This window comes from Motilimonas sp. E26, assembly GCF_021278025.1.
In the GTDB taxonomy this organism is placed as follows: Bacteria; Pseudomonadota; Gammaproteobacteria; order Enterobacterales; family CBDFNC01; genus Motilimonas.
Map to the genome: position 1 here is coordinate 1 of NZ_JAIBHJ010000008.1, position 57,671 is coordinate 57,671.

Genomic DNA, 57,671 nt, shown 5'->3' on the forward strand with positions numbered 1-57,671 from the left:
CAACCTTGGCAAGGTTGCGCTCTACCAGCTGAGCTAGTACCGCATCACAATTAACTCATACTTTTAGAAAGTCACAACCAAGGTTGCGTCTCTCAACGAGGCAGCTGAGTCACTACTGCATCATAACGTAAGCGCTTTGTTGAAGTGCTTACGGGGAGCGGATTATAAGGAGCTTTGAAATCAATGCAAGTATTTTTTTTACTACAAAAACCGTTCGCTCACAAAACAATCAAAGCACAGCCTAAAACGTAAAAAAGTGTTTCTTGTAATGCACTAATTCAGCAATAGATTCACGAATATCATCAAGGGCTAAATGAGTACCTTGCTTTTTAAAGCTTTTAACCATGTCAGGAGCCCAGCGGCGCCCTAGCTCTTTAATTGTACTCACGTCGATATTGCGGTAATGGAAAAACGCCTCTAAATCGGCCATATGTTTAACCATAAAACGGCGATCTTGGCCAATACTGTTGCCACACATCGGTGAGCTACCAGCAGGAACCCAATCTTTTAGAAAGTCTAACGTCATCGCAACCGCATCCGTTTCGCTCAATGTACTTTCCTGTACTCGTTTAACTAAGCCTGAACCTGTATGCGTGTTAGTACACCAATCATCCATTTTATTCAGTTCAGCTTCAGATTGATGAATAGCAATCACCGGACCTTCAGCCAGAATATTCAACTCACTATCAGTGACAATAGAAGCAATTTCAATCACCTTGTGTTGCTCGGGATCTAAACCCGTCATTTCTAAATCGATCCAAACAAGGTTATTTTCATTCGTGCTCATCATTGTCTACCTGTATAAATGCAGTAATTTAATCATAATATCTGTATCATACGCCCTTTCAGTTTCGAGACAAACCAAAGGTATCAAGTGACCAAAAAAAAACGCTTAAGCAATAACCAAGCAAGACGAGTCAGAGCTAACCAAACCAAGCGCTTAAAAACCACTGAAATCGAACAGTTGGACGAGTCGCTCCTTGGTCAACCGATTCAAGGCGTGGTTGTTAGTCGTTTTGGTCAACATGCTGATATTGAAGATGAGCACGGTAACATTCAGCGTTGTAATTTACGTCGCTCTATTAAATCTTTGGTGACGGGCGACAAAGTGGTTTGGCGTCCAGGTAATGAACAACACCAAGGCTTAAATGGCATCATTGAAGCGGTGCATCCACGAGAAACCGTTCTCACAAGGCCTGATGTATACGATGGCATTAAAGCCATTGCCGCCAATATTGATCAAATAATTATTGTCTCGGCAGTTCTCCCTGAGTTCTCAACTAACATCATCGACCGTTATTTAGTCGCCTGTGAAGAAACAGGTATCGAACCTGTTATCCTGTTAAACAAGGTCGACCTACTTGACGATGACGCTTTTGCTGAACTAGATAAAACACTGCAAATTTATCGTGATTTAGGCTATGACGTATTCCTTAGCTCAGCTCATGAAAAGTCAGGATTAGACAATATTCAAGGCTTACTTAAAGACAAAACTACCATTTTTGTAGGTCAATCTGGCGTCGGAAAATCATCATTGGTCAATGCACTAATGCCTGAAGTAGCGGCCACCATTGGTGATGTATCAGAGAACTCAGGTTTAGGCCAACACACAACTACTACAGCACGCTTGTATCACTTCCCTAGCGGCGGCGATTTAATTGATAGCCCAGGAATACGTGAATTCGCCCTTTGGCATTTAGAGCCACAACAAATTTTTGATGGTTTTGTTGAGTTACGAGCCCTTAATGGCTTATGCAAATTTCGTGACTGCAAGCATAAAACCGACCCCGGCTGCGCCGTTGTCGCCGCGGCAGAAAGTGGTAAGATCCACCCCATGCGCTATCAAAGTTATTTACGCATCACCGATGCCATGGCTGAGAATAAGCCAACTCGCGTGATCCCAGAGCATAAACGTTAAAATAAATCGGTGGCAGCGGCGCAAACACGCATCGCCACACTCATTATTTGAATTAGAAGTAGGACTATCCAGTGTTAGATCAGCTAAAAATTGCCGGCCAATACCTTTTACCTAAGCATTTACTGTCGCGCTTACTCGGCAAACTTGCTAGCGCCGAAGCGGGCGGTTTAACCACCTTTTTGATTGAAGCTTTCATCAAAAAATACCAAGTAAATATGGCTGAAGCCTTAGATAGCAACCCAAGTAATTACAAAACCTTTAACGACTTCTTCACCCGTGCGTTAAAAGAAGACGCTCGCCCTATTCTGGCCGATGAAAACCAGTTATCGATGCCTGTCGATGGTAAGGTGAGTCAAGTGGGTCAAATTACTCAGGGCCGTATCTTCCAAGCGAAAGGCCATGACTTTAGTGCTCGCGAGCTGCTTGGAGGTTTTGATATTGACGTTGCGCCATTTGATGAAGGCAGCTTTGCAAATATCTATTTAGCCCCAAAAGACTACCACCGCATTCATATGCCGGTGGCAGGGAAGCTCGAAAAAATGCTGTTTGTACCCGGCGACCTATTTTCGGTTAATCCTCTAACCGCTGAGAATATACCTAATTTATTCGCGCGCAATGAACGCGTGGTCGCAATATTTTCTACCGACAAAGGGCCACTAGCCATGGTGCTAGTCGGCGCAACCATTGTTGCCAGTATTGAAACCGTGTGGGCAGGCACTGTGGCTCCCGCTAACGGTAAGCAAGTACAAGTTTGGGATTACAGTGAACAAAACATTACCTTAGAAAAAGGTGAAGAAATGGGCCGCTTTAAGCTCGGTAGCACCATTGTTGCTCTATTCCCGAAAGATACAGTAACGTTTTCAGAGCACTTGACGCCGGGCGCACCAACGCGCTTGGGTGAAGTGTTTGCAAACTATCAATAACTTAAAGCTAATCGAGCAGGAAAAAGCAGTGCCAAGTAAAGGATTGTTATCGGTACACATAGCAGTCATTTTACTTGCAGGCACCGGGCTATTTTCACAACTGGTGCCCCTACCTGCCCTTGATATCACTTTCTATCGCTGCCTCGTGGCTTTCGTATTTTTAGCCTTAGTATTAAGTTTCACCGGGCAACGATTTCGTTTAAGAAATAGCAAAGACTATCAAACCGCAATAATTTTGGGTGTGTTAGTCAGCTTCCACTGGGTAACCTATTTTTATGCCATGCAATGGTCAAGTGTGGCCGCAGGCATGATCGCCCTTTACACTTACCCCGTTATTACCGTCCTCATCGAGCCGTTGCTGTTACGACAAAAACCCAAGCTAAATGATGTTATTTGCGCCTTGATCGTGTTGCTGGGCATAATACTGATGCTGCCACTGCAAAATCCACTTAGTGACGCAGGTCTGGGCATTTTATTGGGTGTGTTTTCGGCTATGCTATTTGCCGCTCGCAATTTACTCTACAAGCACAAATTTTCGCAGTATAACGGCCCTCAGACCATGCTCTATCAAGTATTAGTTGGCTGCATACTGCTGTTACCTTTACTACTTGTTAATAATCAAGGAATGAATTGGAGCCTACCAACATCATCTAGTCTGCTGTTACTATTGCTGCTAGGGACCCTATTTACCGCCTTACCTCATACGCTGCTAGTTACGTCTTTACGCTACTTAACTGCATCAAGTGTGGCACTTATCTCTTGTTTGCAACCTCTATATGGCATGATCTTAGCTGCACTTATTTTAGCGCAAATGCCAACTTGGCAAACATTGTTCGGCGGCGCCCTCATTCTTTCGGGCGCCCTTTATGAAACACTAAAAAATCGTAACCGCTAACCCACTCTCACTTTAAAGCAATAATTAGCTGGTCTATTATCAGGTTGCCAAAAATGAAAAGGAATTAGATTTGAAATCACTCTTCGTCTCATTACTACTTTGTCTGACTCTAATTTCTAACGCTTTTGCCGCTTCCCCCGATAAGGCGTTATTGCAAGATAAGCTTGACGCCTTAGCAAGTGAGCCGGAATCAAGTGAAAAGTTAAGCTTGCAAGACGCTTATCAAAAAACCATTGATTACCTTGAACAAGCGGAAACATTTTCGAGTAAAGCGCGTCAATACCAGAAAGTCATGGATGATTTTCCATATCAATCAAACTTGCTACAAAAACAGATCGATGAATTCAAGCCTGAGCAATATGCAGACCCAAGCAATTGGTCAAAAACCGCACTTGAAGAAGAATTGGCAATGCGCACCTCGCAATTATCAGGCTTAAAACGCAAACAACTAGACAAGCAACTACAAGCGGAAGAAATCGAGCATCAACTATCAGGTTTTCAACCTAAAATAGATACGCTGCGAAATGAATTAGTCAGCTTACAACACAAGCTAGATATTCAAAAATTCAGCGCGCAAGACGATCCTATCTCACAAGCTTTACTGGTACAGAGTCAGGTTCATGAGGCGGCTTTATCAAATCAAATTTTAGCTCTCGAATTAGGCCAGCTTAGTGCCAGTAACCGTAATGAGCTATATCGCTTAGAAAGTACTTTACTCAACCAAAAAATTACCGCGCTTCAAGAATACAGCATCACACTACAGCAAGGCCTTAGCAACATACGCAAACAAGCTACCGAAGATGCCATCGCAAAGGGCGAAAAAATCGCCCAAAATACACAAATTACCTCACCACTATTGCAAATGTTACTCGAGGAGAACCAAGGCTATAGCGAGCAGCTCAATGCTCTAACTCAAGACATGGAGGTTACCTTACAAACACAAGCCCAAGTGGCTAAGCAGATGGAGGAAATTAACAATGCTGTCAGCAATATTCGCGAACAGGTTGAGTGGCTAAAGGTGTCTAATGCCTTTGGTGAGAATCTTAGAGCACGTCTTACACAATTGCCGAACCCTCCTCCATTAGAGGCAGCCGAACAAACAATTGTAGAAGCGCGACTAGCCAAATATGCCTATCAGCAAGCTTTGGACCCTCTACAACATTTAAACGAAGCAGCCAGCACTTTTCTCGAAGATAGCAAAGAAACCCTCAGTAGCACCGAACAAAACGATCTTCATGCCCTACTCGGCGTGCGTAAACAACTGTTAACACAACTGCTATCAGTAAGCGAAAACTACATTTATGAACAAGCTAAATTAAAAGTCGCCTATAGCCAAATGAGCTCTAAACTAGGCCAAATTCGCGATATCGCAAGTCAATACCTATTTTGGACCCCCAACACTAAAGCCATCAATATTAATTTTATTGCCGATACGCTGGCATCAATCGCTTGGCTATTCGCGACTAACAACACGCAACAAATACCATTTGCTATCCAAGAAGCGGTAAGCGAATACTGGCTGTTGTACATAGTTGGTTTTTCACTACTACTATATTGCTGGTACTTATCCAATCGCTTTTTCCGTCCTTACCTAAAGAGCAGTGCCGATCAAGTAGGTAAAGTAACAAGGGATAAGTTCAGCTATACCTTTAACAACGTCTTACTTTCAGCTTTATTAGCACTTCCAGTACCGCTACTCATTGGTAGCATGGCTTTTTTACTCGACTCTAGCTGGCAGTATCCTTTTGCGCAAAATATCGGTAATGCGCTTTATCCTTTTGCTATTGGTCTGTGGTGTTTTTTGCTGGTAAAAAATATGGCAAGAAAAAACGGCTTGTTTATTGCTCATTTTAAATGGGCACCACAACGAGTTGAACAAAACTTTAGCTACATCAGAACAATGGCATTTATTGCCCTACCCTGCTTAGGATTTTATAACTTCACCACCGGCTTTGAAGAGTTGGTGGTTTATTCCAGCTTAGGCCGTCTAGCATTCATTACTTTAAACCTCTCTCTAGCTTGGTTTTATTGGCAAATCTATCAAGAAAAGTTGCCATTAACTTATAAAAATAAAAACCGCAAAGATCCTCATTTATTGCATCACGTGCTTTGGCCTATTTTAGCTATAAGCCCAATAGTAAACGTACTAGCCACGTTAATGGGCTATTTCTACACAGCCCATGCACTGCTAAAACAGGTACAATTTTCAGTGCTTGTTGGCATGGTATTTTTACTTAGCTATTTTTTAATTCATCGTTGGATGTTCATTCAAAAACGCCGCTTAGCCTTTGATCGAGCAAAAGCCAAACGAGCAGAAATACTGGCCCAACGCGAAAAAGAAGATCAAGGCGATTCAGGCAAGAATGAAGGCATATTGGAAAACATTGAAGATACAGTGATCGATCTTGAAACCATTAGTGCACAATCTTTAGGCCTATTACGCACCGTATTAACCCTCAGCTACACCCTACTGCTTATATATCTTTGGGCACAGATTTATTCTGCTTTTTCATTTTTAGAGGGAGTAACGATTTGGAGCTCATCTTCCAGCATTAATGGCATCGACACGCTCAATCCAGTCAATCTGCAGGATGTCATTTTTGCAGTATTTTCTATTTCAATTATGTTTGTAGTGGTGAAAAATTTACCCGGCGCCTTAGAGTTATTAGTCCTACAACATTTTGATTTAGCCCCTGGTACCGGCTTTGCCATTACCACTCTTACCAAATACATCGTTATTCTCGTTGGAGTGTTGGTCGGCTGTGCCTTTCTCGGTGTTGATTGGTCGAAAACCCAGTGGCTGGTTGCAGCATTAACCGTTGGCTTAGGCTTTGGTTTACAGGAAATTTTCGCCAATTTTGTTTCTGGTTTAATCATCCTGTTTGAAAAACCCATTCGCATCGGCGATACCGTCACCATCCGCGACTTAACCGGCACCATCGCCAAGATTAAAACCCGAGCCACAACGATTATCGACTGGGATCGAAAAGAAATTATTGTGCCTAACAAGGCCTTTATCACTGAGCAATTTATTAACTGGTCACTTTCCGACCCTATTACTCGAGTGATCACTAAAGTAGGCGTCGCTTATGGGTCAAACACCCAACAAGTAACACGAGAGCTTTATGCCGCAATAAATGACTGTACTTTAGTGCTTGAAACGCCCGCACCAGAAGTTTTCTTTGTCGGTTTTGGTGACAGCACATTAAACTTTGAGACGCGTGTTTACGTTAATGAAATGGCACATCGAATGCCCATGGCCCATGAATTATATAGCGCGATAAACACTCGCTTTAAGGCCGCTGGTATCATTATTGATTACCCGCAACTCGACATTCATATTAAGGATGGCATGCCCGATTTTGACCAAAAAAAATAAACCAATGTTTAGCTAAAGAAATGTGCATCACAGCAAGCTAAGCCTACCTAATAATTGGTAGAGTTTATCCCTGAGCTACTATAATTAAGGTCTGCATATGAAACTATCGAAGAAGTTAATCAACACGCTAGTTTGTTTCAGCGTTCCATTACTTATTTTAGCGCTACCCAGTGAGCTAATGCCCTTGCCTGAGCTCACCTTGGTACAACACCGCATTATCGCGATTTTTGTGCTTGCCGCTTTGCTGTGGATCTTAGAGCCTGTGCCTGTGTTCGCCACTTCCATTTTGATTATTACCTTAGAAGTCGTCATGGTTTCAGATAAAGGGCTCAACTTTTTCAGCCATGATTCAGCCACCACACCCCTTGGTGAGTTACTCAGCTACAACAGTATTTTTGCTAGCTTTTCATCACCTATTATCATCTTGTTCATGGGCGGCTTTGCTCTCGCTATTGCCGCCTCAAAATTTGATTTAGACACCAACTTAGCCCGTGTATTACTTAAGCCCTTTGGCCGGCAAATACATTTTGTCATGCTTGGCTTAATGCTCATCACAGCCATCTTCTCCATGTTTATGAGTAATACCGCCACGACTGTCATGATGTTAGCCATTCTAGGGCCTATTGTTGCAACCGCACCAGTTGGTGACTTAGGCGCAAAAGGGTTAGTACTTGCTATTCCCATTGCGGCGAATACCGGCGGAATTGCCACACCAATCGGCACACCTCCGAATGCCATTGCGCTGCAATATTTACCCGAAGGCGCGGTTACCTTTGCTCAATGGATGATGGTAGGCTTACCTTTTGTTCTGATCCAACTCACACTCGCGTGGTTTCTACTGCGTTACATGTACCCAGCTAAAGAAAAAGAACTTCCACTAAAACTAGAGGGCACATTTTTACAAACGCCGCGCGCTTGGGTGGTCTACCTCACATTTGGCTGCACGATTTTATTGTGGTTAACGACGCAACTACATGGCATGAATGCATACGTCGTTGCCATTATTCCCCTCGCAGTGTTTACTTTAACTGGCGTTATTAACAAGCAAGATTTAAAGCTGATTAACTGGGACGTGCTCTGGCTTGTAGCGGGCGGGATCGCCATGGGCATGGCCCTTGACACAAGTGGCTTAGCCGTTAAATTAGCCAGCAGCATCGACTTTGCCAGTATGAGCACTTGGTTAGTAATTATAAGTTTATCAGTGACTTGTTATATGATGGCGAACTTTATGTCTAACACTGCTACCGCCAACTTAATTATGCCCATTGCCGCTGCGGTAGCGACCACCCTGCCAGCAGCAGCCCAAGGTGGCGGCATAACACAGCTGTTAATGGTAGTGGCATTTTCTTCCTCGCTGGGTATGATTTTACCCGTTAGTACACCACCAAACGCCCTAGCTTATTCAACCGGATTTATTGAAACCAAAGATTTACTCAAAAGCGGCGGCATTGTAGGTATAATCGGGCTAGGATTAATGTATCTTGGTCTATATTTATTCTTTTAGCGCACGCGGTTTTCCCCTTACTTACAGCTATACCCAAGCAACTCTAGCCACATATATTTTACCGTTGTTTGGGTCACTTACTATGTTGTATCTATGGTTAACCAAATCCTTTACCTTAACCAAAATTGTCTGTTTATTTCTGCTATTTAACACCTAGCAAGGCTTCGCCGCACTAGTTGATCAAGACATTAAAACCTTTAGTCAAAGTCTTCATGGCTTAGCACCTCTGGTAAAGCGGCGCAAAACCGAGTTCTTACTCTAGTACCAGTCAATGGCTGTAGCATCACCACAACACACCTAGCTGAATACATACGCCAGCTTGGTATCGAACAACAAGTAGCCACACAACACGGTTTTACTGATATACCCACTTGGTTAAATATTGGTCACAGCATAGCAAGTGCTTGGCTTAGCTATCACTTACATAGAGAAAAGCTGAGTGCTTTTGCCGCACATTACATTGAAGAGTACACCCAACAAACAGAGCTAACCACGCAACAGCAAGCAAATATGGAAGAGATGATCCGAGCCGAAACACAATTATTTGCCAGCTTTCAACCGCAATACCCAGATATTGAAGTAGTCAAACGTAACCAGCTGATAATTGAACAAACAATTAGAGAATTACAACAACTTGTTAAGTAAAGCATAATAAGCCGCATAAAAATGCCAAATACATGAATAAGGCAACACACTCATGTTAGACATCGTATTATTCTAAATCTACTATATATAAATCTTAACTCACTCAATATTTGCAGAATCATTAACTTAGTTAAAACCTTTAAATAAAAATAAATAGAAGGATTTTAGGTTTATGGCATTATCAATAAAACAAAAATTGCTGATTGCCGTTACGGCCATCATTTTGGCTATAACGGGCTTACAGATTTGGTTACTTAGTAGTCAAATGACCAATCAAACACTGACTTCACTAAAAAGCCATCAAACCAGTTTAAGTGAATCAGAAGCCAATGGCATTGCATTCTGGCTAAACACTAAAAAACGAATTTTAGAAGCAGCAGCCAACACCATAGCACAAGGCCAAAGCCCCTTACCTCAATTACAAAATGCCGCCCAAGCCGGCGATTTATCTCTTGCCTATTTAGCCACTGTCCAAGGTGAGATGATAATGAGTAATCCAGAAGAGACGCTACCCGAAGGGTATGATCCTCGAACACGTGATTGGTATAAACAAGCGCAAGCTGCCAGCCAAACGATCGTGACCCAGCCTTATGAAGATGCCAGCAGCGGTGAGCTGGTTATTTCACTATCAAAAGCATTTACTAATGGCGTTATCGCAGCGGATGTTTCAATAGACGAAGTAGTGAAAAACATTGAAGGGCTTAAGCAGGTTGGTAGCTTTGCCATGCTGACCAATAAAGAAGGGGTTATCGTTGCCCACCCTGACAAAAGCCTAACCCTAAAAAATATCACTAACTTAAACCCAAAACTGTCTCAAAGTGAGCTAGCGCGAATTGCTAGCGAAACCACACTGAGCCCAGTATTAATTAACGGCCAAGAAAACTTTATCAATGTTCAAGCTATCGCTGATTCAGATTGGTACTTCATTGTTATTTCAGAAAAAGAACATGCATTACAAGCAGTAGGTAAGCTGATATTTGATTCAATGATCACCAGCATCATTCAAGTATTAGTCATCGGTGCCCTTGCCCTGTTCCTATTAAACAAGTTATTACAACCTTTAGGACAACTTGTAAGCGCCCTTGAAGATTTAGCTTCTGGTGATGCAGACTTGACTAAGCGAATAGCCTTCGCCCGTAATGATGAAATAGGCATGTTAGGTAAAAGTGTTGATGCATTTGTCGACCGCTTACACGTAATGGTCACCGACATCGTTGGTACCTCGGAACACTTAGCGACCGAAGCGAAAGCAGCAAGCACCGCGGCCCAAGTCTCTAGTAAAGAGCTGTCGGTACAACAAAGCGAGATATCACAAATAGCGGCGGCGGTTCATGAAATGTCTGCTACCGCCACTGAAGTCGCTTCGAACGCAGAGCAAACCGCCAGTGCAGCGAAAAGTTCAGCAGATAGCTGTGATGAGGGAAAACACATCATCGCACGTAACCAAAGCTCAATTGAAAGCTTAGCAGCAAATGTTGAGGATGCAGCAGGTATTATTCAAGAGCTTGAAAAAAACACTCAAGATATCAACGTCATTCTATCGACGATTCAAGGCATAGCCGAACAAACCAACTTATTAGCCCTTAACGCTGCGATTGAAGCTGCACGAGCTGGTGAACAAGGCAGAGGCTTTGCTGTTGTAGCCGATGAAGTACGAGTGTTATCACAGCGCACCCACAGCTCCACTGTTGAAATTCGCAATATGATTGAAACCCTGCAGCGCAACACTCAAAACGCAGTAACCACCATGAATGAAAACGAGGGCTTAGCTAAAATGGGCGTTGAAGATGCCCATGCAGCAACTAAAGCATTAGAGCGAATTACCGAAAGCATTACACATATCAGTGATATGGCGATTCAAATTGCTAGTGCAGCCGAGGAGCAAAGCTCTGTAACAGAAGAAGTAAGTCGCAATACCCAAGCCATTAAGGATGTCTCAGATCAATTAAGCCATGAAGCAGAAACCTCTCTAGCTCGTGCCCAAGAGCTTAATCAAATTTCAACTCATTTAAATACCCAAGTAGGCAGTTTTAAGGTTTAATCTGGTTATCACTGAGTGGCGTGCATTTTAATGCCGCCACTTAGAAAAGTTTTACAAACTCCCACCTAGCTCAAATTAAACCGAGTTCACTGTTTATATACTCAACATACATCAAGCAATTAAAGTATGTTATGAGACATTACGCCATAGTATGTATTCACAGCGATGCGAACCTACTGCTCAATATGCAACTTAGCTTAAGCAGCTTAGCATCGCATTTTCATATCTTACTGTTTCGTGACGTGCAGCAAGCGAGTACTCATTTAACAAAAGATCAGCCTATTGCAATGCTGATCAGTGAACTAAGCCTACAAACACAGGTTTTTTTAGTCGCTCAAACGCAATTGCATTCCCCACCAAAATGCTTGGTATATAACCCTAATGATCCCGCATTATTGATTAACCTTATAAATCAGGGCAGAGTCGACCAGGTTCTCACTGCCGATCAAGTAAACCTGGAAACAGTTAAACGACAACTAAGCCAATTTTTGCAACAGAAAGATGAAATGCTGGCTCATTACGCTGATGTGTTAGATACCACTCAGCTAAAATCGGCTTCTATTCCACTGCAAGGGCAATTTTTAGATTACAGCCTGTATTCAGATAGTGAGTTATCTAACTTAGTCATCAACGCCCTATACAAAGTATTTAGTAACAATGATGAACACCATGTTTGTCGGAGATACAGCAAGAACCATTTGCTTACCCGAGAAGGTGAGCATAACAATGCCCTTTGGTTCATCGCCGATGGCGAAGTGCAGTTAAAAAAACATATTGCGGCAGGGCAAGAGCAAGAAGTCACCATAATGCGCGCAGGCTCTATGGTCGGCGGCATGTCCTTTATTACCGGTGAGCCCGCTTTTACTACCAGTATCACTTTAACGGGAACCGAAGTGATCAAACTAGAAAAAAGCCAATTCGCAACCCTAATGAAATCGAACAGTGAACTACTTGGGCCATTCACCCACTTATTACTCAGAAACTTTAATCGCCGCTTACAAAGTAGCATCATTACCAAGTTAAAATTACAATCCACCCTGCAGTCACTTGATGCCGCTCATGCACAGCTAGTTGAAACCGAAAAAATGGCTGTACTTGGGCAACTAGTAGCAGGTATCGCCCACGAACTAAATAATCCCGTCGCCGCAATACTGCGTGGTGCCGACACCTTAAAACTAAAAGTCCCCAGCTTAGTCTCACAAGAAATTAGCGCCAACTTACGCCAGCTCGGCGCGGCTACGTTAAACAATGCAATGAAAATAACGCCCTTATCAACTGCCATTACTAGACAAAAAACTAAAGCTGCCATTCCGCTGTTTGGCTCAAATGCCTTGGCGCGCAAAGCGGTGCAAATGCAACTCGACAGCCCCGAGCAATTTGCTCAACATTTCGCCCCCCTTGGGTCTGAGTTAGCAGCAACCATCCAACAACTCGATACCTATTATTTAGTTGGTAACTTTCTCCGTAGTATTGATGTTTGCGCTAAAAGAATCGCAGACCTAGTAAAAGGGCTTAAGCATTATGCTGGTCAAGATATCGAGCAAGCCGTCTTTTCCGATTTACATGAAGGGTTAGAAGAAACCTTAGTGATCTTTGAAAACAGGCTAAAATCTTATCAAGTGATTAAAGAATATGGTGAGCTACCTCAGGTTCAATGTCACCCGATCGAATTACAACAAATTTGGACTAATTTGATCGCCAATGCTATCGACGCCACTCAAGGTGAGGGGGAGATCAAACTTCACAGCTACACCATAAGCAAACAGCAAAAAGATTTTGTGTGTATCAGCATTGAAGACAATGGTATTGGCATTCCTGAAGATAAAAAGGCGCGAATTTTTGAGCTTAATTACACCACCAAACGAGAAGGTAATTTTGGCCTAGGCATTGGCCTTACCGTTTGTCAGCAAATTGTAAAACGCCATCATGGCGAGATAAAGGTCATTAGCAACAATGAGGAACAATCTCACTTCACTCGGTTTGAAGTGTATTTACCCGTAATCAACCCCGATATTAAGCAGCGTTCCAGAGCGGAAAATGAGCAGGAGGCGTGATGAATAAGTACGTTTTACTATGTGTTGACGACGAGCGCGAAGTGCTCGACAGTGTATTAGCCGACCTTGATACCTTAGGTGACTTGTTCGATATTGAAGCTGCGCAAAGTGTCGAAGAAGCAAGAGAGCTATTAACTGAAATGCAACAGAACCAACAACAATTAGCATTAATACTCTGTGACCATATGATGCCCGGCACTCAAGGAGTCGACTTTCTTGTTGAGCTTAACCAAGATAAAACTCATAAGGCAGCTAAAAAATTACTGCTTACCGGCCAAGCAGGGCTTGACGCCACAGTAGAAGCTGTCAACCATGGCGGCTTAGATTTTTACATCGCCAAACCTTGGCAAGGAGATGAGTTAGTTGCCCATGTACAAGAGTTACTTACTGATTTTATATTAGAAAATGAGCCTGACCTGATGCGCTACGCCCGCGGCCTTGACGCTGAAAAAATATTTAGTGCAATCCATGCTAGGCGCCAGAGCCTATAACTACCGCTTAGCAGCAGGGAACCAAAAAGGCCCCCTAAAAATGGCTTAAATTGTAATCAGTTAACTTCTGCCAATGCTCAACAATCAAATTGTTGAATTCGGCTGATAAAAGGTATGATAGCGCGGATATGTCCAGCGAATTAAGTATGAAGATGAGTATCCCGTTCTTTTTTGAAGCCGCAGAAAAGCGATTAGAACTACATTTAAAGACAACTACTAACACAGCTGAGAAAGTTAATTTATTGCAATACACAGATGATTTCTGGCAACATCAGCTTAATCATTGTGGCGCAACAATTCTTACTCAGCTAAAAAATCAACACTGTCATGCTTATGTCTTATCGGAATCGAGCTTATTCGTTTTTCCACATCGGCTAATATTGGTGACATGTGGAAATTGTCCATTAGTGCAGACGGCTACCGCCCTGATTGAATATTTTGGCGTTGAAAACATCACTATCCTAGACTTTGAACGCCAACAAGAGCAGCAACCACAATATCAACTAAGCCAATTTGTACAAGATGCCCAGCAGCTGCATGCCAAGCTAGGTGGTGCAGGCCATAGTCAAAATAGAAAATTTAGATATTTCACAGCGACAGCAGCACACTCAACAGCAACCAGCGAGAAACTACAGTTATCTAAACTAAAAGGGCCACATATTGCCGCTATTCAGAAAGGCCTGTTTAACAAATCAGAGCTACAACACAAATTAGGATTAAAGCAATTTGCAGCAAATTATCACCTGAATGATTGGTTATTTGAACCAATGGGCTATTCAGTGAATGGGCTTAATGGTAAGCAGTACTTTACTTTGCATTTAAGCCCAGAGGAAGAGTCTAGCTTTCTCAGCTTAGAAACAAATGATCGCCAGCTATCGCAGCGCTTATCGTCTTATTTACTGCAGCAGTTTTCACCACTACAGTACAATACCACCTTAGCTAATTTGCAACGGCACACAGTGGCAGTAGATTAAATACCCATTCCACTTAAAGTGTTCATTAGATTACGAATTGCTTGACTAAGCTGGGGATGAGCTTGCTCAAAGTTAAGTAACTCTACTTCTAGCTGCTCTTCAACTTGTTGCTGAGGTGAATGACCCGTTTGAATGGCGAGGGATATTTCATCCGCTACTTGCCGTAAATTAGCTGCTGTGCACTCATCGGCTGGAAAAGCCTGCTTAATAGCTTGATCCAACTGCTCTAGATCTTGCGTTAGTTTTTGTTTCATCTTCTAACTCCTCAACCAGATATTGTTTCTATCATAGCTGTCAAATAGAATAAAAGTCTGCGACTATTCACAATAATAGGATTCACCTCAACTAACAAGACAGAGTGCGGTAATGCCCACACATTTATGCTCTAACTCATGCTTAAATATTAGCTAGAAACGCTATCATATACCCTTTAATTAGCTTCATTTGATCAATCGCCATAAATAAAACTATCAACATAGGTCAAAAAACATTGTTTATTTGTTTGAAAATAATCAAAAATAGTAGGTTCTTACCTGAGGGAGAACTTGGCTTTCCCTTTACTTTGTTCGATGAGTCCAGAAGAGAGCACTAAAGTGAGCCTGACATCAAAACCATCTGCAGATCGTCCCCACTTTGTAAAGTGGTTAACGCCACTGGTGATCCTCGGACTCATGCTATTACTTAGCCTGTTTTTCTCGATATATCAGCTTAACTACAATAAAACCTTACAAATACAAAACTACCAATTTCAAAATAATGCAATGGCGCAACGCTTAAGTGTCGACTTAGAGCAAGGTAATGTCGGTAATGCTGTTAACCAAACCAATAACCTAGTCCAAGATAAACGCATTACCAAGATGGTTATTTTTGATCAACAACTCAATCAAATCCATTCTTGGCCTTTTAGTCAAAAAACACCGCCGCCAAACTTAAACCAAGATACGTCATTGCTGCAAAAAGACTACTGGCTAAAACAAGATATTGTTTTTAATGACAGGATAAAAGGCTATCTATACACGCAAATTTCTTTTGAGGATGCATTATTTCATGCTCAGAAGAGCCTCTACTTTGGTTTTGTGCTTAGTTTATTATTTACTTTCTTAAGCATGTTTTTTATTTCCTGTCATCAACGCTTCTATCGCCAATTTGTTCAACAGTTGGCTTTCCTGATGCGAGAGTTTAAACCTAATGCTGGCACCCACCCAAAAGCACACAAATACTACCCACTGGAAATGTTTCAACAGGATTTTGAAGCATTATTACAAGAAGTTAAAACCAGAGAAATGTATCAAAATGAAACCGTGGCTCAACTAGAGAAGCGTAAAGCCTTTGCTGAAACCATCATAGAAACGGTGCAACATAGCTTAGTGGTACTGGATAAGACTTTATGTATCAAACGCGCTAACCAAGCTTTCTATAATTTAATTGAAGATCAAGAAGATGATATTATCGATCTATTCTTGCCTGAGTTCATCCCGCAAATTTTGGAACAAAAAAATGATCTCGAGCTCATCTTTAGTGGTGAACACAATCAATACAGCAACCAGTTGACGCTGACCGTCAACAACAAAACAAAACATATTCGCTTTACAGCTACCCGCCTCAATCAAATAGGCCATGCCAGCCAATTACTGCTAGCATTAGAAGACATTACCAGCGAAATAACATCCGCGAGACAAACTCAGTTAGCCGCAAAAATGTTCCAAGCGAATCGCAACGCCGTATTGATTTTAGACCGCCGTAATTTTGTGCAAATGAGCAACCCAGCCATGCTCAAATTACTTCAGCTGCAGAATAAAAAAACGAACCAAGAAATCAGAGGAGAGCTACAACAAATTATCCCTGATCCGCTCCAATTAAAGATACTAAACAATATTCTCAGCCAACCGAAAAATTGGCAGAGCAAAGAAATGTTAACTATCAATAATGTGAAAATTCCATTCGAAATTAACTACACCGCGATTTTTGATAAAAGAGGAGAAAAAGAGTACAGCATTTTACAACTTATCGATCTGCGAGATAGCTATCAAATAGAGCGACTAGAGAAGCTAGCCTTACATGATGAACTAACTGGCCTACCTAATCGCGCTCACTTGATGCAAAGCTTAGAGCGCACTCAAATAAACCATCAACATAAACAGCAAAACTACGCTGTCGCCTTTTTAGATTTAGATGGCTTCAAACAAGTTAATGATACCTATGGTCATGATGCGGGTGACTTGTTACTGCAACAAACTGCCAAACGCCTGCGTGACAATATTAGGCAAACCGATCTTGCCGCACGACTAGCAGGCGATGAATTTGTACTGGTATTAAAACATTGTCATAGTATTGAAGTGTTACAAAAGCTAGCACAAAAACTTTTGACCGCACTCACCCAACCTTGTCGTAAAGGAAAGGCTGAGTTTTCTGTATCTGCAAGTATAGGTATATTCTTTGTAACCCGTGATACCTTGCATATGGACATCAACCAGCAACTGAAGCTGGCCGACGAGGCCATGTACCAAGCGAAACAAGCGGGTAAAAATCAGGTTATTATCCGCTAATCAGATACAAGCAAAGGATAACAGGCTACTCTTATTCGATATGCTCATCATCGACTTGTTGGCCCTTTATTTTTTGAATCCCCCAAATATAAAGAGGGAATGCAATAATCATGACTCCTGCAGTAGCAAGCCAATCTAACTCAGGATCTGAAATAAAGCCTTGTCCAGCATAAATAATGACTAATACCGCTAGCCAGTAAGCAATGCGTAAAACTTGTCCGAAGTGAGAATCTGTTACTTTTCTTAATCGCATAACACCTTCCTATGCACGCTCAACAGGGAACGCTATCACTTGCTCAATATGCTCAGCACCTAAAGCAAGCATAATTAAACGATCAACCCCCATCGCCACCCCAGCACAAGGAGGCAAGCCATGCTCTAAACCCGCTAACAATAAATAATCAATTGGCATTTCAGGCTTACCTGTTATTCGGCGCAGTGCATTATCCCCCTTGAAACGCGCCAATTGCTCTTTTGCGTCAGTTAACTCATGAAAACCGTTAGCAAGTTCAATCCCCTTATAATAAACCTCAAAACGCTCTGCTACCCGGTTATCAGGCTCATGCAGTCTTGCTAGCGCGGCTTGAGAAGCGGGAAATTGATAAATAAAACAAGGTTCATCTTGGCCAATCTGTGGCTCAATCACCATACAAAACAGTAATTGTAACAAGGTGTCACGACTGTTTTCATTGGCAGCAATCTCGCTAAAACCTTGTTCACTCGCCACTTGTTTTAGCTCAGCCAAGTCAGCTGCTAAGGGGTCAAACTGTAAACATTGCTCAAAAACTTGCTGGTAAGTTAAACGTGTAGCAACATCACAGTGTAAAACGAGGCGTAATAGTTGCTCAACTTCATCCATCAGTTCAAGGTCGTCAAAACCAGGCCGGTACCATTCCAACATAGTGAATTCAGGGTTATGAAAACGCCCCGATTCTTCATTTCGAAATGCCTTACAAATTTGGTAAATTGGGCCAGCTCCCGCTGCTAATAATCGTTTCATATGAAACTCGGGAGATGTTTGCAAATACAAGGTTTCGCCTACGGCCGCTCCTGGACCAACATATTGACTTGTAAAAGGAAATAAATTGACGTCGGTAATGCTTGCTTGACTCATGGCTGGCGTATCGACTTCAAGTACATCTCGCTCAGCAAAAAACTGGCGGATTTGAGCCATTATCTGCGCCCGCTGTGCCAACGCCGACATCGATGTAGTTGGAAACCAGTTCATCCTTTATCCTTATATATATGAACGCCAAATCCGATCGTCAAACTAATGTGCGTGCTCATGTTCGTGTTCATCTAGGCTGACACCAAATCGCGTAAATAGCTCAGCACTTGGGCTTTGCTCATCTTCTGCGCCAGCCAAATAGCGCAAGTGCTCCCAAGTCAAAGCATAGGCTAACGCTAAACGTTGCTTACGTTTCAGCTTAAGGGTAGAAGTGGGTAACACTTGGCTGCCACTATATTGTTGCAGCTCTTCAATGGTATTAACAAAGCGCAATCCCTTTACTTGCAACCCTTGACGCACACGCCAAGACTGTTGCTCAAAATGCTGTAACACTGACCAAAAACGATAGCCTGTTTCTGCATCATTCAACTTAGCCGCTTGCTTGATATCATGTTCAAAAGAGCCTGATACTTTACCTTCTTTAATCAAATAAGCCGCTAGCTGCTCTGCTAAAAATGCCTTACCGACACCAAAAATCAGCTCTTGTGAAACGCTCGAGCCGTCTCCCATTGAATCAAAAAATTCCTGCCATGCTGCCATTTTGGTTCCTCATTCTATTTTTTTCCGCAATATTGCGCTGCTGTAAGGCCGCGCGCAATTGTGCGGGGCCCGTCACCTGATCAACAAACTGCTTTAATTGTACTTTAGTTTTTTCAAGTTGTTTAAGCTGTTGCTTTAGCTGTTGTTCAACAGGTGTATTACTATGGCCAAATCGTCGCCAAGCCCACATTTTAGGAGTATCCGCTATCAATGTCTGCTGGTAAATCTGACTTAATTGCACACCTTGTTGTTTTAGCCATGTAGCAAGGTCGTTAGACGTAACTTGATCAAAGGTGGTTTGAGTATCGCCATGTGACTGATACAAGCGTAACAATGTGAGTACATCGCGGTTTTTTTTCGCGTCAGCTAATTGTTGCATTAACACTTGTTTGACTTGCTTGTTTGTTTCATTTGGCTCTTTATCAGGGTGTAATAAGCTAGCTAAACGCTTATAGATTTTGGCGATTTTTTTATTTTTAAACAATCTGTCCGCCAGCTCAGTGTCATCCTGTTTATTTGCTGTGTCTTGGCTTTCACTGTCATGGGAGTCTTCAGCTTCCTTCCCTTGGTTGCAGCCATCTAAAACTGCTTGCAAGCCATCGGGTTGCGCCATTAATTCCAGTAGTAAGCCGGTATCAAATCGTGTCTCAACACCCGTTAGCTTTACGAGTAATTGCTGCAAATTAGCTAAGGTCTGACCATCTGGAATGCCACCTTTACGCTGACAATATCCCAAAAACGTTTCAGTAAGCTCTCGCCATAACTGTTGCTCTTGATCTTGAGGAATAAATACATGCTCACCCAATGTCGTGATATCTTGTATTAGCCAAGTAACTAGCGTCTGGTGCTCTTGGTCTACTAAGCTTTTGTCGGCAACAAAACCAATTAAATGGGTGAGTTGCTGACACTTTAGTTGCAACAAAGCTTGCTCAGCGGGCCCCAGTTCCTCCATAAAGCCTTGATAAATCAAATCGGCATCTTGCCCTAATTGCTGCTGGTGTTGAGCAATTTCAGATACTTGCTGAAGTAGCAATGGCACTTCTGGATCACTAAAACCGACCAATTCAGTGCTATTTTCAGGTATCGAAAGGGAGGCAGGGGCTTGAGGATCCACAACATTGGGCATAGTAAACTGGGCTTAACTTGCTGAGAAAAGGTACGTAATGGTAACGGAGAACTAGGTAAGACAAAAGCTTAGAGCAATTAAAGAAGCGCCGCCACTGATAAGTGGCGGTGTAAATTAGATAACTTAGGCAACAGCTGGCACAACACGATCACTGCGTTTTAACATGGCATAACCTAAACCTGTCACTAAGGTGCCCGCTGCTATCGCGACCAAGTATAATAAGGCTGGACTAATTGCACCTGGGATCAACAACACAAACAAACCACCATGAGGCGCCATTAATTTTGCGCCAAACAACATAGATAACGCCCCCGTTAATGCGCCACCAGCCATGCAACAAGGGATCACCCGCATTGGATCTTTAGCTGCAAACGGAATCGCCCCCTCAGAGATAAAGCACAAGCCCAAAACAAAAGAAGCTTTACCGGCTTGTAGTTCGTTATCAACAAATTTCGATCTCGCTATAAAAGTGGCTAAGCCCATGCCAAGTGCAGGGACCATGCCCGCCGCCATAATCGCAGCCATCGGTAAATAAGTTTGCGAAGCCAATAAGCCGACACCAAAGGTATAAGCCGCTTTATTAACGGGTCCACCTAAGTCAAAGCACATCATCGCCCCCAATAACACACCTAATAGAACGGCATTAGTTGAGCCCATATTATTCAAAAACTCAGTTAATCCCGACATCATGGCGGCAACAGGTCCACCGACCACATAAATCATTACTAAGCCAGTAACTAGCGTCGCTACTAAAGGAATAATTAAAATCGGTTTCAATGCTGCCATCGAATCTGGTAACGAAATTTTTTCCGCTAAAAATTTGGCACAATAACCCGCTAAAAAGCCAGCCACGATCCCGCCTAAAAAGCCGGCCCCAATACTGCTGGCCAACATGCCACCAATCAAACCTGGTGCCAAGCCTGGGCGATCAGCAATAGAAAAGGCAATAAAGCCAGCCAAAACGGGGATCATTAACGCAAACGCCGAACCACCACCGATAGTCATTAACGCTGCGGCCAATGTCCCTTCTTCTTTGAATGCCTCAATGCCAAACACAAACGAAAGAGCAATCAGTAACCCCCCCGCAACCACCAGCGGCAGCATGTGTGATACACCTGTCATTAAATGCTTATAAACACTGGACTTTTCATTATTACTGTTATTTTGAGAAGAGCTAGCGCCAGCTTGATGTTGGTATACATCAGCTGTAAAAGCTTTTTTAATTTCTTGCTCGGTTTTTTTCAACGCCAGACCAGTGCTGGTCTTAAATAGTTTTTTACCTTGGAATCGAGCCAAGTCCACTTCAATGTCGGCAGCAATAATCACGAAATCAGCTTGGGCAATATCGTCTTCTGTCAGTTGATTTTTTGCCCCCACCGAGCCGCGGGTTTCAACTTTAATCTGATGACCTTGCTTTTGGCCTTCAGCAAGTAAGGCCTCTGCCGCCATAAAAGTGTGAGCGACGCCTGTAGGACAAGCCGTGATCGCAACAATACGAGCCTGATTATTCATCGATGTCTTTGCTGTGTCGTTGTTTGACACCACAATTTGCGATTGTGCTAGCGGCTTGGCTTGCTCTTTTGCAAGGGCTAAGTAAGCGTTGGGATCTTCAAAACAAGCCTCAACACTGGATTGATAAACATTTTTACCAACGAAACGAGTTAAATCGAGCTCAACGCTCGCCGCAACAATCACTAAATCAGCTGCCGCTATCTGTGCTTGAGTAAGCGGAGCAACCTCACTGACTTGGCTATGGCACTCTACACTGACTGACCAATTAAGAGTTTTGGCAGCTTGCTCTAACAGTCCTGCCGCGATAAAGCTGTTGGCGATACCATTATGGCAAGCGGTAATAATTACAATATTCATATTCATTATCCTTCTATGACCAGATCCATCGGATCAACCAATTTAACTTGTTCTAGTAATGGCATTAATTGTGATAAATCATCAATCCCAACCCCCACTTGACTAACGGCGAGCGCGGCTAACGCAGTAGAAAAAGATAAGGTTTGCGATTTTGGCCAGGCATTTAGCTCACCCCAGCATAGCCCGGCAACTAAGGTATCGCCTGCTCCCACAGTGCTGACTAGCTCAACCTTAGGCGGTAATGCGGCTAAGCAGCCTTTTTCATCAAACCACAATAGGCCTTGCTCACCGAGAGACACCACCACATTGCGACAGCCTTGTTGCTGCAAAGCTTGACCCGCTTCAGACAAACTGGCTATATCGATTAAAGGGAGTTGAGTGAGCTCTCGTAACTCAGTCTCATTCGGTTTGACTAAAAAGGGTTGGGCTTGGATCCCTTGTGCAAGAGCTTGCTGACTACTATCGAAAAATACTTTACAGCCTAATTGGTTTAATCGAGCCACTAAGCAGCCACACTGACTTGGCGAAACCCCTTGAGGTAGACTGCCTGAAATGACAAAAATCCGATGGCTGTCAGTCAGCTTGATCAGTTTCGCGACTAATGCTGCAAACGCGACATCATCAATTTGCACACCAGGAAAGTTAACATCGCTTACCTGACCATCTTGCTCAACCAGCTTTACGTTGATTCGAGTTGCACCTGGTACTCGAATAAACGCATCTTCAATCCCACTGCGTAGAAACAAGTCAGCGAAAGGGGCATCATTTTCTTTCCCCAAAAAGCCAGTCACTGTAACTTGCGCACCTAGCTCAGCCAACACCTTAGCCACATTAACGCCTTTGCCAGCAGGGTGAAGCGTGGCTTGCTTAACTAAATTGACTTGGCCAAGTTTTAGCTCTGCAAGTGAGCCGGTTAAATCCAGAGCCGGGTTCAAAGTAACAGTTACAACAGATAAATTAGTGTTCATGCATGCTCTCCCCTAACCCTTGCTCGATGGCTTCACCTAACGCAGCCAGTGCTGCTTCAGCATCATCACCGTCAGCGGTAAAAGTTAAACGATGACCGCACTTAACCCCTAACGTCATTAGCTTCATTAAACTTTTGGCGTTTGCACTTTTACCTTCACTATCCAGATTAGTAATTTGGATGGTGGCATTAAATTTTTTCGCCACGCTTACTAGCAGCGCCCCCGGACGAGCATGTAAACCATGTGGGTTCTTAACGGTAAAGGTTTCACTGATACCTTTAGCTGGTGCTTGAGTAAGCAATTGAATAATTTCTGATTCTGAGCCATTCAGCAGTGACTCTAGGGAGCGCGAGGCGATTAAATTAATTAACAAAGATAAATTGTTAGCATGTAAATCATTGCAACTGGCAATACAAAGTAAACCTAACAAAGGCTTTTCAGCTTCGATTAAGGGTGCCTGCGGTGTAACAAATGATATCGCCGTTTCAGCCACGCCAGCCTTAGCACTGCTCAGCCATAACCCCTGTCCTAAATAAGTAGGCTCGTTAGTGATGACCTCTGCAACAAAAGCTTTATCCACATAGTGTTTGTTCTTGAGTAAACCGGCAGCGACTGCGCTAAGCTGCAATAAATCCGCAGCGTTAAATTTTAGCTTAATCAGATCTACTTCAACATGGGTTTGCAATTGTTGCTGCCCACTTAACAACTGAACCAGCGCACTCTCATCTTTAGCTTGTTGTAATGCAGCCTCAACACCATCAGCGCTTAACACCTTAGTGAGCTGTTTTAAGATCGCCAGATGCTGATCAGACTGAGCAGCAATACCGATGGCTAAGTAGACTGTATTGCCATCTCCCCAGTCAACACCATCAGGAAAGTGATGAAGTAAAACGCCCGTTTGCTTAACCTGGTCGCGGGTATCTGTCGTGCCATGCGGGATCGCAATACCACTACCCAAAAATGTCGAGCTTTGTCGCTCACGCGCTAGCATGCCTTCAATGTAACCCTCAGCGACATAGCCCTGCGCTATGAGTCCTTTTGCTATGGCCGTGATCGCTTGCTGTTTATTGTCAGCTTGCTGCGCCATCACTATGTCTTTTTGGCGAATAGATAGCATTGTCCACCTACCTTGTCGTATTTGCTGATAAAGGTGAAACGATTCAGCAAATAGGGAAAAAATAATTCAGCTGGTATTATTTTACCATCAGCTGAATCGGTTCAGTTGACATACTGAAACGATTCAGCGACAATTGCAACCACTTTTTATTATAGAATCAAAAAACATGTTTATTTTTTTGATTCCCGTTGGGATGTGTTCATGATGAAGTTAGAGCAAATCGCAAAATTAGCGGGTGTATCACGTACTACCGCCAGTTATGTCATTAATGGCAAAGCACAGCAGTATAGGATCAGCGAAAAAACCCAACAAAAAGTCATGGCTGTCGTTAATCAACATAACTACACACCTAACTACGCAGCTAGCTCACTACGAGCAGGGAATAGCCGTACGTTTGGGCTCATTATTCCTGACCTAGAAAATGCCAGCTATGCCAAGCTAGCCAAGTTACTTGAACGAGATGCACGAAAGCTTGGTTACCAGCTTATTATTTCGTGCTCAGATGATGATATCGAAACAGAAATACAGGTGGCAGAAAACCTACTAAGTCGACGTATTGATGTGCTCTTAGTCGCCAGTTCACTGCCTGCGGAGCATCCCTTCTACCGTCAAGCTCTCAACAAAGGAATTCCCATCGTTGCCTTAGACAGAGCCATGGATGACGAGGTATTTGCCAGTGTAATTAGTGAAGACTTAGAAGGCGCGTTATCCCTTTGTCAGACCTTACTAACACCCCATACTCGCTCAATCGGCTTAATTGGTGCCGTGCCTGAACTAGTCGTATCAAAAGAGCGACAACAGGGTTTTGATAGTGCCATTAAGCAATGCCCACAAAAGATTAAGGTGCAATATTCCTATGGCGATCATTTTAGCATTGAACAGGGCAAATTATTAATGCAAACATGGATCGATCAACAGCAAATCCCCGATGCAATATTAGTCACCTCTTATACCCTGTTTGAAGGCGTGCTGGATTGCGTGTCTGCCTACCCAGAAATATTGGCAAACACTCGCTTTGCGACCTTCGGCGATCATCGATTATTAGATTTTCTGCCAATGAAAATTCAGTCCTTACCATTACAGTTAGAAATAATTGCCGAAAAAGCGCTTTGTTTAGCGATGCAGGCCAGTAAAAGCGATTATCAAGTAGGTATTGAAATTGTCCCTCGGCGGTTGATTACGCGGGGGTAAACCCCAAACAAGCTAAACTAAACGCTTGATTACACGAAATTAAGTTTCTGACAAGTTTTGTCCTTGGTAGAAGCAATATGCGGATTGCTGCTGCGGTTTAGCACTATACATAGCTTGATCTGCTGCTTTAAGTAGTTCAGTAAACTGCTTGCCGTCATAGGGAAAAATACTGATGCCAATGCTGCAGCCGACAGCCAGTGGTTGCCCTAAATACTCAATCGGTTGCGTCAGTGCTTCCATGATACCTTGAGCTTTATTTCCAACTTCTTCTTTCTTAGATATCAAATCCAACCAAACCACAAATTCATCACCACCGAGTCTGCCAAGTAAGTCAGACTCCCTAATCAGTCCTTTCAATCGTTCAGCGGTCACCGTCAATATAAAGTCGCCAACATCATGGCCGTGGGTATCATTAATTTCTTTAAATTTATCGAGATCGATAAATAGCATCCCTGCCATTGAATCGGTGCGACGATCCCGTGCTAACGCAATCTTAACTTGGTTTTCAAATGCTCTGCGATTGTAAAGTCCAGTGAGATCATCATGCTCCGCTAAAAAACGTAATCTCATGTGTTGAGATCTAAGCTGGCTAGTTTGCTGCTCAACCTCATATTGTAGTAAGTCTCGTTTTATCGTGGTTTTTTCTAATGAACCTTTCATTTGATTGAAATATTCAGCCAACTGAGTAAATTCATCTTTTTGGCTTGGGCACAAGCGACTACTTAAATCCCCTTTTGCTAAATCGTTCATACCATGATGCAGCATAGTAAAGCCCACTTTGAATCGTCTTAATGTAGCGTATGCAAATACCGCTAGAACGATAGCTATTATTAACAATGTAATGCCATTCAAATAAAGTAACTGCAAGGTGACCCGCTGCGCCTCATTAATGGCTTGTTGGTGTAAACGGTACAAATCTTCAGTCATCCCTTGAATGGTCATATTAAATCTAGCTTGAAGCATACTTTTAGCATGAGGTTGCTCTAGTGATCGCCCCAACCGAGAGCTTGCCACGTTCATTTCTAATAACGCTCCTATAGTGGCATTCATTCGTTGTAAATTAAGTAACTCCAATGGCTGTAAATCTGACTGGATATGAGTTAGTACTAGCTTTTCAGCTAGCGCTTGCTGGGTACGTTGCGCCTGCTCAAAACCAGATTGATCTTCGTATTCATGAAACTGCCAAAGGTGGCTACGCAAAATATCTAGATTTAACTGTAACTGCATAATATGTTGCAGCTCTTTATTTACTTCAGTTTGATGTGAATGGAGTCGAAACAAAGAAAAAATGACAGCAAAAATCAAACCCATAGAGAGTAGGGATAAAATTAATAAACGCCGAGAGATGATTAAATTCACTTGTGCTCCAATGGCTCATCTAATAACGCTAATGACTTGCCGTCTAAAAACATAGCACGAAAATTTGGCACTTCAGCGCCCGTAATTAGTTGCCGATCTAGTGCCCAGCGAGCTTGAGTATGAAGATTTGATAGCAGAGAATTGCCTAAAGACAAACGAAATAAATAGTCTTGCCAAGACCAATTTAACTGACGAAAAGAAATACCTAATGTTTCACTGACGAGCGTTTGGCTTTGCTTAGGATGCGTGATGAGATAAAGGTTCGCCTGCTCAAGCGCCGCTAGAATGCCTGAGATTGCTTCTGGCTTTCTATGCTTACCAGCTAAACCAATGAGATTAAAAGATAAGTTATAAACGCCACGACTTGGCAGCTGCTCAACTTGCTCTGGCACCGTATTGGTAAGCTCATAACCATACGGCTCCCACACCGCAATGGCATCCACCTCAGTCAGTAGCAACGCCTCCACTAACTGGGTTGGTTTATAATAAACACGCTCCACCGAACTCGAATCGATACCGTTTAAAATGAGTAAGCTATCAAGAAAAAATTCACTAGCACTGGCTTTAACTACCCCCACTTTTTGACCTTCAAGTGAGGTTAAATTTACAATCCCTCCCCCCTTTAAAGTAAGCAGTTTTACATCATTGTCTGATTCAACAAATGAAGAAATCAGCCTAAGTTCAGGCTGAGTGAAGCTATTAAACATAAATACCGTTTCGGATGCTGTCGCAAAGTCTACTTCGTGATTAAGTAACATTTCCATGCATTTATGACCGCCAAAACAGGGCACTAAAACGACCGCTAAATCTTGTTGTGAAAATAAACGCTTACTCTGTGCAATAAAAAAAGGTGAAGAAAGCGGCGTTTGTGAAACAGCAATACGAATAATTGGCGCATTAGAAGGTTCACGAAGCGAATCAGAGCCAATAGCACGCCCATCAACCAACCACCACAATAGCGCTGTAAGCAAAACGATTCCCAACAATGTTGTGGCGACTTTTATCATCCGTAAATTCTGTCTTGATTCATCAATAAACTAGAGTGTAGTCAGAATTCCCTTTATGTTCCCCTTGATAGAACTATTAATTGAAATTATCAACCACAAGTTCTATGTCAACGCACATTCTCTGCCTCGACCTTGTTCATAAATGCACCAACAACAAACCGTCACACAGATCACAGAGTAAAGATAGTTTAATCACTAAAGGCCGATTCATGATTCAAGTTATGTTGATTTCAACTAACTTTATTTTGTTTTCTTTGATTCTGAGAGCCCCGATAAAAAAACTTTAATCAATTGTTTTGAAATAAGAAAAATTCATCAATTTCGTTCATTTCAGAAACAGTTTTTGATCAAGATCATCTCTTAGCGCAAGGAAGAGAGGATCATCAACAAATATAAAGTAATCACTCCTTAGGAGGTCAATGTGGAAATCATAAAAACGGACGTTGCAATTATTGGTGCAGGAGGAGGTGGTTTACGCGCCGCCATTGCCGCGGCAGAAGCGAATCCAGAATTAGAAATTGCTTTGATTTCTAAAGTTTACCCAATGCGCAGCCATACTGTCGCCGCCGAAGGAGGGGCCGCAGGCGTAGTTCAAGAGCACGATTCTCTCGACAACCACTTTAACGATACCGTCTCTGGCGGCGATTGGCTTTGTGATCAAGATACTGTCGAATACTTTGTCGAAAATGCCACTCGACAGCTTACTCAGCTAGAGCATTGGGGTTGTCCCTGGAGTCGTAAGGAAGATGGTAAAATCAATGTTCGTGCCTTTGGCGGAATGAAAATTGAGCGCACTTGGTTTGCTGCCGACAAGTCTGGCTTCCACATGCTTCACACCTTATTTCAAACTTCAATAAAGTATCCCTCAATCAAGCGATTTGATGAGCATTTTTGTCTCGATTTATTAGTATTTGATGGCAAGGTACAAGGGGCTGTACTACTTGATATTGCAGAAGGGATTACCCGTGTGATCCATGCTAAAACCGTGATTGTTGCCACCGGCGGTGCAGGCCGCGTTTACACATATAACACCAATGGTGGCATAGTTACGGGTGATGGCATGAGCATGTGTTACCGTCACGGCGTCCCACTACGTGATATGGAGTTTGTGCAGTATCATCCTACCGGATTACCTGGCTCAGGCATTTTAATGACGGAAGGCTGCCGCGGCGAAGGCGGCATTTTGGTCAATAAAGACGGCTATCGCTACTTACAAGATTACGGCTTAGGGCCGGAAATACCCGTAGGTAAAACTAAGAATAAACACATGGAGCTTGGCCCGCGCGATCGCCTTAGCCAATGCTTTTGGCAAGAACAGCAACAAGGCCGTGTTATATCAACTAAGCGTGGCGATGTCGTTCACCTTGATTTACGCCATCTTGGCGAAGAAAAAATTAACGAACGCTTACCTTTCATCCGTGAATTAGCAAAAGCCTATGTCGGTGTTGATCCTGTTCATGAGCCCATTCCTGTTCGTCCTACTGTGCATTACACCATGGGCGGTATTGAAACCGATGCTAAAACTGCAACCCGCTTACCGGGCTTATATGCTGTTGGTGAATGCGCCTCCAGCGGCTTACATGGTGCCAATCGTTTGGGCTCAAACTCATTAACAGAACTGGTTGTGTTTGGTGAAGTCGCAGGCCAACAGGCCGCTAAATTCGCGCAAGAAAATAAGCACAGTGCAATAGCTAAAGTGCGGGATGCGGCAAAAGCAGTTATTGATAAAGCAGAAGCCTTATTACACAGCGAGGGGACTGAGAGCATAGCCAATATCCGTCGAGAAATGGGCGATTGCATGGAGGCGGGTGTCGGTATTTATCGCACTGAAACATCGATGCAACAAGCAATAGACAAATTAGCGGAACTAAAACAGCGGTATAAAAACATTAAGATCAGCGACAAGTCTAGTGTCTTTAATACCGAGCTGTTATACGCCATTGAGCTAGGCTACCTACTTGATACTGCTGAAGCTATGGCTCATAGCGCTATTTTACGCAAAGAATCCCGTGGCTCTCATCAACGTATTGACGGTTATGAAAAACGCGATGATGAAAACTATCTGACCCATTCACTGGCTTTTTATAACCCAGATAAAGCCCCCACTATTGACTATGCCAGTGTCACCATCACAAAAAGCCAACCAGCTGAGCGAGTTTATGGCGCCGCCTCAGACGCGCAAGATGCAGCTAAAGCAGCAGAGGTGAAGCATGACTAACCCAATAATCGAAATTGACATTTTACGTTATCGGCCAGAGCAAGATACGACGCCGTTTATCCAAACTTATAGCATTCCATACGACGAAGAAATGTCGATCTTGGAAGCCTTGCAATATATTAAAGATGAACTTGATGGCAGCATTAGCTTTCGCTGGTCTTGTCGGATGGCAATTTGCGGTAGCTGCGGCATGATGATCGATGGCGTACCTAAGCTGGGTTGTAAAGCTTTTTTACGTGACTATTACCCTAATAAAATCAAACTTGAACCACTGGCCAACTTTCCCATTGAGCGGGATTTAGTCGTGGTGATGGATGATTTTATTAAAAAACTTGAAAGTATTAAGCCATATATCATTCCAGCCCAAGAAAAATCCATTGATGATGGTGAATACATTCAAACCCCAGAGCAGATGGCTAAATATAAGCAGTTTTCCATGTGTATTAACTGCGGATTATGTTACTCGGCTTGCCCACAGTATGCCCTTAACACTGAATTCACGGGGCCAGCGGCGTTAGCTTTATTGGCACGTTACAACCGTGATTCACGCGATGCCGGCAGCGCCCAGCGCATGGAAATAGTGAATGCGGAAGAAGGCGTTTGGGGTTGTACCTTTGTTGGTTACTGCTCGCAAGTGTGTCCAAAAGGTGTCGATCCGGCGGCCGCCATCCAGCTATTTAAAGTCGAAAGTGCCAAAGATTACCTGATTGGTATGTTTAAACCAGATTAAAGGGTGGTGACATGAAGCGCACTTCAAACAAACGTAAACCCTATCAGCGCGAGTTAGCCGTTGTTAGTTCGGTTAGTATGCTTAGAGCAAAGAGCACTGTATATGGGTAATACAATGAGTAAAAGTAAACCCTATCAGCGTGAGTTAGCCGTTGTTAGTTCGTTAGTATGCTTAGAGCAAGGAGCACTGTATATGGGTAATACAATGAGTAAAAGTAAACCCTATCAGCGTGAGTTAGCCGCTGTTAGTTCGGTTAGTCCGTCTCAACTAAGGAATACAGTATATGAATAATCCAGCAAGTAAACGTAAACCCTATCAGCGTGAACTGCCCGTGGATTGGTGGTTGAAACATGCTTTCTATACTAAATATATGATTCGTGAAGGAACCAGTATCGCCATCACTATTTACAGCTGTATCTTGGCATGGGGTTTATTACGACTATCCCAAGGGCCTGAGGCTTGGCAAGGATGGCTTAATGCTCTACAGCACCCTATTGCCGTCCTGTTTCATATTCTCGCTTTAGCATTCGCTCTATATCACACGGTAACTTGGTTTGATTTAGCTCCAAAAGCCGCCGATATTTGGCTCAAAGGAAAGAAGCTAGATGATAAATTCATCGTCATCGGCCATTACGTAGGCTTTGTCTTAGCAACCTTGGCCGCTCTGATAATTATTACGCTATAGGAGGCGTTATGAGTCATACCGATTCAACTAAATTAAAGCGCTCTCACGAGCCCGTATTTTGGGGATTATTTGGCGCTGGTGGCATGCTCACCGCCTTTTTAACGCCAGTAATGATACTAATTACCGGTATTTTAGTGCCATTGGCTATTATTAGCCCAAAAGCACTTAACTATGAGCGTGTACATGGTTTTGCTACCTCTTGGTACGGTGCGGCTATTTTATTGGTACTGATCGCACTACCACTCTGGCATACCTTACATCGTATTTTTCACGGCTTACACGATATTGGTGTTAAACGGGGGCGAGATTGGCAACAAGTGATCTGTTATGGCGCCGCTTTTGCTATCTCAGTTTTTGTCTTTACCTTGCTACTTCAGATGCTTTAATTAACACAAAGCTCAATTACCTCCTTTTACACAGTAAAGTCCAAGGCTTTGGGCTTTACTGCCGTACTTATCATGTCAAAAATAAACTATAACCAACTGTTTAAAATATAGTTTTCAAACATTAATTTAATTTAATCTCTATAGGTAAGTTTTTTTGCGCTAAAAACTAAGCAACTTTGTTTTTAGGGTATATGCTATTGAGAGTGGCCAATAAGTAGTAATGAAATTATGAATGATTCTCAAGCTAATGTTTTTACTTTTAACGTTAAGGCAGACACTGGGCAGGATCCCCTTGCACAACCGCATTCTCAAATGACTAAACGCTTAAGTGCGCTATATGAAATCTCTGAACTTGGTAAAACTGTGTTGCCATTAAATCAGGTTTTTCACGCTTTCCATCAAGCCCTAAAAAAAGCCCTTTATGCCGATAACATGTTATTAGCACTGTATAATTCTGAACGTAGTCATATCCATATACCCTATTTCGTTGATCAGGCTGACGAAAATAGCGAATTTACCGGTTTGATACCCGCGAGAGAGTTTATTGAATCGACCTTGGTTGGCTATATTTTTCGCCGCAAGCAAGCTTTTCTAGCGGATAGTGAAAAACTACAAAGACTGAAAGAATCCGGTGCTATCACCTTTCGAGGCACGCAAAGCGAGAGCTGGCTAGGTTTGCCTTTAGTATTTCAAGATGAATTACTAGGTGTGTTAGTGCTACAGAGTTACGACCCTGCAAAACTATATAAAAATGAGGATTTAGAATTTTTAAACTACGCAGGTAATCAGCTGTCAGCGGTCCTAGGCTATCAATTGGCACAAACATCACACAACGCTTATGTTGAGCAGCTTGAAGATCTAATTGATTGGCAAATAGATGAAATAAAACATATAAGCAAAAAAGCGGTGAAATTAGAAGCCTTTCAAAAGGCAGAAACGAGCCCGAGAGCAATGAAGGAAAAAGTAACGCATTAACGCTCGCCATAAAGCAATCAATAGGCAATAAAAAAAGCGGAAAACATTCCGCTTTTTTGTTGTCGCCAAGAAATTACTTAACACGACCTACATATTCAGCTGAACGTGTATCAACTTTAATCACTTCACCAATCTGAATGAATAAAGGAACACGCACCACTGCGCCAGTAGCAAGTGTTGCAGGCTTACCACCCGTTCCAGCTGTATCGCCTTTTAGGCCAGGGTCGGTTTCGGTAACTTCAATCTCAACGAAGTTAGGTGGGGTCACCGCAATCGGGTTATCATTCCACGTGGTAATAGTGCAGATGTCTTGCTCTATTAACCATTTCCCTTGATCACCTACCGCTTTCGCATCTGCAGCGACTTGCTCAAACGTGTCATTGTTCATGAAATGCCAAAACTCACCATCGTTGTATAAGTAAGCTAGGTCATAATCCATCACGTCAGCCGCTTCAACTGACTCGCCTGATTTAAAGGTTTTTTCTAATACTTTACCTGACAGTAAACGACGGATACGAACACGGTTGAAGGCTTGGCCTTTACCCGGCTTTACAAATTCGTTTTCGATGATGGCACATGGCTCGTTATCGAGCATTATTTTTAGGCCGCTGCGAAAATCACTGGTACTATATGTTGCCATTTTTTCCTCTTAGCAAAATCGAGTTACGCAAATGCCGCAAATAATAACCCGAAATGACCTCCCTGTGCAGGGGCATTGGCAAAAAGAACTGGCAAATGCGATCAAAACCCCCTCTGAATTGATCAAAATCCTAAATTTGAACGAAAAGGATTTTATTGAGGGCTTTATTGCACGCCAATCTTTCCCAATGTTAGTGCCGATGCCCTTCGTCAAAAAAATGCAAGTGGGGGATAAACAGGATCCCCTCTTGCGGCAGGTACTGCCCCTTAAAGAAGAATTACTCGAGGTTGAAGGCTTTGGCCCCGATCCCCTTGAAGAACACAATACCGCAGTGCCTGGATTGCTGCATAAGTACAAGAGCAGGGTATTGTTTATTGTAAAAGGCGGCTGCGCTGTGAATTGCCGTTATTGCTTTCGTCGCCACTTTCCATACCAAGACAACAGCCCGAATAAAACTGAGTGGCACACTGCGATCGATTACATTCGCCAGCATACTGAAATTAATGAAGTCATACTCAGTGGCGGCGATCCCCTCATGGCCAAAGACGAGCATATTGATTGGTTGTTAACTCAGTTAGAGCAGATCCCACACCTTACTCGAGTTAGGTTACACACTCGCCTGCCCGTGGTTATTCCTAGCCGTTTAACCGATGCATTACTAAGCCGACTACAGCAAAGCCCTTTAAAGGCGGTCATGGTGTTACACATTAACCATGCTAACGAATTAGACCAAGAGCTAACCCGAATGCTACAGCGTACACGGCGTTATGGCATCACCTTGCTGAACCAAAGTGTGCTGTTAAAAGGCATCAATGACACTAGCGCCGACTTAATTAACTTAAGTGAAGCTTTATTCACCGCTGATGTGCTCCCTTATTACTTACACCAATTAGATAAAGTAGCTGGTGCGGCGCATTTTGAGGTGCATGAAGATAAAGCCAAGCAACTGGTAAAAATGATGTTAAATGAACTGCCAGGTTTTTTGGTACCGAAGTTAGTGCGAGAGGTAGCAGGGGAAAAAAGTAAAACGCCGTTAGATTTGTTTCATCCTTAATATAAGCACATTTCTTAGGAAAGTTTTATAAAAAACGCGCTAATAAAGCGCGTTTTTAATGAAGCCTGAATCCAACAGCATTAACTAAACCTGAATATTAATATTCTGACCAATCGAACTTGACGGATCCGGTTTGGGTGCTGAGCCTGATGACTCAGCGGTTGCTGACTGGATAAGCTGCAACGCCTGCTGCCCTTCGGCTTGCTGCTGCTTTTTACCAATGGCTGCCTGCCATGCTTCTTGGCCTAAACCAGAATTTCCTGATACTTGCATGTCGCCTCCCCATTACTATGCGAATTTGCTAGCTGATCTAAATAGTTACGGTTGTATATTAAAACCATTCAGTCAATTTAGATGCTCATTCAGCTTGTTGTAACTTAAGTATATACTAATGCCATTACTCACGGCTTAATATAGATTATGACACACGAACAAATTTTAAACAGTATAAAAGAGAATATTCAGCTAATTTATCGCCAATCCGTGGATGCGGACCAGTCTATCGAGGCACTTAAAGAGCAGGATAAAGCCAAGTTTACTGCAATATTTGGCGACAACACGCCATTTACCACGCGGTCTGCATTGTTTTTAGTACATGTAGAAGAGCTAGCAGCCGATTTATTGGCACTGCAACAAAGTCGCTCAGATGCTGAATTTGAACGAGACTTACCACGTTTAGTGAAAAAAATTGAGCTAATGTTCAAAACACTACAGGGCTTTAAGCAAGGCTTGCGAGGGTAAAGTGGATTGCGCCTTGTTACACAAGGCGCTAATAACCCTTATTTGTGATTGTTACCTATCATCTAAGGTAACCAGCATTTTTTCGAATAACTTCTCTATATTCTGGCTAGCTGTTTGGTCTAGCTTGATCCCTACCGACCATAAACCAGACTCTTCTTTTTGATTACAGACCACACCCAACAGCTTGAACAATTCACTCTTATTGGCATTCTCAACCATAATGGTCATTTGCTGCCCTTTAAAAGCCGCATTTTGTACAGGATCTACCAGCCTTACTCGACAGCCATGCACCGAAATATCGAGCAGTTGACCCGCCATCATTTGCGTACCACAACGTACCTTCGCTAACAACTTTGTTGCCATACGCCGTTCAGCTCGCAGTGGTTGCTGCTGTACTATTTTAGGGTAAGACGCCACCAGCATTTTAATAGGCCGAGTCACTGTGGGTAATATTTGACATTTAAAGGCCACCACAGAGCCAAGATCATCTTCCGCTAATACCCGTACGATTAATTCATATCCTTCTCTAAGCACATCATATTTATCTCCCCAACGACTAGGATCAGGGTATTGCAGTAACAAAAAATCACCCGCTTGAAAACCAATTAGTGGCAGCTTCATTTTTGAGCGAACGCCTGCTGGTGTTACCGCTTCAACATGGAGCATCATTCCGGGGCGAAGAAAAGCGAGATCATCAATTTGCGTCATGCCATGATTCCATCATATAAGGCTTAAAACTCTTTTAGCATGTCTCTTGAATATGCTTCGGTCTTGAGCTCAACATTGAATTGCTGTGCTAACTTATCAAGCTCATTGATTAGAGGACGTAAATCATCCAAGGTAATAGTATTGTCATCCAATTGCCAAAGCTGCTGTGAACCTTGATAGGAAAAATGCAGCGCCAACATCGCTTTATAATTCCCTTGCTGCGCCGCTTGTTGCACTTTACGTAAGCGTCGGTTAATTAAATTAAGCTCATGCTTTAAGTCCCAAACATACATGATTTCATGCATATAAGGATGGGTTCGAAAATGGCGAAGTAGTTGCAGAACGAGCCCCCCGCCTAACACAACCCCAATTAGATTTAGCATGAAGTGGGTTTCAGAGCCGTCGGAAAAAAAGTAAATTAACACAGTCGAAATAGACAAAGCTGATACGGTAAGCACCGCAATACACGCGAGGATCACCCGATTGAGTCGATGGCGATATTGAGCTTTATCGATATCCATTAATTTCATTATTCATTCCTTAGGTTTCAACGCCATCATTTTAAAGGGAGAGAGAGCAAGCAACAAGCTTAACCCACTACTAGATGCGCATCAGGTTCACCATCCTCACTTAAAACCAACTCATTCAATTTACAGCCCACTCACAATAATATGCCTAACATAACAACGCGGGAAACATTAGCTACGAATGCAGGCTTATTGAACCAACATCAGGGAAAATTAACGGGCTTTTTTGCGCAATTGATAATGAAAGGTTATGCTAGCGCCACTTTTTTTTGGAACCCTTTACCATTATGGCAATGCTGCACTATACCCCTCCTACCGACCCTTGGTTAGAAATTTTATTTCAAGATCGCGATATCATAGTGGTGAATAAGCCAAGTGGACTGTTATCTGTTCCTGGACGCGATCCTAATCATAGTGATAGCACTTGGCGCAGGGTACAAGAGCAGTTTCCTGACGCACAAATTGTACATCGTTTAGATATGGCAACATCAGGTGTGATGGTGTTAGCCATGCACAAAGAAGCTGAGCGAAACTTAAAAATGCAGTTTATGAACCGAGAAACAGAAAAGGTTTATTATGCGAGGGTTTGGGGACACCTAACAGAGAAGTCAGGCGAAGTTGATTTACCTTTAATTTGCGACTGGCCAAATCGGCCAAAACAAATTGTCTGCTACGAAAACGGTAAGGCATCTAAAACCTACTTTGAAGTTGAAAGCGAAGATCAGCACAGCAGCTTAGTCAAGTTGACACCAATCACCGGACGCACTCACCAACTTCGAGTACATATGCAAGCGATTGGCCACCCTATTTTAGGCGATTATTTTTACGCGACACCTGAAGCCTTAGACATGTCTGATCGGCTCTTGCTACATGCCACATGGCTTAAAATAAAACACCCAAGAACGCACCAAAGCATGGAGTTCAGCTGCGAACATGGGTTTTAAGATAAACCTTAAATTTAAGCCTTTATAAAATAACCTTAGCTGTGCGGCTGTGCCGCACGAAGAATAAGCTACAATGGCGTTTCAGGACTTAAATAGCGCTCCAAACTTCTTCGCCACTGCATTTTGAAAAATCCTTTGAAACCTTATCAGAAACACAAAAAATTCATATGTTGCTTCAGAACAAAGAAAGAAAATAAATAGCCATCGCGCTTTTTTGAGTTGTGTTTCAGATTAATACGACAAAGCTATTTCATTATTTTGTTAACTAATTTAAGTAATTAATTTCAGTTAAGCACTACGTTTTACCTGCTGAATAATAATTATATACTCCTGTTAGCAAACGCTTTTTCCGATATAATTTACTCTTGTGCTCTTATAGGTTCAGTTATGAAAATAATTAAGTGGCTATGCCAATCCGTGTTCATCTTCTGCAGCTTTCCCCTTTGGGCGCAGACAGAGCTCACCATACTAACCTCCCATGAACCTCCGATGAATTTTGAACAAGATGGCGAAATAAACGGCATTATCACCGATTATGTAAAGCTGTTAATGCAGCATGTGGATATCAAAAATGAAATTCAAATAGCCCCTTGGGCCAGAGTGCTTGAAGCAGGAATGCAGCAGCCGAATACATTAATTTTTAGTGCAGAGCGCAATGCGCAGCGAGAAGAACACTTCTATTGGATAGGTCCGGTAATGGCAAAACGTTGGTACTTTATCGCACGCAATGCAGCATCTTTTCCATATCAACAGCTGGAACAATACAAACATGTTGATAGCATTGGCGTACTACGCGCTGATAACCGCGAAACTTGGCTGAAAGCACAAGGTTTTACTAACTACTACCCCGTGAGTAATTTAGAACAGGCTTACAAAATGCTGATGTCTGAGCGCTTAGACTTAGTACTAACAGGCGATATCGAGCACGCTTATATGCTCTCCCATCACCCTGAATATCGCTCTTTAGTGACAGTATTTTATGTTAACACCGCCTACAGCTATCTGGCGCTATCCCATAACACACAAGCCACAGTCTTAACGCAATGGCGTGACGCTTTTGAGGAGCAAAAATTTAGCCCTGAATTACAACAGATTCAACAAAACTGGAGCAAAAAACTAGGGCAGGAATTACAACTAAACAACGGCATGTTTGAGTTCAGCAATTAAAACCGAAATAATGCATCGTAATATCCGCATTTTAAAGGTTAAAAAGAATGTTCAATTAATCTGTTGTAATAAGTTGTAGGTTAAAATGAACGCTGCTTTATACCGAGATCATGTCATCGCTCTCCAATCTTGCTACTCGCAGGCTAAATCTAACACTAACCAGCTAGCCAAGTTAGCTGCGTTACAAACTGCGCAACTGAGTGAGAAGATGTCTCAACAAGCTGAAATAGCTTGTACAAAAGGCTGTTCAACATGCTGTAATATAAGAGTTCTTGCTTTCCCACATGAAGTCATAGCGATATATTTTTACATCAAAACAGAGCTTAGTCGCGAGCAAAGTGAAGCCCTCATTACCCGAATAAAATCAACTGCAGCAATGCTCAAAAACATCACAACCGAGCAACATGACACAACCAATATCGAATGCCCCTTATTGTTCAATGACGCCTGTTCAGTTTACCCGGTAAGATCTCTTGCTTGCGCAGGCTACCATTCAACATCCCTCTCTCAATGCCAAAAATCTTACTCCGATCCGACAGACTTAACTGGCTTTATCCCCCAAGTCAGAGAGATTCAAATCGCGCAGGAGCGTTTGACTCAGGCGACTTATCAAGTACTGCATCACAATAAAGAGCCATTACACAAAGTAGAACTGATTAGTTCCTTAGGAAAGCTATTGGCGTCGCCAACTTTGATCAATAAATGGCGTAAAGGCAGAAAAGTTTTCACACCATAACATCAATAATACGGCCATTTTTCAAGTATGTAGTGTGTTGCTAGACAATCACCTGACTAAAGAGGGCTGACTGTAATCCAATTTTATCGTTCAAGCGTATAGTTTACTATGCCTAAACAACTTCGAAATGCAGATCAGGTAGGCAGATCCGAGAAACGATAAATCCGCCTCGTCTTGGTTATCAATTATTGTTTTAGTCATCAGTTGAGCCTAAAGTAAAACTGGAACAAAACACTTGCTCTCCCGAGTAGGATAAAATGAGATTACTTATTACACTATTTACCATCGGCTTACTTAGCGCCTGTGCCAACATCGAGCAGCAAAATTTTGCTACTGAGAATAATTGGTATCAAGTCGGTACGATAGACGGACAGCAGGGTCACCTAGAAAAATCATCTAATGACCTAAAAAGTTGGCTAGCTCAGGAGAGATCAATTTAGCTGACTATAAAAAGGCTACCAAGAAGGGCTGGATAGTTATTGTGAGTTATCCAATGCTTATATTCTTGGCGTGACAAGACAATATTATCAAGGTGTGTGTGAAGATCGGCCTAATGGTTGGAAATTTCGCGAAAATTGGATCAGTGGCAGGCATTCAACAGCGGCAGGTGTGAGGTAATTTTTCATTAATGAATAAAAAAGCCAGTTTAAACTGGCTTTTTGTTAAAATGAGTTGTCGTCACTCTCGGCATATTTCTTTTGGCGCCTTTTTTCGCGCTCTAGATTAGCTTGAATTTTTTCTTTCTTTTTACGTTTATGATCTGCAGCATCGTGAAATTCTGCATCGTCATAATCATCATCGTAATCGTCGTCGTTAATGAATGTTTTACCCATTACCTAAGGCTCCAATATCAATTGCAGGGCAATAAATAACGTTAGCCTGCAATGAAATAAAGTGAATATTTTTCATCCTGATGAAAAATATTTTTTAACCCAAAATGATTGGCCTTAATTAGCGCCTAAACCATTAATAAAAAATAACAAAAACTAATAATAATCAAACCATTAACATATCAATCCTGGCTCCAAAGTTGAGTTTTATTGGCATCAAATTCAAATTCTTTATTCAACCACCCTAGCACTTCTTGCGCCATCGGATGATTAAATTGGTCATATCGTGCTTTCAATGCGGTAACTTCTGCATCTGATAACTGCTTAAAGCCTCTATCGGCAAATGTCGCAACATCGTTAAGTAACTGCTGAGCTAACTCTGTTGGCGCTAATTCTGATAAAGCTTGGCGCAAAGCTAAATTAGGCTCATATTGATCTCCCTCTGCGTATAAACGCGGCAAGGTATGTAGGGCAACTTTAGATAATTGGGGCTGATTCATTGGGTTAACAAAATGCCCTCGGGTTAAGTCTGGCATACTGGCTAATCGGTCCTGAAAGGCACGCAAAAATAAATAGTGCCAATTTTTCATGTCATTAACTGGGTAGTTGTCCCAAATCACGGGTTTTCTACCTAATTGATCAGCAACTCGTATTAGATGCTCTGGCGGATACGATACCGACCACACGCTGGGGCCAGTCCAAAACACATCAAATTTTGCATCTAGTTGCTGGCCAAGATCTTCTAAATAGTCATCCGGTTTTGCACCAAAAATTCGTTCTAGAACAGGATCGTCAGAGTAGTAGGTTGGGCACATGATGATTTCCTGTGCCTGGCTCTGCTGGGCAATGAAATCACAAATTTCACCTTGATTAATAGCCAACTCAGGCACGTCACCACGCATATCATCAAATAAAATACACAGAATATCCGCACCGATAGCATTAATTTCGGCCATCTTGATAGTGAGCGCTTGACGCGTGTTTTGATTCCAGCGCTGGTAAACCTCATACGGGCTCAACGCAATACCAAATTTAAGCCCCGCTTGTTGATAACAAGTGGCAAGTTGCTTTAAGTGATTAAACTCCTGAACGGTCCAAGGTTTCTGCCACTCTTCGCGCAACTTTAGATCAAACTTAGGACCGTAAATATAAGCGCCGTAACCTTGCTCCAATAAAAAATCACTATATTGCTCACGCGTTTGCCAAGACCAAGGCTTACCATAAAAACCTTCGATCACGCCGAGGTTAAACCCTTGTTGCATTATCCTATCCCTCGCTATTCGTTTCCTTCAGCATAAAACAAAAACTAATGAAAAACTAAGGGGCTAGCTCACAGGTTACCCTTATTGATTGGCATGAACCTGAACTTACGCCTAAGTTAATAATCAAAAAACCAATAAAATTAACATTTATGCGAAAATTACTCGTCATCGCCTGCTCCCTTGCATTACTTGCTTGCCAATCCAGTAATAACGCCATAGAGATGCAGCAAGCCACAGATAATGATCTCAGCTCACCCCTCACTTGTTCAAAAATAGATATTCCTAGTCAATCAGACCAAACTATCTGCCGCGATGGTTATATCGTAGGCTTTAACTACCTAAATAGAGTTGCAGATTGGGTAAGTTACACCTTAACCCCTGAGCGTATCTCTGGCTTTGTAAGTATCGAATCCTTTAGTAGCGATGCTTCCTTGCCGGTTTCGGCACAGGTTACGCCCGCAGATTACATCGGATCAGGCTATGACCGTGGACACTTAGCCCCAGCCGCTTCAATGGACTTTACAGTTGCCTCTGCCAAGCAATCTTATTTAATGAGTAATATTGCTCCGCAACTGGCCGAATTTAACCGCCAAGGCTGGGCTGAACTAGAAGCTTGGGAGCGCCAATGTACTCAGCAAGTCGGCGCGCTAAAAGTTGTAACCGGCCCGTTATACAGCAAGCAAGACAATCAGTGGATGAATAACAAAGTGCGCATTCCCTCGGCCTACTTTAAAGCCTACTTAGCACCACAAGCAGCAAACACTAACATGGCATTTATTATCCCTCATCAGCGCTTTGATCTATCTGAAATTAACCAGTTTCAGGTCACTATGTATCAATTAGAGCAGCTATCTAATTTGTCCCTATTTCAACCATTCAATACCAATAAAAATACCCTGCTTAGCTTATGCCAACTAACCAACAAGACCGCACCTGATCATCAAGCTTTTAGCTGCCAAGATAAGTATTACTGCAACGAAATGACAAGCTGCCAAGAAGCGCAGTTTTACCTCAATAGCTGCGGCATTGATCGACTTGATAATGACAACGATGGCTTGGCCTGTGAGTCACTCTGCTTTTAAACAAGCGAGTAAACATTTGGAGCAGTTCACAATTGTATTATTTTTGTTCATTTAGGGCGGCATTCAAGGTTTCAGTTTGACCTAAATGTGCCAAACTGAAATCTGCTAACATATTGAGACATATAACAATGACAAACTTATCCTCTCCCCTTTGGCTCGGTAAGCAAGACCGCGAAGAAAGTGAGCTGGCAATTCGCTGGCACAACAAGGTGACTAAACTAGCTGTAGACGATACACCAGGCACCTGCTTAGTTGGCTTCCCTTGTGATCTAGGCGTTCGCAAAAGCAAAGGTCGCCATGGCGCAGCAAAAGGCCCAGAGGCGATACGCCGAGTCCTTGCCAATCTTGCTTGGCACTTAGACACCCCCGTTTACGATGCAGGCAATCTAGATTGTGAGTGGTTTGAACTAGCAAAAGCGCAGCAAGATTTGGGCATTATGGTGAACAATATCCTCAAACAAGGACACTTCCCCATCATTTTAGGAGGTGGACAAGAGCTTGCGTTTGGCGGCTATCAAGGACTAGAGCAACACCTTGATGCAGGACAAAAAATTGGCGTGATTAACTTCGATACCCATTTTGATATTCGCAGCGATCAAGATGGTGGCTCATCTGGTAGCCAATTTTTTCAAATAATGAAACGGGCTAACCAACAACAACGCCATTTGAGTTATCTTTGCTTAGGTGTGAGCAAAATAAGTAACAGCCAAGCTCTTTTTGCTCGTGCGAGAGAGTTTGGCGTGCAATACAAATACGATACCGATTTACATTGGAATAATATCGATACCATTAAAGCAGGGCTGCGTTCATTTATCAGTGAAGTGGATGCCATTTATGTTAGTATCGACTTAGCCGTGCTACCCGCCTACATAGCGCCTGGTGTCAGCGCTCCCGCAGCCTATGGCATGCCTTTAGAGTTACTTGAGCACCTGCTAATTACGATCAAGAAAAATGCCCGCAGTAAATTGAAACTGGCTGATATATGTGAATATAACCCAAATTTTGATCAAGATAACCGCACAGCAAATGTAGCGGCACGCTTAATTAGCCAACTCGCAAAATAAATAACCGCAAATGTAAAGATAGTGTCATATAGCCCACTTAATATAAGGAAGCTTAATTTAGACTTAGCGAACTTAGCTTATGTGGGTTGGAAAATTGGTTTCATATCCCAGACGGAATCTAGATTTCAGTGAAGGCGTAGTAATCAGTTATGATATCCGATCTGGATTAGTTTCAATCAGGGACTTCTCCGGTGAATGTTGGCGCGGCCAATTACACCTTATTTCATTGTTGTAATATCGTTCTGGAAAAACAATAAAGACTCCTTTCAAGCACAAACGGCACTGGTAGCAATCGCTATCGCTGCCGTTTTTCTTAGCTTAATCATCCTCTATATAACCTTGGCATCGTTTTTGCTTAGTGTTATTCAGTAAAAGAAAGAGCTATTCACACTTGTGTTAACGCTCATAGGGTAAACAGGGGATGTCACATGAAACAAATCATCACACAATTTTCAATGAACGTACAAATTAGCTTGTTAATGGCTTGGTTATTACTGGCCAGCATATTTATTGTGTTACTACCAGACGGTTTAGCTCAGTCATTGAATATGCTGACACTGCGTAGCCAACTTAGTCCCTATTTAAGCATCGCTATTATTGTTAGCGCCTCATACTTCATTGCTAAGTTATTGCTATTCATACACTTCAAACTAACTAACAAAACCGAACAAGAAGAGCAAAATAAGCGAATGATGAGTATGATTAAGCGCTTAGACTTTGAAGAAAAGGCCGTTCTGCGGGAATATATTATCCAACGGAAGAATATGTTGTCATTGCCATTAAACGAGCCAGCGGTGGCAAATTTATTGGAGGCGGGTGTATTAGTACCTGCCTTATCAACCCAAGAAATCAACGGTGAACGCCGCATTGTTAAATTATCAATTAACTTGGCCGCCCGACCTTTGTTAACTCATAAACTACTTGGATTACCACAAGGTAAAATGACTGAGGCTGAGGTAGAGCTGTTGAAATCGGCACGCCCTGAATATGCCCGTCAAAATTTTATCGGTATGCGTAGCTAAATTAACTCTTCCTCTGTGAGTTAGTCAAAAAGGCGCCAATTGCGACGCCTTTTTGACAATAGCATATCAGGCCAAAGCCATAGCAAGTTGATTAAGCCACCTACAAAACCAAGCTCACATACAAAAACAGTATCAAGCCTGCCCAATAACGAGATCCGATTGCGGTACACAGCTACAAGCGAGAACGACACCCGATTCAACTTCATCAGGGGTCAAAGCTGAATCACTTAGCCGCCTAACTTCCCCTGAATGTAGCTGCACTTTACAAGCCCCACACATACCGCCGCGACAAGAAAAAGGTAAGCTCAATCCCGCTTGCTCTGCCTGCTCTAATAATGTCAGTTGATTATCGCCCTCAACATACGTATCCCAACTATCAAACAAAATATTGACCTGTTTTTTGCTACCACCAAAACTGGCTTTCTGACCGAAGCTTTCATCAAAATACTGCGCTTCGGGTAAACCTAACTGCAGTAATGATTGTTTTATTTGCTCCATAAACATATTGGGGCCGCAAACAAAGGTCGTACGCTCAGAGAGATCGGAGACAGTGGCTAATGCAGCTTGGTTTATGTGTCCGTAATGTAACTCAGCTTTTGACCCAGCTATTTCTTGATGGGAATCGTGTTGAGTTTCACGGCTCAAAAAGTAATGAATAGAGAGTTTAGGAAGCAGCGAGCTAAAGAAATTAAGCTCTTGGTAAGCGATTAAGTCTTTTACCGTTTTCGCGCCATGGATAAAAACAATATCCCGCGCTTGATGTTGATCGGTGATTGCTCTGAGCATGGCCAATATAGGCGTTATCCCCACGCCAGCTGAAATCAATAGTAGAGGCGCTTCAGGCAAAGCCTTTTGTAGGTGAAAACTACCTGCGGGTGCTATTGCACTAATACTATCACCAACATTTAAATGATCATGAAGCCAAGATGACACCATTCCATCGGACAGTTTTTTCACTGTGATGCTCAATAAATCAGGGCGAGTTGGTGTTGACGACAATGTGTAAGTGCGCTTATAAGGTTTATTATTTATCACCACTTCAACATTGATGTACTGGCCCGCTAAATAACTAAACCTTGGCAATGTTGGACAGCTGAAACGGAAGGTTTTTACGTCATGACTTTCTTCTGTTACAGCAACACATAACAAGGGTTTAGCCTGTTGCTTTGGCCAATCTAAACGACTATCAACACTGCTAATTTCACGCACTTTAGGCGCATGATTAACGTATTCAACGGGCTGATGATATTCCAGCACTTCTACGGTATCAAATACCGAAATTTTACCACTGTTAAGCGCCAGTAAATTTTGCCCAAAATACACCTGCCCATCATCCCCTTTACGGTATTTTTGTAACGTGTTTAAAGGCTCATTAACAAGGCTTTTTTCTCCAGTGAGGGGATCTAAGGTGGTAAAAACACAGCGAGAACAAGGTTTCACTAACGCAAACTTCACTTCACCAATCTGGATAGTTTTCCAACTATCTTCAGCAAATGCGCTGCAACCTTTTATGACTAAATTAGGCCGAAACTGATCCATTAGCACAGTTTCATCTGCCCGTTCATTCAAATCGGCCAACGACGCTTCTGAAATCAGTAATAACGGATAGCCATCAGCAAAACTAACTTGCGTTTGATGACCTGAAACCAAACGCTCACTTTTCTCGCCAAAAAATAATAACCGACAAGGCATGCCGAGATAATCGCTAAACCAAGTATCGTAATTTTTATGGCACCACTGCCCTTGTACTTTTGTGCCCCATATTTCCACCTCTGTGTACAAATGACCAAACTCATTTTTGTTTATTTCAAGTGCTGGCATGTCAGGGGCTCGCACATGAAATCCATTTTCACTAATAGCACTATGAACTAAGGCTAACCGCGGATGAGTGCGTGCGGTGATAAACTTCCCTTTGTTGTCTACTAGCACAAAGCGCCGATCAAAAATAAGACCTTTTTCTTCAACAAAAGAGTGATTTAAATGAATACCTGCAGTCGATTTTATTGGGAATATGGTTATCTGACTGAGTTGCGGTGTCGTAGTGAGAGTTTGAGAAGTCATCAGACCTTCCTTTGTCAAATTTTAAGGCGGGAGGCTAAGCCAGTAAAACTGGCTTAGTTAAAGCTTGGTTACTGAGTGCGCTCTGCTAAGTAGCCAGCATAATCTGGAATTTCAATCTCACACGGCTTATTCATAAACTCTGAATTCATTAAAAAATTGGCGCTAGATTTATTGGTTGCACAGGGAATATTCCATACCGCAGCTAATCGCAATAGTGCTTTAACATCCGGGTCATGTGGCACTGCATTGAGGGGATCCCAAAAAAAGATCATCACATCAATCTCTCCCTCAGCAATAAGCGCGCCTAATTGCTGATCGCCGCCCATCGGACCTGACAATAAACATTTCACTGGTAGGCCCACTTCCTTACTTAACAATGTCCCTGTCGTGCCGGTGGCAAATAAGTGATGTAATTTCAGCTGCTCAGCCTTGTCACTGGCCCATGCTAATAAGTCCGCTTTTTTGTGGTCATGAGCGACAAGAGCAATGCGTTTATTACTCGCCATAGTTCGAGTGGTATAGTTCACCGTTAACTCCTTGAGACAGCCTAACAATTAAGAAAATTTAGCTGCTTAGTTATATTCATCATTGAGTTTCTGTTAGTAGCGTTAAAGTGACCAGCTACCAACAAGAGAGCTCTTTATATTTGCTTGATACAAATCAATTTACCCGTGAATAGTAAAAACTTCTAGTGCTTGTCACGCTAAGTTCGCTCAAATTGTGCTAAAACAATTTTTCTTTGATGTGATTATCGCAAAATGCCAATCCACTAACCGTGTTTAGAGTATGCAATGATAAAAAGTAACCAGCTATTAGTGCAAACCTTAGAGCAGCTACCTCAGTTGTTTATCGCCAACCCTGAGATCAAACTAATGGGGTTGTGGATAGATGAAAGCAAAACCCCCCACTTACTTCATGCGTTATATCTAGAAAAAGATGATATTTCCGAAGAGTTGCCCTATCGCGCGCAACTTGCCATTGGAGAATGGGACAACACTGACAACAGCGAAGAATTTTTCATTGAAGCCTTGACCGCATCACGTCTAGCGGAAAAGTTGAAAAGTTTTATCGATCCAGAGCGGTTTGTATTTTTTGAAGTGCCAAAAAGCATCACTATCGATGTCGTCAACATGTATCCAGACCCGATGATGTATAAATTGTTTCCTGAATTAGGCGAATTTGATGCCACATTAGAAGCACAGGATTTAGCATTAGCGCGAAAACAAGCCAGTCAAATACTAAACAATTTGCTCGAACGTTCAGATATGACTATTTAAGCTAAAAACCCGCATAAACAGTCTTTAAACTTATCAGTAAAATTTCAGCAAAATTTGCGCCAGATAGGTGAAGGCTGGTACATTATCTAGCCAAAGGGATCAGAGTAGCCGATGTACTCGGCTAAAACTAACGAGTGAATAATATGCAGTACCAAACGGATGACCTTCGCATTCGCGAAACTAAAGAGCTTCTACCCCCCATTGCCGTATTAGAGAAATACCCAGCAACAGAAAAAGTGTCTGCAACGGTATTTCAAGGACGAGCTGCCATTCAAAATATTCTCAACGGTCAAGACGATCGCTTAGTTGTTGTTATTGGCCCTTGTTCAATTCATGATACCCAAGCGGCAGTTGAATATGGCAAAAAGCTACTAACATTACGCGAAGAATTAAAAGACAATCTAGAAATTGTTATGCGCGTTTATTTTGAAAAGCCACGCACCACAGTTGGCTGGAAAGGGCTAATCAACGACCCATATATGAACGACAGCTTCCAAATCAATGACGGTTTACGCATTGGCCGTAAATTACTACTTGATTTAAACGAGCTTGGCATGCCAACGGCAAGTGAGTTTTTAGACATGATTTCACCACAATATGTCGGCGATTTAATGTCTTGGGGCGCAATTGGCGCGCGCACCACAGAATCGCAAGTGCACCGCGAACTGTCTTCTGGTTTATCTTGTCCAGTCGGTTTCAAAAACGGTACCGACGGTACGATAAAAGTGGCAATTGATGCAATTGGTTCAGCCAGTGCACCTCATCACTTTTTGTCTGTTACTAAGTTTGGCCACTCAGCGATTGTCTCCACAACAGGTAACCCTGATTGCCATATTATTTTACGCGGTGGTAAAGAGCCTAACTACCGCGCCCAGCATGTTGAAGCTATCTGCAATGACTTAGCGAAAGCAGGGTTACCAGAAAAAGCCATGATCGACTTCAGCCATGCCAACTCAAGCAAGCAATATAAAAAGCAACTTGAGGTATCTAGCGACGTTGCAGGCCAAATAGCAGCAGGTAATAAAGCAATATTTGGCGTGATGATTGAAAGCCATTTGGTCGAAGGTCGCCAAGATCTCGTTGACGGCAAGGCCGCAACCTATGGCCAAAGCATTACTGATGCTTGTATTGGCTGGGACGACACAGAAACCGTATTACGCCAATTAGCGGATGCTGTTGCAACCCGTCGTAACGCCTAAATATCATCCTATTTAGTCACACAAAAAAGCCAGTTGAGTTTACCTTAACTGGCTTTTTTAGTTAATTGGAGTTATAACGGAAAACAAAAACCGCTCAAATAGATATATCTAGGAAATCCCCAATGGTACGTTTGGCGACCATTAATCATAATAGCGTCTCCCACAATCCTTCAGGAGACGATATGCAAAGCTTAAATTTGTTTTTTCTGTGCCTGCAAATAGGTTTTGTTGGCGCCACCAGTTTCAGTATTTGGCTACTTTGGCGGTTTTTAAAGCGACTTTAAGCAACCTTGCTGTACATAGCAACAAGGCTGTTTTGCTAGACTAGCCTTTCGCTAATATTTGATTTAAGCGAGTAAACCCTTGCTCTAAATCCGCAATCAAGTCATCGGGATCTTCCAAGCCAACATGCACTCGCATTAACGGGCCAGCGGCTTGCCACTGGGTAGCACTACGTAAGCCCTGCACGTTATTCACCGCGAGAATTAAACTTTCAAATCCCCCCCATGAATAACCCATTTTGAAATGATGCATGCCATCTAACAATGCGGTTAGGGCTTCATCATTACCGCGATTTAAAACAAACGAGAATAGACCATTACTGCCGGTAAAATCGCGTTTAAAAAATTCATGGCCGGGGCATGTAGCAAAGGCGGGATGGCGCACATGATCCACTTCTTCACGCTGCGCTAACCAATTAGCCACCTTAAGTGCGTTTTCTTGATGCTGACGCATGCGCACGCCAATAGTGCGTAATCCTCGCATTGCCAAGTAGATATCATCAGGCGAGGTACACTGCCCCATAATATAGCTATTTTCACGAAGCTGTGGCCAATGAGCAGCGTTGGCTGTTGCTGTTCCCATCATCACGTCAGAGTGACCAACGATGTACTTAGTGGCAGCTTGAATGCTGATATCAACACCATGAGCAAAGGGGTCAAAGTTGAGCGGAGAAGCCCAAGTGTTATCGAGCATCACAGTGATGTCACTTTCATGGGCGATACGAGCAAGGGTTGGCACGTCTTGCACTTCCATGGTCAAAGAGCCGGGTGATTCTAAAAATAATATGCGGGTGTTAGGTTGAATTAGATCGCGAATACCTTCGCCAATCATAGGATCGTAGTAGGTAGTACTTACACCCAAGTTAGCCAGCATCTTGCCACAAAAATCACGGGTTGGCTCATACGCAGTGTCGACCATTAAAATATGATCGCCCGATTTAACAAAAGACAAAATAGCATTACTGATAGCGGCAGTACCCGATGGATATAAAGCGCAACCAACACCGCCTTCCATTTCAACCATTGCCTCTTGGAAAGCAAAAGAAGTGTCAGTGCCACGACGGCCATAAAACATCACTTGGTTCGCACGATTGCGAGTCGCATGCTTCATTTCTGCAACAGAATCAAATACAACTGTAGAAGCGCGTACTAGTGGCGGGTTCACCACCCCTTTAGTCCATTTTTTGGCTCTGCCGGCAGAGACTATCTTGGTATCTTTTTTCATTAACTTTGCCAATCCTTCGAGAAATAAAAACTATTCTCGCATTTTTTATACTCAACTGGCAAAGTTCACGATAACAGCTGGCAATCAATATCAGCTAGGTAAACTAAACAGAAAAAGGATATATACCCGATCAACCTAGAGATGCTTGATTTCAGCAAAGAGATACACGCGCTCAGGGCAAGGCATTATTGATGAAATGTTCGGATGGGAATAATGGCTCAACAGCACAGTATCAGTTGAGCCAGCCAGTTAGATTTCGTAGTTTTCACGACTGGCCAAATATTCGACACAAAATGCGTCAATGGCCGCTTTATCAAACTCACGCAGACCACTTAATACCATTTTCTTTGACCCTGTACCGACCACTTCGTCACCGGATTTCACATCGAAAATAAGATAGGCAACTCCACGCTTACCATTAACTTCTAACTTACTCTCAGCTAGCTCTAATTGCGGCGGTTGCGAAAAATTAACATGTGATAGGTTAAATTCCATGCTCTCATAAATAACCAATGGCCGCTCGGGGTTAAGCATAACATTGTGTTCGGCCATTAAAGGTACCAATATATGAGGGAAGTTATGACCAGAAAATTCAACATAGTTTCGTGCCATCGCTTCAATCACAGCTGCGTCGTTATTAATCGCCCCTTCGCGCTCAACGCCTAGGTAAACCTTATCTTTATCATCGGTCACGTTAAACTGATTTTCAGTTGTGTCAGGAAAATTTAACCAAACATCTTTGCCAACCATACCCGCAAAGTTAAACGCCATACGCTGGCTTAATCCGTATTTCGCTAATACCATCGAAAACAGCAAATCGCCAGGCACACAAAAACGCTTGTTACTCGGGTCGTGCAGAGGATTAAAATCACCAGCAACGCCTTTGGCAAAATGACTAGCCTGTTCAGGTGTGATCAAAACTTGTTTGTTGTTCTCGGTAAAAAATTCGGATAAAAACATCGAAATGACACTGCCTTGTACTGGTAAAAAACAAAAAATAATAGTCAAACTATTAACGAAGGCGGATTTATACCAATTCTTCGGCCAACTGTTAAGCAAAAATAAATAAAACCCCTTGCTCGCGCCACTAATATTGCTTTTTTTGCCGTTAAGCTTAATCTTGCAGACCTGAGCCACGGTTGCCTAACTGGCATGGTATAAATAGCGTATTATTTTGCTTTGCTTAGTCACATAGCCAATATCCTCTATTTCTGTGATCCACTTTCACTGCTAATCTATAGTTAATAGCTATCTGCTTAAATAGCCGTAGAATATCGAGTGAGATTTAACTAAGGTGAGATAAAAATGAAAACAAAAAGCGGCGCTAATCAATCACAAGGGTTATTGCTATTTCATTTAACTCAACTGCAAAGCTTTGCTATTGGCACCTTGAAGGTACAAGAAATTGTACCTTATACAAAACTAACGAGCATACCTAACTCCCACTCAAGTGTATTAGGTGCGGCCAATTTCAGGGGTAAAACCATCGCAGTCATTGATATGGCAAAAGCGATTGGCTACCCTGCTATCGCCAAAGAAGATCGACAAGACTGCGTTATCATCATTACTGATTGCAGCCGTCAACTGGTTGGTTTTCTAGTGCGCAGTATTGATAAAATTATTGAATGTGATTGGAAGAAGATAGCCCCTCCTAACAAATCTCTCGGCAAGCATACTTATGTTACCGGAGTCACTAAAGTGGCAGATAAGCTTGTCCAATTAATGGATGTCGAGCTGCTACTTGATCAAATTTATCCGCATAAAGACAATGAAGATTTACCTAGCCTTTCACCAAAAGAGCAAGCCCTACTAAAAGCACAAAATATTTTAGTGGTTGATGACTCGTCCGTTGCTAGAAGACAACTTGCTAGCGCGTTAGATGAAATGGGGGTACATTATTTTGTTAATGAGAATGGCCATGATGCGTTTGAACAAATGAAAGCCCGAGCTGATAAAGGGGAGCCCATCGATATTCTGGTTAGTGACATCGAAATGCCGGGCCTAGATGGCTATGAACTCGCTTTTGAAGTACGCAGTGAACCCAAAATAGCCGATTCCTACATCATTTTACATACCTCACTATCAAGCGAAATCAGTGTTGACAGAGCCCACCAAATTGGCGCAGATGAAGCCTTAACCAAGTTTGATGCCGACGAACTCATCCATGCCATTTTACGCGGTGCAGAAAAAAATCAAGCTCGCAAACAGCTATAAACCAATTATTTCAGCAGGGGTATCCAATACTAATTTAGTCGCCGCAGCTTCCCCTAACCATTCTTTAGCTTTTTGATATCCCCCTGATAGCACAGGAGGGCGGTTAGACAAATTGTGGGCGTCAGTGGCAATAACAGTGGCGCTCCCTTCGACTAATAAGGCTTTACCACGTGCTAAGCTGCGCTCACCAAATACCCCGAGTAACGAGCCAGCGGTAATTTGCATTAGACAGCCTTGCTCGATAAAAGGCTGTAGTTTATTGGGCCGCTCCCAGACGACACGATTTCGTTCCGGATGCGCAATCATCGGAATAATATTATTACTAAGTAGCCAAGCCGTTAGATTGTCACTGCCAGGTGGGATATGGGCATGAGGAAATTCTAACAGCAAGACAGATTTACCTTGGTATTGACCAATAAAGGGCAATTTACCTTGCTTAGCCCAGATCATAATCTGCGGATCAAGTCGCACTTCAGCGGCTAACGAAAAAGAAAACGAGTTAGACGCCGAAGCTAACTGGTCAGCAGCAGCCTTAATGCTGGCAATATCATTTTCGAAACGGCCCGGCTCTATATGTGGAGTCATTACACTATGAGTAATTCCATCTTGCTTGGCCATCTCTAGCATCGCTAAACTGGTGATCACATTAGGTGCGCCATCATCTATTCCCGGCAAAATATGACAATGTAAATCAATCATGCTCAACCCTTACTTCTAGGATCTGTTGATCTTTGTTGGTTAATTTTTGTTCGAGAGGGGACTCCTTGTCTAAAAACGTTTTGAGCAAGGCAAGCAGTGTGTAGCTTAGCATTCTAAGTAAATACTGCTCAACGATGGCAAAACGCTTTTAGCCGAATCCGTAGGACAACGCTTGTTGGTCATTTCTACTGCGTTAGCGCCTTTTCGCGTAGTTTACTATGCCACAAAGGTGCTGGCCACAACGAACGTTTTGTCTAAATAATCAACAAATCGCTGAAAAAACCAACACAAAGAGCAGCGACCTGTTTTATCATTCAAGCTCGACATATTTGCCATACACATTCGCAATAAAACATATAAAAAATAAGCCTGATCGCGAACAATGCTACCAGGCTTTGGGGATATTCATCACTAAATTTTGCGCATCTGTATATCGGCAGTTAAAGCCGTTTACGATTAACCTTTATAGAAGTTTTCGTAGCAATAGTTGGTCGCTTCAATAAAACCAGGTACGCTACCACAATCAAAACGACGACCTTTAAATTTGTAAGCCAACACGCAACCTGATTTAGCTTGCTTGAGCAACGCATCGGTAATTTGAATTTCACCACCTTTACCAGGCTCTTGGTTTTCAAGAATATCAAAGATATCTGGAGTCAAAATATAACGGCCAATAATCGCAAGATTGCTTGGCGCTGTACCCGGCTCAGGCTTTTCTACCATGTCATCTACACGGTATAGGTCATCTTTAATCATTTCACCAGAAATCACACCGTACTTGTGAATTTCGTCGGCAGGCACTTCTTCTACAGCGACAATACTGCAACGGAACTGCTTGTACAAAGCAACCATTTGCGCCAACACGCCATCACCTTCATTGATGCATAAATCATCTGCGAGCACGACAGCAAAAGGTTCGTCACCGACTAATTCTTTACCGGTTAAAATAGCATGGCCTAAGCCTTTCATTTCACTTTGACGAATAAAGGTAAACTTAGCTGTGTCAATAATATTGCGGATATCTACCAGCATATTCTCTTTGCTAGTGCCTTTGATCTGATGCTCCAGTTCATAGTTCATGTCAAAGTGATCCATTAACGAGTGTTTACCACGACCCGTTACGATACACATTCCTTCAATACCCGCTGCAATGGCTTCATCAACACCATATTCGATCAAAGGTTTGTTCACGATAGGCATCATTTCTTTTGGCATTGATTTTGTGGCAGGTAGAAAGCGCGTGCCATAGCCAGCCGCAGGAAATAGACACTTATTGATAGTAGACTTCATTAAATTATCCCTAATATTACAATTCAGAATTAAAAAGCTGGCCCTTAATCATTGCTAAGGGCATAAATTTATTAAACAGTTTGCGGCTTTTGCTTAACTGGACTTAACTTGGTCTTTTCGGCATAACCGTAATATTCATGATAATTACCATGACCGCCGTACTTAGCTGCTTTTTTAAGATTTAGGCGATTAAGAATAACACCATCAATTTTGATTCCTTGCTGCACAAGCTTAGCCAAAGTTTGCTTAACCACACCAGTACGAGTGTGCTCTGCACGTGTTACTAAAATACAAGAATCCACCTTTTGTGACAGCAAATAAGCATCACTTACCGCCAAACAAGGAGGGGTGTCTAACACTATTTTTGAATAACGTTGCTTGAGCTTATCGAGTAGCATAGTAAAACGCTCAGATGCGAGTAGTTCTTGTGGGTTTGATGGCACTAAACCAGCGGACAATATATCCAACCCAGAAACCTCATCTTTAACCAAACACTCTTCAAATGTATGAGTTCCAGCTATCAAGTTAGCCAACCCTGGCTGCGCAGCCGATAGCTCAAAACGGCGACCAATCGTAGGTCTACGTAAATCACAATCAATAAGAATGGTTTTTTCCAGTTGCGCTAAACCAAAAGCTAAGTTAATGGCCGAAGTCGTTTTACCTTCATTTGGCTCCGACGAGGTCACAATCACAGACTGATTATCATTATTCATATTCGACAACATATAACTGGTTCGAATGGTACGCACCCCTTCAGAAAACGCACGTTGCTTTTCATCATAATACAGGTAGGTAGAAACCTTGTTTTTCTTCGCTTTCACCAACGGTAATACGCCCAGTAGGCTGACCCCTAAAGTGCTTTCAACTTGCTTAGCACTAACAAACGTATCATTTAACGCTTCTAAGACAAAAGCCACGACACAAGCAAAACCAAAAGACACGACAAAAGCCATAACAATAATTAACTTTCGATTTGGAGCACTTGGTAATAAAGGAGGGTGAGCCTCATCAGTAAATCGCGCAATGGTTGAGCCAAAATCACTAGAAGCCGATGTCTCTTTATAGCGATTTAGAAATAGATCATACAGCTGTTTATTTGAGTCAACTTCGCGCTGAAACTCTGAGTATTTGGCAGTTTTAACCGTCAGGTCTTGAAACTCTGCTTTACGGCTTTCAATTTCACTGCGAATGCTATTTTCAGCCTGTCTAGCCGCGGTCACTTCCGAACCGATCCCTTTAACCAACTGGCGTAATTCACGATCCAAGTTGACTTTAGCACTTGCCAATTCAGCCTCTGCTGCTTTCATTTTCGGATGCTTCGGACCATAACGCTTCGTCAAGTCTGAAATTTTACGCTCAGCCTCTGAAACCGCCAATTTGACATCACGAATGACAGGATGATTGCTAATTTCAGGAATTGCTGATACTTGCGTAACATTTCGTGTGCTGCTTTGCGCTAAATTATATAAAGATTCAGCGGCAACACGGCGATCTCTCGCAATATTTAACTGTGAAGTGAGCTCATTCAATTCTTGAGATGCAAGCCCGCCAACACCAGCAATATCAACTAACCCCTCCTGTTTTAAGAAGTTTTGTAATTTAGATTCTGACGCCTGTAATTCAGCTTTTAACGTAGCAAGACGGTCATTCAGCCAACCAGAAGCTTTATTGGCAACTTGCAACGTTGCATCTAAATTACTTTCTATATAAACATTACCTACTTCATTAGCAATCTGAGCTGCCAATTCAGGGCTAAAACTATTAAAGGTGATATCCACTAACTGCGTTTTACGTACTGGCGCAATAGAGAGATTTTGCTTAAATTGCCCCAATACTCGTTGCTCTAAACGATATATATTTTCTTCAGTGGATAACTCATTCACTGTGTTTGGCGCTTTATTTAAGAATGGCAGCAAATTAGATATTGCTGCCGAAAAATCGAATTGCTTTTCTTTTTCCGCCAACTCGGGGTTAAACTCAGGATGATTAATAAGATCCATCTTTCTAATCACAGCTAAAGCAATACTGTCTGATTTTAAAATTTCAAACTGAGTATAAAAGTATTCATTAATCCGCGTATCTAAGCCATATACTTCTTCAACGGACACAGCTTTTGCTTGTTTCGATTCAATTAATAACGTTGCCGTTGCGGTATAAATCGAAGGTTTAGACTTCGCAACAAAACTAGCAGCAACCGTCACAATGAGTGAAAAAAACAAAATACTCCATTTATACTTTAACAACGTTAACCAAATTTGTTTAATATCGATCAACTGTTCCATTTGAGGCTTGTCTGCCGCAGCAGATACTTTCTGTTCCATTTGATTTGACCTGCTTAAATTTAAAAGAAGCTTTGTTCTATGGTAACAATGTCACCAGGCATGATGTTGGTATCTAACTCGACGGGTTTAGGCTTTTGATCAGGTAAGTCACTGCTAGAAACATAAATATTACTTTTCGATGCTCGCGGAGTAAAACCACCAGCCAAAGCAACAGCTTTATTGACCGTTAATCCCGGCTGAAAAGCATAGCCTCCCGGTTGTTTTACTTCACCATTGATAAAAAATGGGCGATATTCAACAATACTGACATGTACACTAGGATTAATGAGGTAATCCCCTTCTAATCCCTTTTGAATAATATCTTTTAGCTTTTCTATCGTTAAACCTTTAACCGTAATTTGCCCTAAGAAAGGGTAGTTAATCCGGCCACTATCACTTAACAAGGTTTCCATAGTAAGCTCTTCTTCACCGTAAACGAGAATAGAAATAGTATCTCCCGCCCCCAGCTTGTATGTTGCATCAAAGTTGTTTGCTTGCGCCTGTAAAGCAAAAAGCATTACCAGCCCCGATAGAAAAAACGAAAAGAATACTTTCATT

55 protein-coding genes are annotated in these 57,671 nt (G+C 42.5%); 30 read left to right on the forward strand and 25 right to left on the reverse strand.

Annotated features, from left to right (window positions below; translation table 11 throughout):
• Positions 1-241 precede the first annotated feature (241 nt).
• Complete coding sequence (orn, locus tag K1M91_RS08760) at positions 242-787, reverse strand: oligoribonuclease (RefSeq protein ID WP_232801539.1); 546 nt, start codon at positions 785-787, stop codon at positions 242-244.
• A gap of 87 nt (positions 788-874) precedes the next feature.
• Between orn and rsgA the strand changes: the two genes are divergently transcribed.
• The 10 genes from rsgA to K1M91_RS08805 all read left to right on the forward strand — a co-directional run bounded on the left by rsgA (position 875) and on the right by K1M91_RS08805 (position 14,824).
• The gene (rsgA, locus tag K1M91_RS08765) at positions 875-1,918 is read left to right on the forward strand and encodes a small ribosomal subunit biogenesis GTPase RsgA (RefSeq protein WP_232801371.1); all 1,044 of its coding nucleotides are present in this window, start codon (positions 875-877) and stop codon (positions 1,916-1,918) included.
• Between the two features lie 71 nt (positions 1,919-1,989).
• The gene (gene asd / locus K1M91_RS08770; RefSeq protein WP_232801372.1) at positions 1,990-2,841 is read left to right on the forward strand and encodes an archaetidylserine decarboxylase; all 852 of its coding nucleotides are present in this window, start codon (positions 1,990-1,992) and stop codon (positions 2,839-2,841) included.
• A complete protein-coding gene (locus K1M91_RS08775; protein ID WP_232801373.1) occupies positions 2,825-3,736 on the forward strand; it encodes a DMT family transporter in 912 nt (303 codons plus the stop codon). The genes asd and K1M91_RS08775 overlap by 17 nt, the downstream gene beginning before the upstream one ends.
• 70 nt (positions 3,737-3,806) lie before the next feature.
• A complete protein-coding gene (mscM, locus tag K1M91_RS08780; RefSeq protein WP_232801374.1) occupies positions 3,807-7,115 on the forward strand; it encodes a miniconductance mechanosensitive channel MscM in 3,309 nt (1,102 codons plus the stop codon).
• A 97-nt stretch (positions 7,116-7,212) separates the two neighbouring features.
• Positions 7,213-8,619 (forward strand): SLC13 family permease, encoded by a 1,407-nt coding sequence (locus K1M91_RS08785; protein ID WP_232801375.1) that lies wholly within the window; start codon positions 7,213-7,215, stop codon positions 8,617-8,619.
• Positions 8,620-9,129: 510 nt separating this feature from the next.
• Entirely contained in the window at positions 9,130-9,264 is a 135-nt protein-coding gene (locus K1M91_RS21385) for a hypothetical protein (protein ID WP_282561115.1), read from the forward strand.
• A gap of 172 nt (positions 9,265-9,436) precedes the next feature.
• Positions 9,437-11,305, forward strand: a complete 1,869-nt coding sequence (locus K1M91_RS08790) for a methyl-accepting chemotaxis protein (protein ID WP_232801376.1) — start codon at positions 9,437-9,439, stop codon at positions 11,303-11,305.
• A 131-nt stretch (positions 11,306-11,436) separates the two neighbouring features.
• Positions 11,437-13,359, forward strand: coding sequence for an ATP-binding protein (locus K1M91_RS08795; RefSeq protein WP_232801377.1), 1,923 nt, complete (start codon positions 11,437-11,439; stop codon positions 13,357-13,359).
• Positions 13,359-13,850, forward strand: coding sequence for a response regulator (locus K1M91_RS08800; RefSeq protein ID WP_232801378.1), 492 nt, complete (start codon positions 13,359-13,361; stop codon positions 13,848-13,850). Before K1M91_RS08795 ends, K1M91_RS08800 begins: the two co-directional genes overlap by 1 nt.
• Before the next feature lie 128 nt (positions 13,851-13,978).
• Positions 13,979-14,824, forward strand: a complete 846-nt coding sequence (locus K1M91_RS08805) for an S-adenosylmethionine decarboxylase proenzyme (protein ID WP_232801379.1) — start codon at positions 13,979-13,981, stop codon at positions 14,822-14,824.
• Here K1M91_RS08805 and K1M91_RS08810 read toward each other — a convergent pair.
• The gene (locus K1M91_RS08810; RefSeq protein WP_232801380.1) at positions 14,821-15,078 is read right to left on the reverse strand and encodes a DUF4404 family protein; all 258 of its coding nucleotides are present in this window, start codon (positions 15,076-15,078) and stop codon (positions 14,821-14,823) included. The genes K1M91_RS08805 and K1M91_RS08810 overlap by 4 nt on opposite strands.
• A 291-nt stretch (positions 15,079-15,369) precedes the next feature.
• On the opposite strand from K1M91_RS08810, the gene K1M91_RS08815 reads away from it, so the two are divergent.
• On the forward strand, positions 15,370-17,370 hold the full coding sequence (locus K1M91_RS08815; RefSeq protein ID WP_232801381.1) for a GGDEF domain-containing protein: 2,001 nt from the start codon (positions 15,370-15,372) through the stop codon (positions 17,368-17,370).
• A 31-nt stretch (positions 17,371-17,401) separates the two neighbouring features.
• Here the strand turns inward: K1M91_RS08815 and K1M91_RS08820 are convergent, their stop codons facing one another.
• The 7 genes from K1M91_RS08820 to fruB form a co-directional block, all read right to left on the reverse strand.
• The gene (locus tag K1M91_RS08820) at positions 17,402-17,623 is read right to left on the reverse strand and encodes a hypothetical protein (RefSeq protein WP_232801382.1); all 222 of its coding nucleotides are present in this window, start codon (positions 17,621-17,623) and stop codon (positions 17,402-17,404) included.
• A 9-nt stretch (positions 17,624-17,632) separates the two neighbouring features.
• The gene (epmA, locus tag K1M91_RS08825) at positions 17,633-18,598 is read right to left on the reverse strand and encodes an elongation factor P--(R)-beta-lysine ligase (RefSeq protein WP_232801383.1); all 966 of its coding nucleotides are present in this window, start codon (positions 18,596-18,598) and stop codon (positions 17,633-17,635) included.
• A gap of 42 nt (positions 18,599-18,640) precedes the next feature.
• Positions 18,641-19,138, reverse strand: a complete 498-nt coding sequence (locus K1M91_RS08830; protein ID WP_232801384.1) for a hypothetical protein — start codon at positions 19,136-19,138, stop codon at positions 18,641-18,643.
• A complete protein-coding gene (locus tag K1M91_RS08835) occupies positions 19,113-20,264 on the reverse strand; it encodes a J domain-containing protein (RefSeq protein ID WP_232801385.1) in 1,152 nt (383 codons plus the stop codon). The genes K1M91_RS08830 and K1M91_RS08835 overlap by 26 nt, the downstream gene beginning before the upstream one ends.
• 123 nt (positions 20,265-20,387) lie before the next feature.
• Entirely contained in the window at positions 20,388-22,133 is a 1,746-nt protein-coding gene (gene fruA, locus K1M91_RS08840) for a PTS fructose transporter subunit IIBC (protein WP_232801386.1), read from the reverse strand.
• 5 nt (positions 22,134-22,138) lie between these two features.
• Entirely contained in the window at positions 22,139-23,101 is a 963-nt protein-coding gene (pfkB, locus tag K1M91_RS08845) for a 1-phosphofructokinase (protein ID WP_232801387.1), read from the reverse strand.
• Positions 23,091-24,218 (reverse strand): fused PTS fructose transporter subunit IIA/HPr protein, encoded by a 1,128-nt coding sequence (fruB, locus tag K1M91_RS08850; RefSeq protein ID WP_251073230.1) that lies wholly within the window; start codon positions 24,216-24,218, stop codon positions 23,091-23,093. The genes pfkB and fruB overlap by 11 nt, the downstream gene beginning before the upstream one ends.
• A gap of 201 nt (positions 24,219-24,419) precedes the next feature.
• Here fruB and cra point away from each other — a divergent pair, with 201 nt between their 5' ends.
• Complete coding sequence (cra, locus tag K1M91_RS08855; RefSeq protein WP_232801388.1) at positions 24,420-25,409, forward strand: catabolite repressor/activator; 990 nt, start codon at positions 24,420-24,422, stop codon at positions 25,407-25,409.
• Positions 25,410-25,448: 39 nt separating this feature from the next.
• On the opposite strand, the gene K1M91_RS21520 is transcribed toward cra, so the two are convergent.
• Both K1M91_RS21520 and K1M91_RS08865 read right to left on the reverse strand, forming a co-directional pair.
• Positions 25,449-26,768 (reverse strand): diguanylate cyclase, encoded by a 1,320-nt coding sequence (locus K1M91_RS21520; RefSeq protein ID WP_232801389.1) that lies wholly within the window; start codon positions 26,766-26,768, stop codon positions 25,449-25,451.
• Entirely contained in the window at positions 26,765-27,739 is a 975-nt protein-coding gene (locus K1M91_RS08865) for an ABC transporter substrate-binding protein (protein WP_232801390.1), read from the reverse strand. The genes K1M91_RS21520 and K1M91_RS08865 overlap by 4 nt, the downstream gene beginning before the upstream one ends.
• 457 nt (positions 27,740-28,196) lie before the next feature.
• On the opposite strand from K1M91_RS08865, the gene frdA reads away from it, so the two are divergent.
• The 6 genes from frdA to K1M91_RS08895 all read left to right on the forward strand — a co-directional run bounded on the left by frdA (position 28,197) and on the right by K1M91_RS08895 (position 32,769).
• Entirely contained in the window at positions 28,197-29,993 is a 1,797-nt protein-coding gene (gene frdA / locus K1M91_RS08870) for a fumarate reductase (quinol) flavoprotein subunit (RefSeq protein ID WP_232801391.1), read from the forward strand.
• Positions 29,986-30,723 carry a succinate dehydrogenase/fumarate reductase iron-sulfur subunit gene (locus K1M91_RS08875; RefSeq protein WP_232801392.1) on the forward strand — a complete coding sequence of 246 codons (738 nt, stop codon included), beginning with the start codon at positions 29,986-29,988 and terminating at the stop codon, positions 30,721-30,723. The genes frdA and K1M91_RS08875 overlap by 8 nt, the downstream gene beginning before the upstream one ends.
• Positions 30,724-30,837: 114 nt before the next feature.
• Complete coding sequence (locus K1M91_RS08880; RefSeq protein WP_232801393.1) at positions 30,838-31,014, forward strand: hypothetical protein; 177 nt, start codon at positions 30,838-30,840, stop codon at positions 31,012-31,014.
• A complete protein-coding gene (locus K1M91_RS08885; RefSeq protein ID WP_232801394.1) occupies positions 31,007-31,408 on the forward strand; it encodes a fumarate reductase subunit C in 402 nt (133 codons plus the stop codon). Before K1M91_RS08880 ends, K1M91_RS08885 begins: the two co-directional genes overlap by 8 nt.
• Positions 31,409-31,416: 8 nt before the next feature.
• Positions 31,417-31,794: a fumarate reductase subunit FrdD gene (gene frdD, locus K1M91_RS08890; protein WP_232801395.1), complete on the forward strand. Its 378-nt coding sequence runs from the start codon at positions 31,417-31,419 to the stop codon at positions 31,792-31,794.
• Positions 31,795-32,022: 228 nt separating this feature from the next.
• Entirely contained in the window at positions 32,023-32,769 is a 747-nt protein-coding gene (locus tag K1M91_RS08895; protein ID WP_232801396.1) for a GAF domain-containing protein, read from the forward strand.
• 73 nt (positions 32,770-32,842) lie between these two features.
• On the opposite strand, the gene efp is transcribed toward K1M91_RS08895, so the two are convergent.
• The gene (efp, locus tag K1M91_RS08900) at positions 32,843-33,409 is read right to left on the reverse strand and encodes an elongation factor P (RefSeq protein WP_232801397.1); all 567 of its coding nucleotides are present in this window, start codon (positions 33,407-33,409) and stop codon (positions 32,843-32,845) included.
• Between the two features lie 31 nt (positions 33,410-33,440).
• On the opposite strand from efp, the gene epmB reads away from it, so the two are divergent.
• Complete coding sequence (epmB, locus tag K1M91_RS08905; RefSeq protein ID WP_232801398.1) at positions 33,441-34,463, forward strand: EF-P beta-lysylation protein EpmB; 1,023 nt, start codon at positions 33,441-33,443, stop codon at positions 34,461-34,463.
• A gap of 84 nt (positions 34,464-34,547) precedes the next feature.
• On the opposite strand, the gene K1M91_RS08910 is transcribed toward epmB, so the two are convergent.
• A complete protein-coding gene (locus tag K1M91_RS08910) occupies positions 34,548-34,736 on the reverse strand; it encodes a hypothetical protein (protein WP_232801399.1) in 189 nt (62 codons plus the stop codon).
• Positions 34,737-34,883: 147 nt separating this feature from the next.
• On the opposite strand from K1M91_RS08910, the gene K1M91_RS08915 reads away from it, so the two are divergent.
• Positions 34,884-35,204, forward strand: coding sequence for a hypothetical protein (locus K1M91_RS08915; RefSeq protein ID WP_232801400.1), 321 nt, complete (start codon positions 34,884-34,886; stop codon positions 35,202-35,204).
• Between the two features lie 51 nt (positions 35,205-35,255).
• Here the strand turns inward: K1M91_RS08915 and K1M91_RS08920 are convergent, their stop codons facing one another.
• Both K1M91_RS08920 and K1M91_RS08925 read right to left on the reverse strand, forming a co-directional pair.
• Positions 35,256-35,912 carry a flagellar brake protein gene (locus tag K1M91_RS08920; RefSeq protein WP_232801401.1) on the reverse strand — a complete coding sequence of 219 codons (657 nt, stop codon included), beginning with the start codon at positions 35,910-35,912 and terminating at the stop codon, positions 35,256-35,258.
• Positions 35,913-35,935: 23 nt separating this feature from the next.
• Positions 35,936-36,442: a DUF3087 family protein gene (locus tag K1M91_RS08925; RefSeq protein ID WP_232801402.1), complete on the reverse strand. Its 507-nt coding sequence runs from the start codon at positions 36,440-36,442 to the stop codon at positions 35,936-35,938.
• Between the two features lie 284 nt (positions 36,443-36,726).
• Here K1M91_RS08925 and rluA point away from each other — a divergent pair, with 284 nt between their 5' ends.
• The 4 genes from rluA (at position 36,727) to K1M91_RS08945 (ending at position 39,726) form a co-directional block, all read left to right on the forward strand.
• Positions 36,727-37,383, forward strand: a complete 657-nt coding sequence (gene rluA, locus K1M91_RS08930) for a bifunctional tRNA pseudouridine(32) synthase/23S rRNA pseudouridine(746) synthase RluA (protein ID WP_232801403.1) — start codon at positions 36,727-36,729, stop codon at positions 37,381-37,383.
• Between the two features lie 387 nt (positions 37,384-37,770).
• Positions 37,771-38,550, forward strand: coding sequence for an ABC transporter substrate-binding protein (locus tag K1M91_RS08935; RefSeq protein WP_232801404.1), 780 nt, complete (start codon positions 37,771-37,773; stop codon positions 38,548-38,550).
• Between the two features lie 85 nt (positions 38,551-38,635).
• On the forward strand, positions 38,636-39,286 hold the full coding sequence (locus K1M91_RS08940) for a YkgJ family cysteine cluster protein (protein ID WP_232801405.1): 651 nt from the start codon (positions 38,636-38,638) through the stop codon (positions 39,284-39,286).
• Positions 39,287-39,543: 257 nt separating this feature from the next.
• The gene (locus K1M91_RS08945; RefSeq protein WP_232801406.1) at positions 39,544-39,726 is read left to right on the forward strand and encodes a hypothetical protein; all 183 of its coding nucleotides are present in this window, start codon (positions 39,544-39,546) and stop codon (positions 39,724-39,726) included.
• A 222-nt stretch (positions 39,727-39,948) separates the two neighbouring features.
• On the opposite strand, the gene K1M91_RS08950 is transcribed toward K1M91_RS08945, so the two are convergent.
• Both K1M91_RS08950 and K1M91_RS08955 read right to left on the reverse strand, forming a co-directional pair.
• Entirely contained in the window at positions 39,949-40,119 is a 171-nt protein-coding gene (locus tag K1M91_RS08950) for a hypothetical protein (RefSeq protein WP_232801407.1), read from the reverse strand.
• Between the two features lie 179 nt (positions 40,120-40,298).
• Positions 40,299-41,378, reverse strand: a complete 1,080-nt coding sequence (locus K1M91_RS08955; protein WP_232801408.1) for a beta-N-acetylglucosaminidase domain-containing protein — start codon at positions 41,376-41,378, stop codon at positions 40,299-40,301.
• Between the two features lie 149 nt (positions 41,379-41,527).
• On the opposite strand from K1M91_RS08955, the gene K1M91_RS08960 reads away from it, so the two are divergent.
• From K1M91_RS08960 to K1M91_RS08970, 3 genes are all read left to right on the forward strand, one after another.
• The gene (locus tag K1M91_RS08960; protein ID WP_232801409.1) at positions 41,528-42,460 is read left to right on the forward strand and encodes a DNA/RNA non-specific endonuclease; all 933 of its coding nucleotides are present in this window, start codon (positions 41,528-41,530) and stop codon (positions 42,458-42,460) included.
• A 128-nt stretch (positions 42,461-42,588) separates the two neighbouring features.
• Positions 42,589-43,524 carry a formimidoylglutamase gene (gene hutG, locus K1M91_RS08965; RefSeq protein WP_232801410.1) on the forward strand — a complete coding sequence of 312 codons (936 nt, stop codon included), beginning with the start codon at positions 42,589-42,591 and terminating at the stop codon, positions 43,522-43,524.
• A 428-nt stretch (positions 43,525-43,952) separates the two neighbouring features.
• A complete protein-coding gene (locus tag K1M91_RS08970) occupies positions 43,953-44,546 on the forward strand; it encodes a superinfection exclusion B family protein (protein ID WP_232801411.1) in 594 nt (197 codons plus the stop codon).
• A 132-nt stretch (positions 44,547-44,678) separates the two neighbouring features.
• Here the strand turns inward: K1M91_RS08970 and K1M91_RS08975 are convergent, their stop codons facing one another.
• Complete coding sequence (locus K1M91_RS08975) at positions 44,679-46,607, reverse strand: hybrid-cluster NAD(P)-dependent oxidoreductase (protein WP_232801412.1); 1,929 nt, start codon at positions 46,605-46,607, stop codon at positions 44,679-44,681.
• Between the two features lie 68 nt (positions 46,608-46,675).
• Positions 46,676-47,134 (reverse strand): methylglyoxal synthase, encoded by a 459-nt coding sequence (locus tag K1M91_RS08980; RefSeq protein WP_232801413.1) that lies wholly within the window; start codon positions 47,132-47,134, stop codon positions 46,676-46,678.
• 264 nt (positions 47,135-47,398) lie between these two features.
• On the opposite strand from K1M91_RS08980, the gene K1M91_RS08985 reads away from it, so the two are divergent.
• Together K1M91_RS08985 and aroG are read left to right on the forward strand one after the other, a co-directional pair.
• Entirely contained in the window at positions 47,399-47,884 is a 486-nt protein-coding gene (locus tag K1M91_RS08985; protein WP_232801414.1) for a hypothetical protein, read from the forward strand.
• 143 nt (positions 47,885-48,027) lie between these two features.
• On the forward strand, positions 48,028-49,083 hold the full coding sequence (aroG, locus tag K1M91_RS08990; protein WP_232801415.1) for a 3-deoxy-7-phosphoheptulonate synthase AroG: 1,056 nt from the start codon (positions 48,028-48,030) through the stop codon (positions 49,081-49,083).
• Positions 49,084-49,407: 324 nt separating this feature from the next.
• Here aroG and K1M91_RS08995 read toward each other — a convergent pair whose 3' ends face one another.
• The gene (locus tag K1M91_RS08995; protein ID WP_232801416.1) at positions 49,408-50,589 is read right to left on the reverse strand and encodes a cystathionine beta-lyase; all 1,182 of its coding nucleotides are present in this window, start codon (positions 50,587-50,589) and stop codon (positions 49,408-49,410) included.
• Between the two features lie 249 nt (positions 50,590-50,838).
• The gene (locus K1M91_RS09000; RefSeq protein ID WP_232801417.1) at positions 50,839-51,549 is read right to left on the reverse strand and encodes a DUF3581 domain-containing protein; all 711 of its coding nucleotides are present in this window, start codon (positions 51,547-51,549) and stop codon (positions 50,839-50,841) included.
• Between the two features lie 345 nt (positions 51,550-51,894).
• Between K1M91_RS09000 and K1M91_RS09005 the strand changes: the two genes are divergently transcribed.
• Positions 51,895-52,803 carry a chemotaxis protein gene (locus tag K1M91_RS09005; protein ID WP_232801418.1) on the forward strand — a complete coding sequence of 303 codons (909 nt, stop codon included), beginning with the start codon at positions 51,895-51,897 and terminating at the stop codon, positions 52,801-52,803.
• Here K1M91_RS09005 and K1M91_RS09010 read toward each other — a convergent pair.
• The 4 genes from K1M91_RS09010 to K1M91_RS09025 form a co-directional block, all read right to left on the reverse strand.
• Positions 52,798-53,502, reverse strand: a complete 705-nt coding sequence (locus K1M91_RS09010) for a CpsB/CapC family capsule biosynthesis tyrosine phosphatase (protein ID WP_232801419.1) — start codon at positions 53,500-53,502, stop codon at positions 52,798-52,800. The genes K1M91_RS09005 and K1M91_RS09010 overlap by 6 nt on opposite strands.
• 456 nt (positions 53,503-53,958) lie before the next feature.
• Positions 53,959-54,792, reverse strand: a complete 834-nt coding sequence (gene galU / locus K1M91_RS09015; RefSeq protein WP_232801420.1) for a UTP--glucose-1-phosphate uridylyltransferase GalU — start codon at positions 54,790-54,792, stop codon at positions 53,959-53,961.
• Between the two features lie 71 nt (positions 54,793-54,863).
• Positions 54,864-57,113, reverse strand: coding sequence for a polysaccharide biosynthesis tyrosine autokinase (locus K1M91_RS09020; protein ID WP_232801421.1), 2,250 nt, complete (start codon positions 57,111-57,113; stop codon positions 54,864-54,866).
• A 20-nt stretch (positions 57,114-57,133) separates the two neighbouring features.
• Positions 57,134-57,670: a polysaccharide biosynthesis/export family protein gene (locus K1M91_RS09025; RefSeq protein WP_232801422.1), complete on the reverse strand. Its 537-nt coding sequence runs from the start codon at positions 57,668-57,670 to the stop codon at positions 57,134-57,136.
• Between the last annotated feature and the right edge of the window lies 1 nt (position 57,671).

Bases quoted from the DNA above. Each gene is read 5' to 3' on its own strand.
- rluA (WP_232801403.1), top strand. From the start codon at position 36,727: ATGGCAATGCTGCACTATACCCCTCCTACCGACCCTTGGTTAGAAATT.
- K1M91_RS09000 (WP_232801417.1), bottom strand. From the start codon at position 51,549: ATGTTTTTATCCGAATTTTTTACCGAGAACAACAAACAAGTTTTGATC.
- K1M91_RS08830 (WP_232801384.1), bottom strand. From the start codon at position 19,138: ATGGCAGCATGGCAGGAATTTTTTGATTCAATGGGAGACGGCTCGAGC.
- K1M91_RS08950 (WP_232801407.1), bottom strand. From the start codon at position 40,119: ATGGGTAAAACATTCATTAACGACGACGATTACGATGATGATTATGAC.
- K1M91_RS08880 (WP_232801393.1), top strand. From the start codon at position 30,838: ATGAGTAAAAGTAAACCCTATCAGCGTGAGTTAGCCGTTGTTAGTTCG.
- K1M91_RS09025 (WP_232801422.1), bottom strand. From the start codon at position 57,670: ATGAAAGTATTCTTTTCGTTTTTTCTATCGGGGCTGGTAATGCTTTTT.
- K1M91_RS08790 (WP_232801376.1), top strand. From the start codon at position 9,437: ATGGCATTATCAATAAAACAAAAATTGCTGATTGCCGTTACGGCCATC.
- K1M91_RS08835 (WP_232801385.1), bottom strand. From the start codon at position 20,264: ATGCCCAATGTTGTGGATCCTCAAGCCCCTGCCTCCCTTTCGATACCT.
- aroG (WP_232801415.1), top strand. From the start codon at position 48,028: ATGCAGTACCAAACGGATGACCTTCGCATTCGCGAAACTAAAGAGCTT.
- K1M91_RS08910 (WP_232801399.1), bottom strand. From the start codon at position 34,736: ATGCAAGTATCAGGAAATTCTGGTTTAGGCCAAGAAGCATGGCAGGCA.
- K1M91_RS08960 (WP_232801409.1), top strand. From the start codon at position 41,528: ATGCGAAAATTACTCGTCATCGCCTGCTCCCTTGCATTACTTGCTTGC.
- K1M91_RS08795 (WP_232801377.1), top strand. From the start codon at position 11,437: ATGAGACATTACGCCATAGTATGTATTCACAGCGATGCGAACCTACTG.
- pfkB (WP_232801387.1), bottom strand. From the start codon at position 23,101: ATGAACACTAATTTATCTGTTGTAACTGTTACTTTGAACCCGGCTCTG.
- K1M91_RS09005 (WP_232801418.1), top strand. From the start codon at position 51,895: ATGAAAACAAAAAGCGGCGCTAATCAATCACAAGGGTTATTGCTATTT.
- fruA (WP_232801386.1), bottom strand. From the start codon at position 22,133: ATGAATATTGTAATTATTACCGCTTGCCATAATGGTATCGCCAACAGC.
- K1M91_RS08885 (WP_232801394.1), top strand. From the start codon at position 31,007: ATGAATAATCCAGCAAGTAAACGTAAACCCTATCAGCGTGAACTGCCC.
- K1M91_RS08920 (WP_232801401.1), bottom strand. From the start codon at position 35,912: ATGACGCAAATTGATGATCTCGCTTTTCTTCGCCCCGGAATGATGCTC.
- epmA (WP_232801383.1), bottom strand. From the start codon at position 18,598: ATGAACTGGTTTCCAACTACATCGATGTCGGCGTTGGCACAGCGGGCG.
- cra (WP_232801388.1), top strand. From the start codon at position 24,420: ATGATGAAGTTAGAGCAAATCGCAAAATTAGCGGGTGTATCACGTACT.
- K1M91_RS08785 (WP_232801375.1), top strand. From the start codon at position 7,213: ATGAAACTATCGAAGAAGTTAATCAACACGCTAGTTTGTTTCAGCGTT.
- K1M91_RS08940 (WP_232801405.1), top strand. From the start codon at position 38,636: ATGAACGCTGCTTTATACCGAGATCATGTCATCGCTCTCCAATCTTGC.
- K1M91_RS08970 (WP_232801411.1), top strand. From the start codon at position 43,953: ATGAAACAAATCATCACACAATTTTCAATGAACGTACAAATTAGCTTG.
- K1M91_RS08805 (WP_232801379.1), top strand. From the start codon at position 13,979: ATGTCCAGCGAATTAAGTATGAAGATGAGTATCCCGTTCTTTTTTGAA.
- K1M91_RS08985 (WP_232801414.1), top strand. From the start codon at position 47,399: ATGATAAAAAGTAACCAGCTATTAGTGCAAACCTTAGAGCAGCTACCT.
- efp (WP_232801397.1), bottom strand. From the start codon at position 33,409: ATGGCAACATATAGTACCAGTGATTTTCGCAGCGGCCTAAAAATAATG.
- K1M91_RS21385 (WP_282561115.1), top strand. From the start codon at position 9,130: ATGGAAGAGATGATCCGAGCCGAAACACAATTATTTGCCAGCTTTCAA.
- K1M91_RS08955 (WP_232801408.1), bottom strand. From the start codon at position 41,378: ATGCAACAAGGGTTTAACCTCGGCGTGATCGAAGGTTTTTATGGTAAG.
- K1M91_RS08935 (WP_232801404.1), top strand. From the start codon at position 37,771: ATGAAAATAATTAAGTGGCTATGCCAATCCGTGTTCATCTTCTGCAGC.
- fruB (WP_251073230.1), bottom strand. From the start codon at position 24,218: ATGCTATCTATTCGCCAAAAAGACATAGTGATGGCGCAGCAAGCTGAC.
- frdD (WP_232801395.1), top strand. From the start codon at position 31,417: ATGAGTCATACCGATTCAACTAAATTAAAGCGCTCTCACGAGCCCGTA.
- K1M91_RS08995 (WP_232801416.1), bottom strand. From the start codon at position 50,589: ATGAAAAAAGATACCAAGATAGTCTCTGCCGGCAGAGCCAAAAAATGG.
- K1M91_RS08820 (WP_232801382.1), bottom strand. From the start codon at position 17,623: ATGCGATTAAGAAAAGTAACAGATTCTCACTTCGGACAAGTTTTACGC.
- K1M91_RS08875 (WP_232801392.1), top strand. From the start codon at position 29,986: ATGACTAACCCAATAATCGAAATTGACATTTTACGTTATCGGCCAGAG.
- K1M91_RS08810 (WP_232801380.1), bottom strand. From the start codon at position 15,078: ATGAAACAAAAACTAACGCAAGATCTAGAGCAGTTGGATCAAGCTATT.
- galU (WP_232801420.1), bottom strand. From the start codon at position 54,792: ATGAAGTCTACTATCAATAAGTGTCTATTTCCTGCGGCTGGCTATGGC.
- hutG (WP_232801410.1), top strand. From the start codon at position 42,589: ATGACAAACTTATCCTCTCCCCTTTGGCTCGGTAAGCAAGACCGCGAA.
- K1M91_RS08895 (WP_232801396.1), top strand. From the start codon at position 32,023: ATGAATGATTCTCAAGCTAATGTTTTTACTTTTAACGTTAAGGCAGAC.
- K1M91_RS08925 (WP_232801402.1), bottom strand. From the start codon at position 36,442: ATGAAATTAATGGATATCGATAAAGCTCAATATCGCCATCGACTCAAT.
- K1M91_RS08915 (WP_232801400.1), top strand. From the start codon at position 34,884: ATGACACACGAACAAATTTTAAACAGTATAAAAGAGAATATTCAGCTA.
- epmB (WP_232801398.1), top strand. From the start codon at position 33,441: ATGCCGCAAATAATAACCCGAAATGACCTCCCTGTGCAGGGGCATTGG.
- K1M91_RS08800 (WP_232801378.1), top strand. From the start codon at position 13,359: ATGAATAAGTACGTTTTACTATGTGTTGACGACGAGCGCGAAGTGCTC.
- K1M91_RS09020 (WP_232801421.1), bottom strand. From the start codon at position 57,113: ATGGAACAGAAAGTATCTGCTGCGGCAGACAAGCCTCAAATGGAACAG.
- K1M91_RS09010 (WP_232801419.1), bottom strand. From the start codon at position 53,502: ATGATTGATTTACATTGTCATATTTTGCCGGGAATAGATGATGGCGCA.
- orn (WP_232801539.1), bottom strand. From the start codon at position 787: ATGAGCACGAATGAAAATAACCTTGTTTGGATCGATTTAGAAATGACG.
- K1M91_RS08945 (WP_232801406.1), top strand. From the start codon at position 39,544: ATGAGATTACTTATTACACTATTTACCATCGGCTTACTTAGCGCCTGT.
- K1M91_RS08975 (WP_232801412.1), bottom strand. From the start codon at position 46,607: ATGACTTCTCAAACTCTCACTACGACACCGCAACTCAGTCAGATAACC.